Source organism: Nocardia sp. NPDC049737, from assembly GCF_040674755.1.
In the GTDB taxonomy this organism is placed as follows: Bacteria; Actinomycetota; Actinomycetes; order Mycobacteriales; family Mycobacteriaceae; genus Nocardia.
Window position 1 is genome coordinate 113,421 of sequence record NZ_JBFANH010000026.1, and the last position, 42,412, is coordinate 155,832.

Here is a 42,412-nt window from a genome sequence, read left to right on the forward strand (position 1 = left end):
TCGGCAGTTCGGATGGTCCGGCGGCCTTGGGCGCGGATACGCTGCAGCGGATCGGCGAGTGGTACACCGCACATGGACTGCCGGTGCAGCTCGCACTGCCGGATCGGCTCGCGTCGCTGCCGGCTGGCTGGCGGAGTTGGCGCGAAACTCAACTGCTGGCGATCGATATCGAGAATTTCGTACTGCCGCAGGGGCCGCGGATGGTGCGCATTGTGCCCGCCCCCGATGACACCTGGTTGTCGATGCATCGCTACAGCGGCGAAGATCCTGCGACACAGCCTGTTTCGACGCTACCGTTGGTCGAAGTGCTTACGGCCGTGCACGACGGCGAAGTGGGTTTCGCATCGCTCGGGTTGCCGCAGCCCATCGCGATCGGGCGCGGCGCACTCACCACAGCACCGGATGGGCGGCGCTGGATCGGACTGACCTGCGTCGCGGTGGCGGCCGAACACCGCAGGCACGGACTGGGGTCGCTGATCTGCGCGGAGCTCATCCGCTGGGGCGCCGACCGCGGTGCCACCCACGCCTATCTCCAGGTCGAAGCCGAGAACAGCGGGGCCATCGCGATGTATCACGAGTTGGGCTTCCTCGACCACCACACCTACCGCTATGCCGCTCCGGAAGGCTCTCGCTGAACCAACTCCTCCTGCGGTACAACAGATCTATAGCCCATTGCGAAGGAAGGCATCCGTGCGTCTCGCGACCTGGAACGTCAATTCGATCCGCTCCCGCCTCGACCGGGTCGCGGATTTCCTCGACCGCCAGGACATCGATGTGCTCGCGATGCAGGAGACCAAATGCCGCGACGAACAGTTCCCGTTCGAGCGCTTCGACGAACTCGGCTATGAGGTCGCCCACATCGGGCTCAACCAGTGGAACGGTGTCGCTATCGCCTCCCGCATCGGACTCGAAGATGTGCAAGCCGCATTCCCGAACCAGCCCGGCTTCGACAAGGATGCGGCCGACTCGCTGATCAGCGCGCCGATCGTGGAATCGCGCGCACTCGGCGCGACCTGCGGCGGCGTCCGGGTTTGGAGCCTGTACGTGCCCAATGGCCGCACCCTGCACGATCCGCACTACACCTACAAACTGGAATGGCTTGCCGCCCTGCGCGCCAACGGCGCCCAATGGCTCGCCGAGAATCCGGAGGCGCAGATCGCCCTGGTCGGCGACTGGAATATCGCCCCGACCGACGACGATGTGTGGTCCGTCGAATTCTTCGCCAACAAAACCCACACCTCCCAACCCGAACGCGACGCCTTCAACGCCATCGTCGAAACCGGCTTCGCCGACGTAATGCGCCCCTACGCCCCCGGCCCCGGCGTCTACACCTACTGGGACTACACCCAACTGCGCTTCCCCCGAAGAGAAGGCATGCGCATCGATTTCATCCTCGCCTCCCCCACCCTCGCTGCCCGCACTAAAGACGCAACGGTCGACCGCGAGGAACGAAAAGGCGAAGGCCCCAGCGACCACGCCCCCGTAATCGCCGAATTCACCGACTGATCACTGATACCGATCTCATTCATAGTGGAAGCGGCAGGCGACAATCTTGGCCGTGTCATCCTCGATCACATACACAATGCGGTGCTCGGATGTGACGCGACGCGACCAGAACCCAGCGAGGTTCTGCCGCAGCGGCTCCGGCTTGCCTACACCGTCGTAGCCGTTGCGGGTGATGTCCTCGATGAGTCTGTTGATTCGCCTCAGCGTTGCCTTGTCGTTGGCTTGCCACCAGAGATAGTCGGCCCAGGCATCCGGCGTGAACAAGACCTTCACTCCACGCCCTCGTCGTCGGTTTCGACGAGTTCATGGTGTTCGGTCTCGCCGGCCCGTAACTGCTCGATCGACCGCTCCAGATGGCGAGCATTGGCCGGTGATCCGAGCAGGTATGCGGTTTCCTTCAGCGACTGGTACTCACGCAGCGAAATCACGACTGCAGACTCTCGTCCCGCGCGGGTGATGACGACCTCTTCCAGATCTTCGGTAGCCGAATCCAGGACAGAAGCCAGGTTGGCGCGAGCTTCGGTGATAGAGATGGGTCGCATGACGGTCCTCTCGAACGTTCGCAAGTATCAATGTACATCATCACGTACATAGAGTGCACAATAGACCGGCTGAACCGTTCGCTCGTGGGGGCGACATCCGCCGCAAGAGGCCCGGTACCAGGGCGAACCAGGTCAGTAACACTGATATCTTGTGCGCATGGGTAGCGAGACGGCGGTGCAGCCACGGCAGCGGGCACAGCATCTGGGCCCGGAGCGTCGCCGTCCCCAAGTGCTCGATACCGCGCTGGCGATTGCCGTCGAGCACGGCGTCGCGGCGGTCACCATGGCCGCGATCGCCGAACGGATGAATGTGACCAGGCCCGTGGTGTACGCCTGCTTCCCGGATCGCGTCGAGCTGATCGAGGCGCTCATCCAACGCGAGGAGAGCTTCCTGGTCGGCGGAGTGCTCGAGGTGCTGCCCCCGCGCGCTGTCGACGCGGGCGAGACCGTTTTCGTCGATGGTTTCCGCGCACTGTTGGAGAAAGCGGCCGAGCGACCGGACGGGTGGCGGCTGCTGTACGGCAATCCCGATCCGGCCGTTGCGGATTCGTTCGGGCGCGGTCGCCAGCTCGCCATCGAGCGTTGCGCCACACTGCTGCGACCGACGCTGCGCGCCTGGGGTACCGAGGATGCCGAGCGCAAGTTGCCGGTGCTGGTCGAGCTGTGGGTGTCCGCGGGCGAGGGTGCGGTGCGCACGCTGCTGGCGGGCGAGGGCGGTTGGGATCCGCAGAGCCTCGGGGCCTTTGTCGGGGCGGCCGTGTATCGCGCATTGCGCCACGCCTGACAATTGTTCAGGACTTCACTCCATCGCTAGGCGGAATGCCGTAGAAGTCGACGGTGGGCCGACAAAATGTCCACCTTACCGGCGCCGCGGCACTACGATGGAGGCAAATCCAGCGGTCCAGCCGGAGGTGCGGTCATGGCGTTCTATCGGCAGGTGGGAGCGGTGCCACCGAAGCGGCATACCCAGCATCGAGACGACCAGGGACGGCTCTATTACGAAGAGCTGATGGGCGAGGAGGGCTTCTCCGGCGATTCCTCGCTGCTGTATCACCGCGGCCTGCCGCCAGCCATTGTCGATTCGACGGTATGGGAGCTGCCGGACCAGACCCTCACCCCGAATCATCCACTGCGCCATCGACATCTGCGTCTGCACGAACTCTTTCCCGGCGATACCGCGGCCGGAACCGATCCGGTCACCGGTCGGCGGCTGCTGCTCGGCAATGCGGATGTTCGGATCTCCTATGTGGTGGCCAAGGGCGCGTCACCGCTGTACCGCAATGCGATCGGCGACGAGCTGGTGTACGTGGAATCCGGTGCGGCCGTCGTCGAAACGGTCTTCGGCACCATCCCGGCCCGGCAGGGCGATCAGGTTTTGATTCCGCGCGCGACCACCCACCGCTGGCTACCGAGCGGCCCGCAACCACTGCGCGCGTATGTGATCGAAGCATCCAGCCACATCACCCCGCCGAAGCGGTATCTCTCGAAATTCGGTCAGCTGCTGGAACATTCGCCGTACTGCGAGCGGGATCTGCACGGGCCGGGGGAACCGCTGATCGCCACCGGAACCGATATCGAGGTGCTGGTGAAGCATCGCCCCGGCGGCCAGGTGGTCGGCACGCGGATGAGCTACGCGACCCATCCTTTCGACGTGGTCGGCTGGGGCGGCTGCCTGTACCCGCTCACCTTCAATATCGCCGATTTCGAACCGCTCACCGGCCGGGTGCACCAGCCGCCGCCCGCCCATCAGGCATTCGAGGGGATCAATTTCGTGGTGTGCAATTTCGTACCACGCAAGGTCGACTACCACCCATTATCGATTCCGGTGCCGTATTACCACTCCAATGTCGACAGCGACGAGATCATGTTCTACTGCGGCGGAAACTACGAAGCGCGTAGGGGTTCCGGTATCGGGCAGGGTTCGGTATCGGTACATCCCGGCGGTTATGCGCACGGTCCGCAGCCGGGCGCGTATGAGCGCAGTATCGGCATCGATTTCTTCGACGAACTCGCGGTCATGGTCGATACTTTCCGACCGCTGGAGCTCGGCGAAGGCGCGCTGGCCTGCGAGGATCCCGGATATGCGTGGACTTGGTCCGGTCGCGGACCGCAATCCGACCGAGACGGGGACCTGAATCGGCGTCCGCACGCGAACCAGCGCCGTGGGTCCGCATGAAGACCCGCATCGAGGTCCCCGACAACACTCTCTTCGGTCCGGATAATCTCCCCTACGGCGTCTTCGCGCCGGAGGGCCAGGACTTCCGGGTCGGTGTGCGGATCGGCGATCAGGTCATCGATCTGGCTGCGGCACTGGAGGATCCGGTATTCGCCGAGCCGAGTCTCAATGCGTTCATGGCCGCGGGGCCACGTCGGTGGCGGGAGGTACGCAGCCGGATTCGCGAGCTTGTCGATGGCGAAATCCCCAGGGAGGCAGTACATCCGCTGCACGGCGTGCGCACCGAACTGCCGGTGACGATCGGCGATTACGTCGATTTCTATGCCAGCATCGACCACGCGACGAACCTCGGCAGGCTGTTTCGACCCGATGCCGAACCGCTGCTGCCCAATTGGCGACATCTGCCGGTTGGATATCACGGGCGTGCCGGCACGGTCGTCGTCTCCGGTACCGATATCGTGCGGCCGCACGGTCAATGCCGAACACCGTCCGGCACACCGGATTTCGGCCCATCACAGCGTCTCGATATCGAGGCCGAGCTCGGATTCGTGGTCGGAGTCGGATCCGAACTCGGCGCACCCATCGATATCGACATGTTCGCCGAGCACGTCTTCGGCGTCGCGCTGGTGAACGATTGGTCCGCGCGCGATATCCAGGCCTGGGAGTATCAGCCGCTCGGACCGTTTCTGGGCAAGTCGTTCGCGACCTCACTCTCGGCCTGGATAACGCCGCTGGCCGCCTTGGAGACCGCCCGCATTCCGCTGCCGAAGCAAGAACCCGAAACACTGCCCTATCTGCGGGGCAGCCAACAGTGGGGGCTGGACATCGACCTGGCCGTGCACTGGAACGGCCAAACCGTCTCGCATCCACCGTATTCCCGAATGTACTGGTCACCGGCGCAGATGCTGGCGCATCTCACCGCGAACGGCGCCGCAACTCGCACCGGCGACCTCTACGCCTCCGGCACCATCTCCGGGCCGGAGCCGGACCAACGCGGTTCGTTCATCGAATTATCCTGGGGCGGAGCCGAACCCGTCACGGTGAACGGGCTGCACCGGACCTTCCTGGAGGACGGCGACGAGGTCGTCATCACGGCTTCGGCCCCGGGTTCCGGTACTCGACGCATCGGCCTCGGGGAGGTTCGCGGGCGTATCTGGCACGCGCACGGCTGAGCGTTCAACGCGCGGCAGTTCGAACTCCCGCATCGACGACGGCGATGAAACGCTGCAGGTCCTCGATCAGCGTATCGACCAGATCGGGAGCGCCACCGTCGTCATGATGGTGCAGCCAGTCCGCGACGAGTTCGAACATGCCACCAATGGTGGCCAGCGCCAGAGCGATTCGCCCGCGCTGCTGCTCCGGATCCGATGACTCCACACCCGACCACTGCTGATCGAGGAAGGCCGCCGCCCAACGTCGATTACTGCGCCGTTGCTTTTCCACCGCCGGTGAGATGCCGCCCGCCTCACCGAATGTCACCTTGGCCAGCCGCGGATCGTCGGCAATGGCGTGCACGAAGGCCGCGATAATGGCCTGCGCGCGCTCTGGCCACGGCAGTTCGGCGGCCGCGATGGCCGCCTCGATAGCCCGCCGTTGAATCTGCTCGGTGATATGGGTGAGCAGCGCGACGTAGCACGCTTCCTTGCTGTCGAAATGATCGTAGAAACCCTTGGTGCCGACGAACGCGCGCTGACAGATCTGTTCGATCGACGTACCCGAAAAGCTTTGCTCGGCAAATAGTTCAGTGGCCGCGTCGAGCAATTGGCTGCGCCGTTGCGCACTGCGCTGCTCGGCATCGAGGCCACGGATGCGGCGCCGCGCCGGAGTCGGATCGGGCCGCGCGGCGGATTTGCTGCGGGTCATATCTCGACCATAGCCGGAGCAGTTTCAGAAAGACTTCTTGTTGGTAACAGGAAGCCGTGTTGTAATCACTGTCACGTCGATGAGGAAGGTGCAGCCGTGCCAGTGATCAATGAGGATCCGACCCGCAAACGTCGGCGCGGATTGCGCACGGCGGCCGCGCTGGTAGCGATGGCGATGGCCTTGATGGCCTCGCTGGCCGGTGGTATCGCGGCCACGCCAGCCGCAGCCGTACCTGTGCCACAACAGGATTCGTTCTATCAGCCGCCGGAGGGCTTCGAGGCGCAGGAAGTCGGCGCGATTCTGCGCTCGCGCGAAGTGCATCTGGCGGTGCTGACCGTACTGCCGCTGAGCGTGCGCTCATGGCAGCTGCTCTACCGCAGCACCGATCTGTTCGGACAACCGACGGCCGCCGTCACCACCGTCATACTGCCCGCGGGCGCGGATCCGAACCGGTCGCGTCCGCTGGTCTCGCTGCAGTTCTACTACGACAGCGCCAGCATCGCCTGTGCACCGTCATTCGTGCTACAGCAGGGCGCAGGACTGCCGGGCGTCGAAGGTATCCATTCACAGAGCGAGCTGATCGCGATCGCCGCGATGATCAGTCAGGGCTGGGCCATTTCGGTGCCGGACTACGAGGGCCTCAACGGACATCTTGCGGTGGCCGAGGAGCCGGGATATATGACACTCGACGGCATTCGGGCCGCCGAGCGTTTCGAACCACTCGGCCTGGACGGCGCGAATACCCCGGTGGCGCTGTGGGGTTATTCCGGCGGCGGCATGGGCAGCGGATGGGCCGCGCAGATGCAGCCGAGCTATGCGCCGGAACTGAACGTCAAGGGTGCCGCGCTCGGTGCGCCGGTTTCGGACGTCGAATCCCTGTTGCACGTCAACGGATCCATGTTCTCCAGCCTTATCGGCATCGGCGTGTCCTCGCTCTACAACGCCTACCCGAAGTTCCGCGAGGTGACCGATCAGTACCTGACGCCCGAGGGCAAGGCGCTGATGAACCGGACCAACTCGCAGTGCCTGCCACGCAATGCACTGACCCAGAAGTTCACCGATTACCAACGGATACTGACGATTCCGATCGGGCAATACCTCGCACTACCGGAAATCCGCGAGGTCTTCGACGCGACCGTACTCGGCGAGCGCACCCCGACCGCGCCGCTGTTCATCTATCAGGGCGTCCTGGACGAGGCGGTGCCGATCTGGACCACCGATCGCCTGTATCAGCAGTGGTGCGTCGACGGCGCATCGATCGTCTACAAACGCGACCACCTCAGCGAACACCTGACCCTCCCGTCACTCGGCATGGCCGACACCTTCAACTGGTTGAAGTCGCGCCTGGCCCCCAATGCGCAGGATCAGGTCGGGTGCCGCACCGAGAACGTGGTTTCCATGCTCGCCGATTTCAATGACCTGATCACCCAGATCGAGATCAATCTGAACGCCACCTTCGGCGCCCTCGGTTTCCCGATCGGGCCGCGCGAACGCTGATGCAACTGCCTCGGCATCCATTTGTGCGAATCCACTCCTGAGCGGCGGATTCTTCGTGTATCTTCCTGAATGAAGCCCCGGACCACCCTTGGTCCGGGGCTATCGCCATTTTTACGACACGACCGGCAGGTACACCTGTGCGCCGTGGTCGGCGAATTCGGCGGACTTCTCCGCCATCCCTGCTTCGATCGCCTCGACATCCGAAAGTCCCTGGCGGGCAGCGTATTCCCGTACGTCCGCGGAGATGCGCATGGAGCAGAACTTCGGTCCGCACATGGAGCAGAAGTGGGCGGTCTTGGCGGGTTCGGCGGGGAGGGTTTCGTCGTGGTACTCGCGGGCGGTGTCCGGATCGAGCGAGAGAGCGAACTGGTCGCGCCAGCGGAATTCGAACCGCGCCTTGGACAACTCGTTATCTCGGTCCTGGGCGTGCGGATGGCCTTTGGCGAGGTCAGCGGCGTGCGCGGCGATCTTGTAGGTGATCACACCGACCTTGACGTCGTCGCGGTTGGGCAGCCCCAGGTGCTCCTTGGGGGTGACATAGCAGAGCATCGCGGTGCCCGCCTGGGCGATGATCGCCGCACCGATGGCCGAGGTGATGTGATCGTAGGCCGGTGCGATATCGGTGGCGAGCGGGCCGAGGGTGTAGAACGGCGCCTCCTCGCACAGCTCCTCTTCCAGCCGCACGTTCTCCACGATCTTGTGCATCGGCACGTGCCCCGGACCCTCGATCATGACCTGCACACCATGCGATTTCGCGATCTTGGTCAGCTCACCCAGGGTGCGCAGCTCGGCGAACTGGGCCTCGTCATTGGCATCCGCGATGGAGCCCGGGCGCAGGCCGTCACCGAGCGAGAAGGTCACGTCGTAGCGCGCCAGGATCTCGCAGAGTTCGGCGAAGTTGGTGTACAGGAACGACTCCTGATGATGTGCCAGACACCATGCGGCCATGATGGATCCACCGCGCGAGACGATGCCGGTGACCCGCTTGGCGGTCAGCGGTACATAGCGCAGCAGCACACCGGCGTGCACGGTCATATAGTCGACGCCCTGCTCGCACTGCTCGATTACGGTGTCCCGGTAGATCTCCCAGGTGAGCGCGGTCGGATCGCCGTTCACCTTCTCCAGCGCCTGATAGATCGGCACGGTGCCGACCGGGACGGGCGAGTTGCGCAGGATCCATTCGCGCGTCTCGTGAATGTTCTTGCCGGTGGACAGATCCATAATGGTGTCCGCACCCCAGCGGGTGGCCCACACCATCTTCTCCACTTCCTCCGCGATCGAGGAGGATACGGCCGAGTTGCCGATATTGGCATTGATCTTCACCAGGAACTTCTTACCGATAATGGTCGGCTCCAGCTCCGGATGCTTGTGGTTGGCCGGGATGACCGCGCGACCCGCGGCGACCTCGTCGCGCACCAGTTCCGGCGTGACGCCCTCGCGTGCGGCGATGAAGCGCATCTCGGGAGTGATGATGCCCTGACGTGCCCAAGCCAGCTGGGTCGGCGGACCGTCGACCTCGGGTTTGGTCCAGCCGTCGCGCAACTTCGGTAGACCGGCCTCCAGATCGATGGTCGCCGCGTCGTCGGTGTACGGGCCCGAGGTGTCGTAGACGTCGAAATGCTCGCCATTGGTCAGATTGATCCGACGCACCGGAATGCGCAGGTCATCGACCTGTTGGTAGTGCTTGACGCTGCCTTCGATCGGACCGGTGGTCACGGAGTCGACATGTGTGCCCATGAATATCCTCCCTACGCCGGCATTACCCGGTCAGGTTCATACGGTCGACGGCCCTGAACGCCCGAATTGGGCTAGCCATCCTCTCAGCCCGCTGGTGCGAGCCCCCGTTGGTGTGTGAAATTTTCCCGCCCGACGATACCTTTCCACCTGCACGCCCCGCAGGGCGATCGGAGGAACATACAGCGAAGCGGCCGAGGCCCGACCGGGCGCCGGTACATTCCTCAGGGTGAAATTCATCCTGGAGGTAGATCTGGATGTCCTGCCCGAAGGCGTGGCGGCGCCGGCCGATCTCGCCGATGAGCTCGGCCGGATCCTGCGCTACTGGGGCGGAAATATGAAGCACTACCAGATCACCGAGGGTGACAGCTCCGCGATCTACAACTCCGGATACCGCGAGGTCGGCTCCTGGCAGATCAGCTGACCTTGCCCTCGTAGGCGTCCCGCATGCCTTGCAGGTCGATTTTCTGCATACCGAGCATCGCCTGCGTGGCGCGGTTCGCGGCAGCGCGATCGGTACCGGTCAGCAGGGTGTCGGCTTCGACGGGCCAGATCTGCCAGGGAATGCCGTATTTATCGTTGAGCCAACCACATTCGATCGGTTGGCCGCCGTCTGCGAGCAGTGCCGTCCACAGCCGGTCGACCTCGTCCTGGCTGTCGCAGTTGACCAGCAGCGACATGGCGTGGGTGTAGTGGTAATCGCCGCCGCCGTTGATCGCGGTGAACTTCTGTCCGTTGAGTTCGAAATCGACGAGCATGGTGAGCCCGGCTTCGCGCGGACCCGCCTCGGAGTACGGCACGACATTGGTGATCTTCGAATCCTCGAACAGCGAACAGTAGAACTCGGCGGCCTCCTCGGCCTGGGTGTCGTACCAGAGGTTCGTGACGATCTTCTGCATGGTGGTCCTCCCGATCGGTGTGCCTGTATTAGTGCCGACGGTGCGGGCGGACGGAATTCATCGCCCGTCAGTAGGACTGGAGCTCGATCAGGGTACCCGCTGGGTCGCGCAGGTGTGCCGTGCGCAGGTTCGGGCCCCAGTTCGGTCGATCGGCCGCGGCGGCGGCCAGGGTCGCGCCGTTACGCAGGCACAGGTCGAGGCCCGCGTCGACGTCGGGTACTCGACAGACGAACATCACGACATCTTGCGCGGGTGCCGCGGTGACGGGCAGGTCGATGGTGTCGACTACTTCTGCCATCGTGCTGCGGTCGAAGAGCACGAGTACCGCTTGATCATCGACATCCCAGTTCGCGTAGGGGCCCGCCGCGGTGCCTTTGATCAGCTTCGCGCCGATGAGCTCCGGGAGGACGGCGTTGTAGAAGTCGAAGCATTGGGCGAAACCGGTGACGAGCAGTCTCGGGTACAGGGCATCCACGCTGTCTCCTCATTAGTAGGTGCAGACCTATCGTAGGTTCCTACCTATAATTTGTCGCATGGATTCCGCACGTGCACTTCCGCCGAGCCTGCTCGGGCTCGAGACCTACCTGCTGTCACGGGTGGGCAAGTTCGCGCGAGGACGGTTCGCCGATCGGCTCGCGGCGCGCGGACTTCGGCTGTGGCATATGGCCGTACTCGCCACGCTCGCCGATTTCGGACCGCATGCACAGCGTGATCTGGGCATTCGGCTCGATATTCATCCGAGCGATGTGGCGAAGATCGTCGACGAATTGGCGAGCGCCGGTCAGGTCGAACGGACACGCGATCGCGCCGATCGTCGTCGAATGTCGGTACGGATCACCAGGACTGGTCGAGCTTTGCTGCGGGCCCTCGACAAGGAGGCGGGACAAGTACGTGACGAGGTGCTCGCCCCGCTCCGTCCGGAAGAACGAATCATTCTGGGGGACATGATGCTTCGGCTGTTCGAGCACACGCACCCGGACGTCGTGGCGGAGTGATCGACGACCGCCTACCTGAACGACACCGCGCCTGCCCGATCCCAGCGGGCAGGCGCGGGGCAATTTCAGGCAGCGGCCTTGCTTTCGGACTTGTCGATGGCAACCGGATCGGGAGCCTTGCCGCGCAATGGAACTTCTTCGATGAACCAGGCGATCAGGAAGCCGAGTGCGCAGATGGCGGCGGCGGCCAGGAAGACATGTCCGGTGCCGGTGGCGAAGGCCGCGAGGTAGTCGTGTCCCTCGGTGGGCACATGGCCCTGTAGCGCCCTGGTGAACAGGGATCCGAAAGCCGCGACACCGATTGACCCGCCAAGCGTGCGGAACAGTGTGACCGCACCGGATGCCGCACCGATATTCGCCATCTCCACACTGTTCTGCGCGACGGCGGTGGACAGCTGCATCGAGAACCCGAGTCCGGTTCCCATCAGCGCCATGGCGAAACCCGTTGCCAGCCGACCTGTTTCGGCGTCGATGGTGGCCAGCAGTATCGCGCCCGCAGTGAGGAACAGCCCGCCGAGGATGAAGAAGATCTTGTACTTGCCGGTCGCGGTCATCCGCTTCCCGACGATCTGGGAGACCACCAGCAGCGGCATCATCATCGGCAGCAGGAGCAGTCCGGAGTTCGCGGCCGAGGCGCCCTGCACCGTCTGCTGGAACAGCGGCAGATACAGCACCGATCCGAACATGACCACGCCGCCGACCAGGGCCGTAAGCGCGGCCAGGGTGAGATTGCGGGTACGGAAGATCCTCAGCGGTATCACCGCGTCGACGGCCCGGCGTTCGATCACCAGGAATGCGGCCAAGGCGGCCACCGCGAGCATGGCCAGCCCGACGAGCTGCACCGAGAGCCACGCGTAGTCGACACCGCCCCAGGTCGCGATCAGTACCAGTGCGGCGATCGCCGTCGTCAGCGCGAGAATACCCGCGTAGTCGATGCTCACCTTCCTGCGCACGACAGGCAGTTCGAGCCGCCACCACGACCAAGCGAAGGCCACCAGGCCCAGCGGGATATTGATGTAGAAGGCCCAGCGCCAGTCGAGTCCCTCGGTAATCACACCGCCGAGCAGCGGTCCGCCGATGGTGCCGACGGCCATCGTGGTCGCGGTCATGCCCTGGTACTTTCCGCGTTCACGCGGCGGGACCAGCGCGCCGATGACGGCGAATGCGGTTACGGCGATACCGCCCGCGCCGAGCCCCTGCAATGCGCGGAATCCGATGAGCGCGGGCATCGACCAGGACGCGCCCGCCAGTACCGAACCGATCAGGAACACGCCAATCGCACTGAGGAATACGGTTTTTCGGCTGTAGAGATCGCCGAGTTTCGCCCACACCGGCGTCGAGATCGCCGACAGCAGAGTGTAGGCGGTTACCACCCAGGCCACGTGGGACAGTCCGCCCAATTCGCGCACGATCGTCGGCATCGCGGTGCCGACGATCGCGTTGTCCAACATTGCCAGCAGCATCGCCAGCAACACCCCGGCCAGTACCAATCGGATCTCTCGCGCGCTCTTCGTCTCGGTCATTTCTGCGGACATGGCCGCTCGCCTCCTTCGAGTCCCGGCAGCTTCGGGCCGCCGACCGACCCAGAAAACCATAGTCACTACAAAAGTACAACTGCTTCGACTTTGGTGCCGATAGCCCAATCGGGTAGAGTTGCGGCATGACCGCGACGATCGGGCGCAGGGAGCGCAAGAAGGCGCAGACGCGGCAGGCACTGGCCGATGCCGCGACAAAGCTGTTCACCGAACGCGGCTACGACAATGTCGGCGTCCGAGAGGTCGCCGAGGCTGCGGATGTATCGCTGAGCACCCTGTTCAAGCATTTCCCCAGCAAGGAATCACTGGTCTTCGACCTGGACGCGGATGTCGAGGCCGACCTGGTGGCAGCCGTCCGCGACCGGCCCGCCGGACAATCGGTCATCCACGGGCTGCGCGACTATCTGATGCGCACCCGCACCGCGCGCAACGACGATCCCGGAATCGTGGCCTTCCACCGCCTCGTAGACTCCACGCCCGCGCTGCGCGAGTACGCGCACCAGATGCTGCTGCGGCACGAATCCGCATTGGCGGCCGCGATCGCCGAGGCGACCGGCGCACCAGAGGGCGATCTCGCGGCCGCGGGACTCGCCCACTTCGCGCTGGAAACCGGCAAAGTGGCGAGCACCAGGGAAGATCCGGCGAGTGCGTTCCGCGAGTTGTTCGAACTGCTCGAAAACGGCTGGAGTCAGTGACTCCCCTGCCCCGAAATCCTTTGGGCACCAACCATACTCGGCAGTCTCGCCCGCCTGTCCGGCACCTTTCGGCCGCACCGGCGAGACCAGCACCGCCACGATGAGCGCCGGACCATCACCGAGTCCGCAGGTCGAGAGGACCAGGGCGACAACGGGTTAGATGGTCGGCTCGGGACTCGCGTCGCACCGGCGACCGCGGCCCCAAATGCCGATGGCGAGTGCGGATTCCTGGCGTCGGTGACGATATCGCGGATCAGCGAGAGTATGGACGGCATCACCACGGTGCCGCCGATGGCGAGCAGCACCCGATCGCGCAATCAACTGCCAGGCGCTGCGCGCGGTAGCCGCCAAGGACCCTCTGCTCGCCGATTCCAGATTCCGTCGACATCTCCGCTAACAACAAGCTACCGAGCCGGATGGTTCAGCGACGCACGGAATTCCGATGCGGGTTGACTACAACTTCTAGCGTTGCTAGATTCCATAACAACGCTACAAGCAGAGAACGGAAAAGCTCATGATCACCACACTCATCCAGGTCGTCGCCATCGTCTCGGTCCTCGCGAACGCCGTCGTCTACGGCACCGACGCCTGCTTCGCACTGATCACGCGGTCGGTGTACGACAAGCTGGACGACCAGACCGTGACCATGTCGGCGGGCTGGGGTCACTACTACGGTGATCGCCGGATGCCGATCGTCGGCATCAGCGGTGTCGTGACCGCGGTCGCGACAACGGCTCTCGCGGCGATCGGCGGCCACACGGCGGCAGCGATTGCGGCGGGCATCGCCGTCGTGGCGCTGGTGACCTGGCTCGGGATCTACGTTCGGGTCGCGAAGCCGGTGAACACCCAGCAGACCGCCGCCGCGCACTCCGGTGTCATTCCGGCGAATGCCCGCGCACTGCAGGATAAGTGGAACAGTGTGATCAACGGCCGGGTGGGGCTGCAGTTCATCGCCGTCGCCGCACTCTGCGCCGCGATCGCCCTCGCCTGACGCGTCTCATCGAGAAACCCTGTGTCGACCGCACCTTCGACACAGGGTTTTTTATTTGGTTCGAGGGTTGCACCGACAGGTCTACCAAGGCAACGATCGGCCGAATATGGTGCCTAGCGGATGGTTTGGTCGATCAGCATGCGCGCAGCGCGATTGGTGCGCTCGACATCGCCGGTGATCAACCGATCCTGAATTATGCCGCGCAGACCCGAAACCAAGAGCGTGGCAACAGCTTCCGGATCATCGATGGATTCGATTCGACGCAGCGCATCGGCCAGCGACCCGATGAAGGTCGCGATCGCGGCATTCGCGTATTCACCATAGGGACTCCCCGGCACACACGCGGCCCCGAGCACCTGCAGCAGCACCCGCACACTCGTCGTGGCCTCGCCGGCGATATTCACCGCACAGAATTCACCGAGCCGCGCGCGCAGCGAAGCCGCATCGGACACCCCCGCGAAGACCGCGGCGATATCCGGGCGCTGCGTGGTGAGCGCCTGTACCAGCAGTTCTTCCTTGGTATTGAAGTAGTGGATCAGCATCCGCGAACTGGTGCCGAGTTCCGCGGCGAGCGGGCGCAGCGACAGGTCACCGAGACCGTGGGCGGCGATGTATTCGACGACACCGGCCAGCAGGTCGGCGCGTTTCGCGTGGTCGAGTGGGCGGGCCATGGGTTGACTGTAGCGATTGGTACAGGTATTCATGACACCGTGACTGTAACAATCGCTTCAGAAACTCGCCCGGCCGTCGTGGTCACCGCGGTCGCCGCGACCACATCGCTCGCCGATGACATCGACGCGACCTGGTCCGGACTACTCGCCGGGCGCAGTGGTATCGGCATGCTCGCGGACGATTTCGTGGCCGAATACGATCTGCCGGTCCGCATCGGCGGCAAGTTGAAGTCACGGCCGGGTGATCAGCTCACTCGCGTCGAACAGCGCCGTCACTCCTATGTCGAGCAGATGGCCCTGGTGCTCGGCCGCCAGGTCTGGCGCAATGCGGGCACACCCGAGGTCGAGGGCGAGCGGCTCGCGGTCGTCATCGGCACCGGTCTGGGCGGCGGTGATGCGCTGATCAATGCGGTCGATTCGATGCGCGACGGCGGCTACCGCAAGGTGTCGCCGATGTCGGTGCCGATGGTGATGCCGAATGGTCCGGCGGCGACCGTTGGACTCGAAATCGGTGCCAAGGCAGGGGTTTTCGCGCCGGTATCGGCCTGCTCCTCCGGTTCGGAGGCGATCGCACACGCCTGGCGGCTGATCACCACAGGCGAGGCGGATGTCGTGGTGGCCGGTGGCGTCGAGGGGCATATCGATGCGGTGCCGATCGCGAGTTTCGCCATGATGCGGGCGATGAGCACACGCAATGACGAACCGGAGCGGGCATCACGGCCATTCGATCGGGATCGTGACGGGTTCGTCTTCGGTGAGGCGGGGGCACTTCTGGTACTGGAGTCCGAGCGGCATGCGCGTGCGCGCGGGGCACAGATTCACGGCCGGGTGCTGGGCGCTGGGATCACCTCGGACGCCTATCACATCGTCGCGTCGGAACCGGAGGGCATCGGTGCGGCGCGCGCGATGCGCAAGGCGATATGCACTGCCGGACTGCAGGTTTCGGATATTCAGCACGTCAATGCGCACGCGACATCCACCTCGATCGGCGACGCGTCGGAAGCCAATGCCATCACCGCGGTCACGCCGGAGGCATCGGTCTACGCACCCAAATCCGCGCTCGGCCATTCGATCGGGGCGGTCGGTGCGCTCGAATCGATCCTCACCATGCTGACGCTGCGCGACCAAATCGTCCCGCCCACATTGAATCTCGACAATCGGGACCTGGAGATCGACCTCGATATCGTGGCGGGCGCGCCCCGCGTGCAGCGCATCGATTTCGCGCTCAACAACTCGTTCGGCTTCGGCGGCCACAATGTCGCCCTCGCCTTCGGCCGGACATAGCGGGCGGCTGATCGCCGCAGAGTAGCGTCGTAGCAGAATCGTTAACCGTACGAACAACCCAGCGGAACGGGACAACGACGTGGCCGACGCCTTCTACACCCCAGATCCGGCGAACCCGAATCGGTTCGTCTCGACCGAACTGACCCGCGGTCCGTGGTCACCCGACGCACAGCACGCCGGACCGCCATCGGCGCTGCTCGGGCACGCGATCGAGCGCTGTGAGCCGCGGGCCGGATTCCAGATCGGGCGGGTCGCGGTGGAAATCCTCGGCCCGGTTCCCTTGGAGCCGCTGACGGTGACCACCCGGGTGGCCCGCCCCGGACGCAGTGTGGAGCTGATCGAGGCGATCCTGTCCACCGATCGCGGACCGGTCATGCGAGCGAATGCCTGGCGATTCAAACTCGCGGAGCCGGAGCTCGAACTGCCGGAGCAGTTTCTGCCGACCGGTGTGCGCCCCGGCCCGGATCAGGCGGTGCCGTCCCACTTTCCGTCGACCCAGTCCATCGGTTTTCACACCGGTATCGACTACCGCTTCGTCTCCGGATCTTTCGAAGATCCCGGCCCGGCAATCTGCTGGATCCGGCTGAAATATCCGATCGTCGCCGGTGCCACGCCGAGTCCGCTGGAACGCACCCTCGCCGCGGCGGATTCGGGCAACGGTGTCAGCCGGGTGCTGGACTGGAACCAGTACTTGTTCATCAATACCGATCTCACGGTCACCCTGCACCGACAGCCGGTCGGTGAATGGGTCTGCCTGGATGCCGCGACCTATCCCCAACCGCACGGCATCGGCTTGGCGGAGTCGGCACTCTTCGATGAAAAGGGCCCGCTCGGCCGAAGCACCCAAACGCTGTTCCTGGGACCGCGCTAGCTAGCTCGGCTCCAAACTGCGCGATAGAAAATTGCCGCACCAGCCGGACGCCTGGCAGTCGGATCGAGTTGCGCGCCATTCCGGATCAAAGCGGAAAACACGGTCCGAACTTCGCGGGTCGAGACCACCGGTTGGCCTGTTGCTGAGCAATCGCCGCATGTGAAACCATGAATGTGATTCGGTCGACCCGAAAACTCTGATGACTGGACACCCGGCGGCAAGCCGCGCACCGCGGACACCGGGCCCGGCGACCGATACCACTCGCGCAATGGTTCGCGGTCCGGGTCTTGCTGAATTTTGCGCCCTGCTCGGCCTGGTGCCGGTCGCGCCGCTGCCGGCCTGGAGCGACCGCGCGTCGCGGCTACAGACGGATGTGCGCGACGGCCCGTGCCCGGGCTTCTTCGGTCGCCGCGGCATCCGGCGCATCGAGGACGGTGCGGTACGCACGCCCACCGAGCCGCTTTCGCGCAGCGGTCAGGGCGCGGGAAGGAGTCGACGATGTTGATGCGCTTCCGACTGGCCGCGGACCAACTCGCCGCGGCCTTGTCCATCGCTGGGCTGAAGCCGGGACCGCGGTCCGCCCTGCCGCTGACGACCTCGCCGGACGACCCGGTGGCGGCGCTGCGGGACACCGGGCTGCTCGAAGCGGACGGCCGACTCACCGGACCCGCGAAGGAAGCACTGCGGATCGCTGCCGATCCCGCCCACACCACCGCCATCACCGCCAACCACGTCGGGCAGGACGACTGGACAGCGGCACTGGTGCTGCGCGGGGACGAACACGACACCTTCGTCATGCAGGCCGGGAGCGGCGACGGCGGCTTCGATTTCACCGTCGTGCCAACGCTCACCCAGGCCACCATGCTGATCGACCAACTACTCGATCTCACCTCATACGGCCCCGGATTCGCATCACCGCCGATCGACCTCGATCTCATCGCATTCGCCGCGCTGCTCGCCGCCGCCGATGCGGCACAAGAGGGCCGCCTGGCCGGGGTCCTGCGGCGAAACGTCGCACCCGGACCGCTCGAGCTGCGGGCGCTCGAACTGGAGGAGCAACTCGCCAAGGGGCTCGCCGCCGGCGACACCCGTTGGGCCTTGTCCGCCGCCCAGGGCGCCACGCCGGTATCACTCGCGGCGGCGGCCGGTCGGATGCCGGAGGGACTGGCACGGCTGGCCTCGCTGGGCCTTGTTCGACTGGCGGCGCTCGGTAGCTACCGATTCACCGACGCCGGGACCGCGGTGGCACGGTCGTTCGGCCAACTGTTGACGACCGGAAGAATCGCCGTAATGACAGGTGCGGCAAGGAAACAGGACGCACTCGCCGATTTCACGGTGTTCCGTTCCACGTTCTCGACCCGGTTCGCATGCTGGCGCGAGCTGACGGCGCGCCACCCACGTGCCGAATTGTTCGAGACCACAACGGAAGTCGCGCTCCGTCTGGTGCGCGATGTGCTGGATCCCGCCGTGGTCAAGCCGTTCGCCGGTGGCATACCGACATTAGACGCCTCCGCCATACCCACGGAAGTCGTACCGGTGGTCGAGCGCGGCGGCACACCGGCATTTCATCCGACCCATCAGGTACCCGACAACGGCATGCCCGCATGGGTCACTCCCGACTCGACCCGGACGCCCGTCGCCCGCATCGACCCGCGCGTCGAACTCCAGATCCTCGAGCGCTCCGGCGACTGGGCGCATATCGCCTGCAACAACGGCTGGACCGGATGGGTCGACGGCCGCGCCATCGAACCCCTCGCCGCCCCCTGGTATCCGACCCACCTGGTACCCGACGGCGGATTGGACGCATGGGCCGCGCCCGATCCGAGTCTCGGCCCGCTCACCAGCATCGATCCCGGCGTCGAACTCCAGATTCTGGGCCGCGCCGGGGACTGGGCGCATATCGCCTGCAACAACGGCTGGACCGCCTGGGTGGACGGCCGCGCGATCCAACCCCTCGCATGGCCCGACGCAGCCTGGACGTCCACCGGCAACGAGCGCGACTGATGTCTCGGTCACGAGCATGGCATAGCTCTCGGGAACCAGAATCGTCGAAATATGTTGTGCGGCCCAGCCATTGCCGCCCGGATCGGTTAGAGGCAGAACCCGACATTGTCGAGCGGGTCGGGCACAGGCCTGGGACTCGCACCGATCACTGTGCGGACCGCACGCGATGACCGAACTCATCGGCTTACTTGCGCGGTTTCCAGCGCCATGCGAATTCTCCCGACTCGGGCGGCGGACCCGGCAGTTCACCTTTTCCCGAGAGCCCTGCGATCAGCATGGCGAGCACTCGCCTGCGCAGTTCCGCAGTTCGGACTTGGTCCGGCATGGCAATTGCCGCGCAGGATTCCAGGACGAGACCGAGGTCGTTGGCATTGGCATCCGCGTGCAGCCGCCCGGAGGCGTGTGCGCGCCGCACTAGTTCCTCGGTGACTTCACCCGAATGCGTGAGGTCCGGCAGCATCGAATCGTCCGGCGTGAACGTGCCTGCCAGATGCACGGTCAGTGAGTGCACATCCGCGTCGACTACCCGCTCCAGGAATCCGACCAGACCACGCCAGCCATCCGAATCCTCCAGTGCGGCGTCGGCTTCGGCGTTGTAGCGGCGCAGGCCCTCGTGGCAGAGGGTACGCAGCAGCACCTCCTTGCTCGGATAGCGGCGATAGAGGGCGCTGATCCCCACTCCCGCGCGCTCGGCCACGGCGGCAATGGGGGCGTTGGCATCGGCGAGGAAGATCGCGCGGGCCGCCGCGAGGATGAGCCCGTCATTGCGGGCGGCCTGCGCCTTGCGGCCGGGCAGACCCTTCTGAGCTGGGGCGTCGGTTGTCTTCGGCATGGGTTCAGATTAGCACTTGAAACGGAATGATCCGTTCTGATACTGTTCGAACAGAACGAAGCATTCCGTTTCAAAAGGAGTCGAAATGACCGCCATCACGCCCTTCACCATCGACGTTCCGCAGGCTCAGCTCGATGAGTTGACCGACCGGCTGTCCCGAGCCCTCTACCCGAACGAGTTGCCCGGCGTCGGCGACGCGTACGGCGTTCCGAACGAGCGGGTGCGGAATCTCGCCGCGTACTGGCTGGAACACTTCGACTGGCGCACTCTGGAGGCGAAGCTGAACTCCTACCCGCAGTTCACCACCGAGATCGATGGCGAAGATATCCACTTCCTGCACGTCAGGTCCTCCCGGCCGGATGCGCTGCCAGTGATCCTCACCCACGGCTGGCCGGGTTCGGTGCTCGAATACCTCGATGTCATCGCGCCACTGACCGAACCGGAATCGGCCGACGATCCCGCCTTCCACCTGGTCATCCCATCGCTGCCGGGATTCGGATTCTCCGGTCCGACCCGCAGCACCGGATGGGGCACAGTCCGCACCGCCGCGGCTTGGGCGGAGCTGATGAGCCGCTTGGGCTACGAGCGCTACGGCGCCATCGGCAACGACGGTGGCTCGATGGTGTCACCGGAGATCGGGCGGCTGGATTCCGATCACATCGTCGGAGTCCATGTGACGCAGCTCTTTTCGTTCCCATCCGGCGATCCAGCGGAGTTCGACGGGCTGTCCGAGGACGATATGGCGGCGCTGCAGCACCTGCAGTGGTTCCACGAGAACAAGATGGCCTTCAATACCTTGCACAGCCAGCAGCCGCAGACGCTGGCGTTCGCGCTGGCCGATTCGCCGGTCGGGTTGCTCGGCTGGAACGCGCAGTTGTTCGGCGAGAGCCTCGACGAGGAATTCGTGATCGGCAATGTGGCCATCTACTGGCTGACCGGTACGGCGGGGTCGTCGCTGCGGTTCTACTACGAGAATGCGCGCACCGCGCAGCAGCCGAGCGGGCCGACCACGGTCCCGACCGGCTTGGCGATGTTCAAGGGCGATTTCCAGTCGATCCGCCGGTTCGCCGAGCGCGATCACAGCAACATCGTCAGCTGGAATTCTTATGACGTCGGCTCCGCACAAGGCGGCCCGAACGATGCCGCCGGGCATTACGCCGCACATGAGGCACCGCAGGTGATCGTCGCCGATATCCGGCAATTCTTCGCCAAGCTCGGCTGACTGCACGCTGCGCGACGGCTGGCATCCCGCTTCCGGACGCCAGCCGCTACGCGGTTTCCGGCGTAGACCCTCTCGTATGGTCCCGAGACGCACGGCCATGGTTCGTCTCGTTCTCCGTTGATGTACTGGATTCACCAACAGCTCAACAGCTTTCAACACCCGCGGTGCGAGCGTCAGGCCCGGAGGCGGCAGCCTGCGTAACCACGTAGGGCCCGGGAGCACCGCAAATCAACACCCGCGGTGCGAGCGTCAGGCCCGGAGGCGGCAGCCTGCGTAACCACGTAGGGCCCGGGAGCACCGCAAATCAACACAGGAGAACACAATGCGAATCGCAGTCTTCGGAGCCACCAGCACCGTCGGTCGGCTGGTCGTCGAGCAGGCGCTCGAACAGGGGCACGAGGTCACCGCCTTCACTCGGGATGCGGCGAGTGTCCGACAGCGGCATGAGCGCCTGCACATTGTCGAGGGCAATGTGCTCGATACGAATTCGGTGGAGCGGGCCGTGGTCGGGCAGGACGCGGTGCTGATCTCGCTGGGTGCGGGCCGCAAGGGCGTCATCCGGGCCGAGGGCACCCGCGCGGTGCTCGAGGCGATGAACCGGACCGGTGTGAAACGCCTGATCTGCCAGACCACCCTCGGCGTCGGCGACAGCCGCGGCAACCTGAACTTCCTCTGGAAGTACGTGATGTTCGGGATGCTGCTGCGCGAGGCCTACGCCGACCACGTCGAGCAGGAAGAATACGTCCGCGCCAGCAACCTCGACTGGACCATCGTCCGCCCGAGCGCCTTCACCGACGGCCTCCGCACCGACACCTACCGCCGAGGCTTTCCCGCCGACGCCAAGGGCCTGTCCCTCAAAATCGCCCGAGCCGACATCGCCGCCTTCATGCTCACCCAACTCACCGACCCCACCTACACTCACCAGGCTCCCGGCATCTCCAACTAGCAATCCAGAATGCGGAGGTGGAGGGGCGCTCTCGACGTTTGCCTGCATGGCTACCGGTGATCGATGGTCCAGGTCAGTGCTGATGCAGAGCGCCCCAGGTCGGGAATGGGTCGGGATAGGTGGTCCAGGTGGTGGGGCCCGCGCTGAGTTCGTCGTCGGTGAGGAGGGCGGCGTCGAGGAGGGCGCGGATGTGGGTGGTGTCGAGTTGGATGCCGATGAAGACGATTTCCTGGCCCGCGGGAACTTCCAGGGCGGACCACCAGGCGGCGGGTTCGAAGGTCAGATTCGGACCGGCTTGGGACCAGATGGCGGCGAGTTCGGGGCGGCTGGCGAGCCAGCAGAAACCCTTGCTGCGCAACAAGCCTCGGAGTTGGGCGAGAGCATCGGCGAGGCGTTCGGGGTGGAAGGGTCGCTCGGCGGTGTAGGTGAGGCTGCGAATGCCGTATTCCTCGGTTTCCGGCGTATGGCCGCCCGCTAGCTCCTCGGCCCAGCCATCGGATTCGGCGGCGACGACGGGGTTGTAGCGGCCGGTCGCGAGGACCTCCGCGAGATCTACCGCGCCCTTCTCGGTGCGCAGCACATGGGCGCGCGGATTGAGCTGTCGCACAGTGGCTTCCACGGCTCCAGCGGCATTGGCGCTGACCAGGTCGGTCTTATTGATCAGCAGGACATCGGCGAATTCGACCTGATCGACAAGCAAGTCGGCGATGGTGCGCGTATCGCCTTCGCCCGCTTCGAGATTCCGCTCGGCGAGGGCCTGCCCGCGGGCGATTTCGGCGAGGAAGGTGGAGGCGTCCACCACGGTGACCATGGTGTCCAGGCGAGCGATATCGCCGAGTTTGAAGCCGTCCTCGAATTCCCAGTCGAAGGTCGCGGCGACCGGCATCGGCTCGGAGATGCCGGTGGATTCGATGACCAGTTGATCGAAGCGGCCCTCGCGGGCGAGCTTGCCGACCGCCTCGATCAAATCCTCGCGCAGCGTGCAGCAGATGCAGCCATTGGTCAGTTCGACCAGCTTCTCCTCGGTGCGGTCGAGGTGGCCCTGCCCGGCGACGAGCGCGGCATCGATATTGACCTCGCTCATGTCGTTGACGATGACCGCGACGCGGCGACCGTCCCGATTGGCCAGGATGTGATTGAGCAGGGTCGTCTTGCCCGCGCCGAGGAAGCCGGAGAGCACGGTGACGGGTAGCAGGTCAGAGGTCCATGAGGTGATCACACTTTAATGATAATGGTTTTCATTTAGATGGCGCCGTCCGGTTGGGTCAACGCTGAGTAGGGTCTGGGTTGTGAAATTCCTGCCGCTCGTGCCCGACGGGCAGACCCCGGTTCGCGTCCTCACTATCGCCGGGACCGACTCCGGCGGCGGCGCGGGCATCCAGGCCGATTCGCGAACCATGGCCCTGTGCGGGGTGCACGCGTGTGTAGCGGTGGCCGCGGTGACGGTGCAGAACTCGGTCGGAGTGAGCGGGTTCCACGAGATTCCGCCGCAGGTCGTGGCCGATCAGGTGCGGGCGGTGGTCGGGGATATCGGGGTCGGGGCGGCAAAGACCGGAATGCTGGCCTCGACCGCGATCATCGAGTCGGTCGCGCAGGTGTGTCAGGAAGTCGGGATCGGACGGGATCGGACGCCATTGGTGGTCGATCCGGTCGCGGCATCCATGCACGGCGATCCACTGCTGCACGAGGAGGCGCTGGACGCGGTGCGGCACACGCTGATTCCGTTGGCCACGGTGGTGACACCGAATCTCGACGAGGTGCGGCTGATCACCGGAATCGAGGTCATCGACGATGCATCGGCACGGCGGGCCGCGGAGGCGCTGCACAAGCTCGGAGCGCATTGGGCGATCGTCAAGGGCGGCCATCTGCGCTCCTCGGCGGTGAGCACCGATCTACTTTTCGACGGCGATCGTTTCCTGGAATTCACCGCCCCGCGAATCACCACCGGCAACGACCACGGCGGCGGCGACACCTTGGCCGCGGCTATCGCATGCGCCCTCGCAAACGGTTACTCGGTTCCCGATGCCGTCGAATTCGCCAAGGACTGGACCTACCGCTGCCTAGCCGCCTCCTACGATCTCGGCGCGGGTCATGGTCCGGTCTCCCCGCTCTGGCGCCTGTCCCACTCCTGACGGATTGGCGTGGGGTGTACCTCCATCCCGGCGACAGCATGATCGTGCCGATGACGCTCCGCGAGACCGTCGAGCGGACCGCGCCGGGCAAAAACTACTTCGGCTACTAATGCCGCGACGGGTACCAAAACTTGTCGGTGGGTGGGGGCATACTGTGGGCATCGCAAACACCGTCGGCCTCGACGATGCGGTTGGCGAGAACGATGTGGTTCGAAGTGGATGCGAGAGCCGACCGCTAATGGCGCGCTCGCGGTCGGTGCCACAACTCAGTCGCTGGAGAACGCGAGGTGCAGCGGTAGGTCCGCATCGATGCGGATGCCGTTGAGCCGCGCATTGGCCTCGGCCAGCGCGGAGATGATCTCGGCCAGGTAGGCGACGAATTTCTCGCTGGGCATGGTGTGTGCCTGCAGCCGGTTCGCGCCGAGCCACCAGTCGGTGGCCGAGGCCACCGCACCGAATACCGAATAGTTGACGAGTTCGACGCTGGATACTTCGACGGACTTATCGGCGAGCAGTCCGGCGAACAGATCCGCGGCCCGCTTGGCCGATTGCCGAGCCGACTGCAGCGCCCGCTCGGATTCATCGGCCCGCTGCGTGAAGTGGCTGTGCAGCATGAACCGGAAAACATTGGGATGCTCGGATACCACGAGCACATATTCGGCCGCGCCCCGCCGAATCAACTCGCGCGCCGAATCATTCGTCAAATCGGCACTGGAAACGATCCGCTCCCACAGCATGTCGCGAACCCGGTCGACAATCGCGTTGTACAGATCCGTCTTATCCTCGAAGTGCCGATAAAGCTTGGGCTTGGCCGCCCCGGCCTCCTTCGCGATATCCCCCATACTCACTTCGGGTCCGAACTTGTCCAGCGCCCGAAACGCCGCATCCACGAACTGCGCCCGAACCTGCACCCGATGCTCGCGCCACCGCTCGGTCCGAGCATCGACCCGCTTGGGCGTCCCCGCATCCACTCCCCGCCCACTGCGCATCACAAATCCGACCGTACCAACCCCTGTAGCCGAACTCGGTATACGTGCTTGCCGAAACGGCAAGAAAGTTGGCGTTGTCGCGGGCCCGGCATAGATCATGCGAACACAGCGGAAGTACGCGATTTCGATGGGAGAGCGACGCATGAGCGAGGGCACCGCAACCGGCACCCAGGAGTTCTGGGAGGAGTTCTATCAGGACCGGGATCAGATTTGGACCGGGAAGCCCAATCCGTTGTTGGTACGTGAGGCCGCAGGGCTCGAGCCGGGTACGGCATTGGACCTCGGGTGCGGTGAGGGTGCGGACGCTGTTTGGCTTGCGGGGCTGGGATGGCGCGTTACCGCGGTCGATGTTTCCCCGACAGCGCTGCGGCGGGCGGCGGCGCATGCCGACGAGGCGGGTGTCGGCGAGCACATCACGTTTGCCGAACATGATCTGGCGCAATCATTTCCGGACGGAGAATTCGGCTTGGTCTCGGCGCAGTTCTTTCATTCACCGGTCTCGCAGGAGGACGAGCGGACGAAGGTTTTGCGGCGGGCCGCGGAGGCGGTGGGGGTCGGCGGGGTTTTGTTGATCGCGGGGCACGCGGGGTGGCCTTCGTTTATCGAGGACCGACATGACGTGCACTTTCCGACGATGGACGAGGTGCTCGACGGGCTGGCACTCGGAGCGGACTGGAACGTGCAGACCAAGGATGCGGTCGAGCGGGAAATAACGGGGCCGGAGGGACAGGCGGGACTGCGTACCGACACCGTGTTGCGGATTCGGCGGATGCGCTAGCCACGGTCCCCAGGAACCTCACAGGTAGGGCCCAGCTGGGGTCCAGCGCGGTTCGCGAGGGTAGTCACCATGACCGAATCGACGACCGCCGCGCACCGGGCGGAAATGACCGAAACGGTGATCACGCCCGTGCTGGACGTCGTGATCCCCGTCTACAACGAAGAGGCCGACCTGGGTGTCTGCGTGCGGCGGCTGCACGCCTACTTGCGCGACGGGTTCCCGTTCCCGGCGCGGATCACCGTGGCCGACAATGCGAGCACCGATGACACCATGCAAGTCGCCGAGCTGCTCGCGGACGAACTCGATGACGTGCGGGTCGTGCACCTCGACGCCAAGGGCCGCGGCCGCGCGCTGCGCGCGGTGTGGGAGCACTCCGACGCCCAGGTCGTCGCCTACATGGACGTAGATCTGTCCACCGACCTCAATGCGCTGCTGCCCTTGGTCGCTCCGCTGATCTCGGGACACTCCGATCTGGCCATCGGCACCCGGCTCGACGCGGCGTCGCGAGTCGTGCGCGGACCCAAGCGCGAATTCATCTCGCGCTGCTACAACCTGATCCTGAAAGCCTCGCTGCAGGCACGTTTTTCGGATGCGCAGTGCGGTTTCAAGGCGATGCGCACCGATGTGGCACGGCGACTGCTGCCGCTGGTGCAAGACGGTGAATGGTTCTTCGACACCGAACTTCTGGTGCTCGCCGAGCGGGCCGGGTTGCGCATCCACGAGGTGCCGGTCGACTGGATCGACGATCCGGACAGCCGGGTCGACATCATCGATACCGCGCGCAAGGATTTGCTCGGCGTGTGGCGGCTGCTGCGCGGACTGACGACCGGCGCGCTGCCATTGGACGAGCTGCGCCGCTCGGTCGGACGGGAACCACTGGTGCCCGGGGTGCCGTTGGGGATGGTCGGGCAGGTGGTGCGGTTCGCGATAGTCGGCGTCATCTCCACGCTCGCCTATATGCTGCTGTACCTGGTGTTGCAGCCCATGACCGGCGCGCAGGTCGCCAACTTCGTCGCGCTGCTGATCACCGCGGTCGGCAATACCGCCGCCAACCGCGCCTTCACCTTCGGGGTGCGTGGATCGAATGGCGTTGTGTCACACCAATTCCAAGGTCTGCTGATCTTCGGTTTCGGCTTACTGGTCACCAGCGGCTCGTTGTTCGCCTTGCACCGCTGGGCTCCCGACGCCGCCGTTCATCTGGAATTGTTCGTACTCGTGGTTGCCAATCTCATTGCCACGCTGATCCGATTCGTCGGCCTGCGCTGGGTCTTCCGTAACCCGACAGCCACCCGCACGGTGGTCACCGAGGGCGGACACCAGTGACCGCTACGCTCACGCCATCGTCGAAAGCGGTACCGCCACAATCGCGCTCCGAGCGCGAGATCCGCTGGGAATACCCGGCATTGGCGGTACTGCTGCTCGGCACCGGAATCGCCTACCTGTGCAACCTCAGTTCCAGCGGGTGGGCGAATTCCTTCTACTCCGCCGCGGTACAAGCGGGTTCGAAGTCCTGGAAGGCCTTCTTCTTCGGTTCCTCGGACGCGGCGAACTCGATCACTGTCGACAAACCACCGGCCTCGCTGTGGTTGATGGAACTGTCGGTGCGGGCGTTCGGACTGAATTCCTGGACCATCCTGGTGCCGGAGGTGCTGCTCGGCGTCGCCTCGGTGGCACTGGTGTGGGCGACGGTGCGCAGACCTTTCGGCCCGGCGGCCGGACTCATCGCCGGACTGACGCTCGCGGTGACGCCCGTGGCCGCACTGATGTTCCGGTTCAACAACCCGGATGCGCTGCTGGTATTCCTGATGATCGCGGCGGCCTGGGCGATGACCAGGGCGGTCGAGGACGGACGCACCCGCTGGTTGGTGCTCACCGGTGTCTTCATCGGATTCGGGTTCCTCACCAAGCAATTGCAGGTGCTGCTGGTTGTGCCGACGCTGGCGCTGACCTATCTGTTCGCCGGTCCGCCCAAACTCGGCAAGCGGATCCTGCAGCTGCTCGCGGCGGGTTTGTCGATGATCGTCGCGGCGGGCTGGTGGCTGCTCACGGTCGAACTGTGGCCCGCCTCTTCGCGGCCGTGGATCGGTGGGTCGCAACACAATTCGATCGTCGAACTCACCCTCGGCTACAACGGTCTCGGCCGATTGAACGGCAACGAGCGCGGCAGCGTCTTCCCCGGTGGTGGTGGCGATATGCCGCGCGGTGGCGGTGGCCGCAGCATGTGGGGCAACACCGGGATCACCCGGATGTTCGAACCGGCGCAGGGCGGTCAGATCGCCTGGCTCATCCCCGCCGCATTGGTCGCGCTTGTTGCGGGAATTCTATTGCGCGGCAAGGCTGCTCGCACCGATGGACGGCGCGCGGCGCTGATCCTGTGGGGCGGCTGGCTGCTGGTGACCGGGCTGACCTTCAGCTTCATGGCGGGCATCTTCCACCAGTACTACACGGTGGCGCTGGCTCCGGCGGTCGCCGCATTGGTCGGTATCGGCGCGGTGCAGCTGTGGCGGGATCGGCATCGGCTGTGGGTCCGGTTGTTCGCGGGGCTTGCGGTCGGCCTGACCACCGCGACGTCGTGGATGTTGTTGTCGCGCAACTCGAGCTTTGTGCCGTGGTTGCGCTGGGCGGTGCTGGTGGTGGGTGTGCTCGCGACCATTACGGTGCTGCTGCCCGCACCGCGGAAGGTGGCGCTGGTCGCGGCATTGGCCGCCACATTCGCCGGATTGGCCGGACCCGTCGCATATTCCGCCCAAACCATTTCGACCGGACACGAGGGCGGGATCGCGTCGGCGGGACCGAATGTCGGGGGGTTCGGACCTCCGCCCTGGGCCGAAAGCAACGGGGGCCCAGGGGGCGAAGGCGGCTTCGGCGGCGGCATGCCCGGTGGGCGAAATGCTGACGGCCGCAATACGAATGGCGCTGGCCGCAATGGCGCTCAGGGGCGAGAACAGGGCACCAACGAAGCGGGCAATCCGATGATGGGTGGCCCCGCCGGTGGCCTGCTCGGCGCGAGCAGGCCGAGCGAGAAGGTCATCGCACTGCTGGAAAACAATGGCTCCGACTACACCTGGGTAGCCGCCGCCACCGGCGCCAACAGCGCCGCCGGATTCCAGCTGGCCACCGAACTGCCGGTCATGCCGCTCGGCGGCTTCAACGGCAGCGATCCGTCGCCGACGCTGGATCAGTTCAAACAGTACGTCGCCGATGGAAAGATCCACTACTTCATCGGCAGTGGCAATCGCGGCGGTGCGGACGGCGGTTCCGGATTCGGCCGCTCCGGCACCAGCAGCGAGATCAGCAAGTGGGTGGAAGAGAACTTCACCGCGACCACAGTCGACGGCATCACCCTCTACGACCTGACCACAGCCCACTGATCCGCTGTTGCGGGATCCGCACCCCTTGGGAAATCCACATCGGGTGCGGATCCCGACAAGCAGTGCGGGGCCGGCGCGCAAAGCAATTCGCCCGGTGCGTGTGCCCCGGGCGATTTTGCGTTGTGGGTCAGGCGTACGTGGCTTCGAGCCACTCGGCGAACGTCGGACCCGCCAATTTCGCGTGCGAACCCGGCAGCAGCCCACCGTTCTCGAACTGCTCACGATCCGGGTTCGCCTCATCACTCGACTCGATAACCTGGGCAGGCGCACCGAGCTTGGCCGCGAGCAAACCGGCCGCACCCGCCATCGTCTCCGGCTGCGGTCCCGCGATCTCAGGGAACGGCCCGTCGAGCGACTCCGGCAACGGGTGCACCGCCAATTCCACCAGCGCTTCGGCCACCGCACGCGCCGCGACCAACTGGGTGCGCATCTTCGGCAGGTATGCGACCTCGCCCTGGGTCCCCCACTGCACCATTACCTCGACCAACTCGTGGAACTGCGCTGCGCGCAGAATCTGCACCGGCAGCGGCCCTTCCAGCAGCGCGGCCTCATGCGCCAGCTTCGCGGCATTGTATCCGGCGAGCGAACCATCGATGCCGATGATGGACACCACGACCAGCCGCTCGACGCCGGCCTTCTGTCCCGCCTCGTGCAGGTTGCGCGCCGCGGCTCGGAAGAATTCGGTCGCGATGGTCTGATCCGCGGACGGCGTGCTGGACGCATCGATGACGACATCCACACCATCGAGCGCCTCCACGAGCCCGACGCCGGTCTCGATATCCACTCCGTTGGCGCGGGAGAATGCGACGACCTCGTGCCCCTGCTCGTTCAGCACATCCACGACATGGCGGCCCAACCGTCCGGTCGCTCCGGCCACCGCGATCTTCTTGATATTCGACATGATCACCGCTCCTGTTTTCGCTGCGTTGCTCCGCTTTCACAGTGAGGACGACGCAGGGCGATCAAGTGTGACATGCCGTTCCTCGAGATCCCTTGACCTACTTCCTCGAAATCCTCTTAATGCGGCATTCATCCGAAACCCTTTCGCACGCCGCGAACTCCGGGAATGATGATCCAGTCGCGCCAACTTTCGAGCCACCAGGAAAACTGTGAGAAGCATTTCGAGATTCGTCTTAACCGTCATCGGTGCCCTCGTCGCCATCGCGCTCACCGTCGGCTTCGCCTCGACCGCGTCGGCCGCACCGGGTGAATCACCGGAACCGACCGCACCGGTCGCGACCCAGCCGATCGCCGCGGCAACCGAACCGACCCCGCAAGCCGACCTCATCGGCCAGTGCCTGGCACCCGGCGACACCATCGAGGTCAGGACGCTGGTCGGTGGTCTGCTCGGCGCCACTATCGGCGGCATCGCGGGTCTGCCCCTCTTCTTCGTCGGCGCGATTCCGGGATTGATCATCGGCGGACTCCTCGGCGTCCTCATCGGTTCCACCTCCTACGCCGTCGATGAAGGGCACCTTCAGCAGCAAGGCTTGTGCTAGTCACCCGCCCGACAACGTTGCGTCGGCAATCGCCGATGCCCCGTTAGGCCAACAAACACTGTTCCCGCGCACCGATTCGCGCGCCACGCATGATTTCCCCCGCGATTTCGTGCGCGGCGCTACAAAAGGCGCGCGGGAGCGCGTGTTGTTACCGAGGCAACTATTGGACGACGAGCTTGTCCCGAAAGTGGTTGCGCGGCAACGTGTTAGCGTACGAGCATGAGCTCGGGCACTGATCGATTCATAGACGCCGTATTCGACTTCGAACGCGCGGTGCACGCGCAGGACCCAGAAGCACAGCAACAAGCCCACATGGAGTTGCATCGCCTGTACCAATCGGCGACTCCGGAGGAAATGGCGCAGGGCGGAAAACGGCTCGCCGATGTGCTGACAGATGTACCGCCGGGACCGCGAGCCAATATCGCGGTCCTGATCGGCGCGTGCGTCGAAAGTGGCGCGGATCCGGTGGTATGCGCGCCGAGCGTGCTTGCCAATCTCGCCGAATCCCTCGACAGCGCAACCGAATTCGCGCAGCAGTGGGCGACCGCCGATGTCGGCGAAGCCCCCGATCCGGAGCATGTCGAGCTGGACCCGGAACTGTTCGAATACTTCGGCTTCGGCCCGACACTGTCGTGGTGGACGCTCGCCGACTGGAATCGGGCTGCGTTGGCCATGTTGTCGCACAAGGAAGTTCGACAGAAGTTCGGACACTCCGGTCGCGAGATCATCCGCGAGCGGCACGACGCACTCGGCGAAATCTCGGACCGGTGGGATAAATGCCTCGGCTACGCGTTGAGCGTGCTGGACGACGAGCCGGTCATCGTGCTGCACCGCGAGACCAACACCGGCTACGCCATGCGCATGACCGGCATCGGCGACAACTTCCAATTGCACACCCTGCTCGCCGACGCCCTCATCGGCGGCGGGCATATTCCGGGTGAGGCGCCGTCGGCGGAGGCGGTCGCGATGTGCCGCGATGTGCCCGGCATGGTGCACACCACCGGATCGTTCAATCTGGTAGCGCCGGATGGCAGCTGGATCTGGAACGAGGGCACGCCCTCCGATATTCCGGTCGTCGACGGCATCCATCTGCTGGTGCTGGATCCGCCTCCGTACCAACGTAGTTGGCCAGCCGGGCGCTTCTTCCCGAATATGGTCGGCGACCTTACCCTGGAACGGGTGCTCGCCCCGGATGAAACGGCCGCCTGGTTCGAGCGTGTATCACCGGCGAAGGGTCCCGACGAGGAGTAACGGCTGACGCCCAATCGGCGACTCAGCTCCCCCAGACAATCAGCGCCGCCCGCCAACTCGAATCCGCCAGCTCCACCTGGCATCGGCTCGAGCAGAAAATCAGCTCCACCCGGCGGCTCAGCTCCGGCCTGGCGGCTCAGCTCCGGCCTGGCAGCTCAGCTCCGGCCTGGCAGCTCAGCCCGGCCCCAGCTGGGGCGCCGGGCGGTGGGGCGTGCAGTGCGGCGTGTAGCGTGGCCGCCCATTGCGAGACGATCTGTTTGCGGCGCGCCGAGTCATCGGTCAGGACATCGGCCAGACCGAGTCCGCGTGCCATATCGAGTGTGGCTTGAACGAGGTGATGGGTAACCGGATCGTTATCGTCCACGCCCAGCGCCGCCACGGCCCGGCGATGCGATATACGCCCGAATTTGGCCTCCAGCGGCACAATTCGCTCCCGCAGTGCCGGATCGGCCGCCGCATGCGTCCACACCTGCAGCGCCGCTTTGAACAGCGGGCTGGTGTAGGAGTCGACCAGACCGGCCACCACCGCCTCGGTGCGCTCGACCCCGCCAGCCAGCGCGGCCATCGCCAGCGCCTCATCCTTGGACTGCTGGGTGCGGGTGTCGAACATGTACTCGAGTGCCGCGGTGATCAGTTCTTCCCTGGTCGGGAAGTGATGCTGGGCGGCGCCCCGGGACACCCCGGCCCGTTCCGCGACAACCGAGACCGTGGCGGCCGCCCAGCCCATTTCGGCCAGGCAGTCGATGGTCGCCTCGAGCAGGCGCTGCCGGGTGATCCGGCTGCGGTCCTGCTTGGGTTCGTGGGGTGTCACCATCAGTTCACTCCGAACAGGCTGGCGGCCGTGGTGGCATTGGTCGTCGGCGAAATCACGGCGCTATTCTGCCCAGGTCGGTGGACGACGCTGCAAGAAGGCCATCATGCCCTCCTGAACCTCCGGGGTGCCGAAGAAGCTCGCCGAACGTTTCGCCAGCTCCTCGGCGGAGCTGTCGAACTCAGCCAGGATGTCCGCGTTGACCAGTCGCTTGGCCTCGGCGAGACCCTGTGGGGAGCCCTTGCGCAGCTCCGCGCCCAGTCGGGCCACCTCGGCCGCCGGATCGTCGGCGGTGCTGGTGACCAGACCGATCTGCTCGGCGATATCCGCGCCGAACTTCTCGCCGGTGAGGTAGTAGCGACTGGCCGCGCGCGGGCTCAGCCGCGGCAGCAGGGTCAGCGAAATCATGAACGGCGCCAATCCGATTCGCACCTCGGTGAGTGCGAAACTGCTGCCGGGACCGGCGACGACGATGTCACAGGCCGCGACGATGCCCATACCACCTGCGCGCACATTGCCGTCGATCTGCGCGATGATCGGCTTCGGTGTTTCGACGAGCCTGCGCAGTACGCCGATCATCACCCGGGTGCGCTCATCGGCGGCAACGGCCGGATCGGCATTGCCGGCTTCACTCAGGTCGGCGCCCGCGCAGAAGGTATTGCCGGTGTGCGCGAGCACAATGACGCGCACGGCGGGGTCGGCTGCGGCATCGTCGAGGCCCTGCAGCAACTCCGCGACCAGCCGCGAGGACAGGGCATTGCGGTTGTGCGGTGAGTCGAGCGTGAGCGTCGCGAATCCATTACCGACCGCATAGCGCACGTATGGCGCGGTGGATGTCTCGGTCATCGAGCCTCCTGTCGTGGCATCCGATCCCGCCTTCGTCGCCCCGGCATTGGAACGACGCGGGCGGAATATCAGTAGGACTTCGGCAGGCCCAGCGAGTACTGGGCGACGAAGTTCAGCACCATCTCGCGGCTGACCGGGGCGATGCGACCGATGCGGGCGGCCGCGAGCATCGCGGCGAGTCCGTACTCCTTGGTGAGGCCCGCGCCGCCGTGGGTTTGGATGGCTTGATCGAGCGCCTTGATACTGGCCTCGGCCGCAGCGTATTTCGCCATATTCGCGGCCTCGGCCGCACCCATCTCATCACCGGCGTCGTAGAGCGTCGCGGCCTTCTGCATCATCAGCCGGGCCAACTCCACCTCGACTTTCACCGCGGCGAGCGGATGCGAAATACCTTGGTGCGCACCGATCGGCGTCTTCCACACCGTGCGTTCCTTGGCGTATTCGACGGCGCGATCGATGGCGTAGCGGCCCATGCCGACGGCCATGGCGGCGCCCATGATGCGCTCCGGGTTGAGGCCCGCGAACAGCTGCATGAGTGCGGCATCTTCCTTGCCCACCAGGGCATCCGACGGCAGGCGCACGTCATCGAGGAACAGTGTGAACTGGTGGTCCGGTTCGATGATGTCCATTTCCTGCGGCGTCTTGACGAAGCCGGGGGCATCGGTGGGCACGATGAACAGTGCGGGCTTGAGCTTGCCGGTCTTGTGGTCCTCGGTGCGCGAGACGATGAGCACGGCCTCGGCTTGGTCCACACCGGAGATGAAGATCTTGCGGCCGTTGAGGATCCAGTCGTCACCGTCACGACGCGCGGTGGTGGTGATCTGGTGCGAGTTCGAACCGGCGTCGGGTTCGGTAATACCGAAGACCATCTTGGCGGTGCCGTCGGCAAGTTTGGGCAGCCACAGCTGCTTCTGCTCGTCGGTGCCGTATTTGGTGATGATGGTGCCGCAGATGGCCGGAGAAACCACCATCAGCAGCAGGCCCGCACCCTGCGCGGACAGCTCCTCCATCACCAGCGCGAGCTCGTACATGCCCGCGCCACCGCCGCCGTACGCCTCCGGCAGATTCACGCCGAGGAAGCCGAGTTTGCCTGCCTCATCCCATAATTCGGTGAGCGGCTCGTTCTTGCGCGCCTTCGGCAGCACATAGTCGCGGAAGCCGTACTTCGCGGCGAGCGCGGCGACCGCGGACCGCAGTGCCTTCTGCTCATCGGTTTCGATAAAGCTCATGCCTGCGCCTCGCTGACGCTCGGCTCCGGCATGCGCTTTCCGCACTGACACATGATTCGTTCGCTTCGCTCTCTCATGAGTTCTCCTGGGATTCGGTGGGATCGACGACGGCGAGCACTGCGCCGACATCGACCTGCTGGCCGACGGTGACATTGAGGGCGCTGAGCACGCCCGTGGCGGGCGCGGAGATGGTGTGTTCCATCTTCATGGCCTCCAGCCACAGAATCGGCTGGCCCTGTTCGACGGCGCTGCCGACCTCCGCGCCGATGCGAATCACGCTGCCCGGCATGGGCGCGAGCAGTGAACCGTGCGCGACCTGATCGGCCGGATCGCTGAAACGCGGCAGTCTGCGCACCGAAACCGGTCCGAGCGGCGAGTCGACACAGACCAGGTCGCCGTAGCGGGCGATATCGAATTGCCTACGCACCAGACCGCGTTCGCCCGGAACCGAGAGGACCACACGCTCCGGACCCGCCTCTACCAGTTCGAGGCCGTCGTGACCAGCAACCGCGACTCCGGTTCGGGTGAAGCGGTAACCGATGTCATGCGTTGCGCTGGTGCGGCTCTCGTACGACTTGTGCTGCGACTGCGAAGGTAGATTCCGCCAGCCCGCGGGCAGCCCGGCGCCGACCCTGGCCGCCTTCCGGTTCGCCGCGGCATCCGCGAGCGCGGCGGCGACGATGGACAGTGCCTGATCCGCTTCGGACACCAGCGGCGCGGACAGCGAATCCAATCCGTGCGTTGCGAAGAACGCGGTATCGGTGTCCCCGGCCAGGAATGCCGGATGGCGCAGCACCCGCACCAGCAGATCGCGGTTGGTCACCAGACCGTGAATCTTGGCTCGCTGCAGCGCTGTTGCCAACAACCGTGCAGCTTCACCGCGAGTCTCGGCGTAGGAGATGACCTTCGCCAGCATCGGGTCGTAATGCACACCGACGACCGAACCGTTCACCACACCGGTATCCAGGCGTACGCCGGGACGGTCGAGAATGTCGAATTCGGTTGCCACCAGCGGGATATCGATCCGATGCACCGTCCCGCTCTGCGGCTGCCATTCGTGCGCGGGATCCTCGGCATACAGCCGGACCTCGATCGAATGCCCACGTAGCGGTGGCGGCGCGGCAGCCAGCTGGCCGCCAGCCGCGACCTCGAGCTGAGTCCGCACCAGATCCAATCCGGTGGTGCATTCGGTGACGGGGTGTTCCACCTGCAGCCGGGTATTCATCTCCAGGAAGAAGAACTCCCCCGCCTCGTCGGCGAGGAATTCCACGGTCCCGGCACCGATGTAGCCGATTGCACCGGCCGCCAGTGTGGCCGCCTCGAACAATCGCTCGCGCATGCTCTGTCCATTGGCCGTGCGCGGGAGCCCTGCGTGGTCACGCTTCGCTGCCGCCTCCGGGCCTGACCCGCGCTCGCCGTCGATCCGCTGGACCAGCGGCGACGGCGCCTCCTCGATGACCTTCTGGTGGCGGCGTTGAATCGAGCATTCCCGCTCGCCGACGGCCCAGATAGTGCCGTTGGCATCGGCCATGACCTGGACTTCGATATGTCGTCCGGTCTCCAGGTACCGCTCGCAGAACACCGTCGGATCGCCGAATGCCGATTCGGCTTCCCTGCGTGCGGCGGCGATTTGGGGTTCCAGGTCGGCGAGCTCGCGCACCACGCGCATACCGCGCCCGCCACCACCGGCGGAGGCCTTGATCAGCACCGGCAGATGCGCCGCGGTGACCTCGGCCGGGTCGAGTTCGGCGAGTACCGGGACTCCGGCCGCATCCATCAACTTCTTGGCAGCGACTTTCGAACCCATCTGCTCGATAGCCTCGACCGGCGGGCCGATCCACACCAACCCCGCCGCCAGCACGGCCTGTGCGAATTCCGCGTTCTCGGAAAGGAATCCGTAACCCGGATGGATCGCATCAGCACCGGTGGCCAAAGCCGCCTCGATGATCAGCTCGCCGCGCAGGTAGGTCTGCGCGGGTGTATTGCCCGCAAGACGTACCGCCGCATCGGCTTCGGCGACATGCGGTGCCGCGGCATCCGCATCGGAATAGACCGCGACGGTACCGAGACCCATGCGACGACAGGTCGCGAAAACCCGACGGGCGATCTCACCGCGATTGGCTACCAGAACATTCGTGATAGGCCCACCCGGCACGCGAGCGCCGACCCTCATCGAATCGCTATGCGATGCTGTCATTTTCCCTCACATCCGGAAGACGCCGAAGCCATCGGCGCCCTTGACTGGGGAATTGTGGATGGCCGACAACGCCATTCCCAATACCGTGCGGGTGTCACGGGGATCGATCACACCGTCGTCATACAGCCGCCCCGACATGAACATCGGCAGCGATTCGGCCTCGATCTGCGCCTCGACCATCGCGCGCATCCCGGCGTCGGCCTCCTCGTTGAACGGAATGCCCTTGGACTCAGCGGACGCACGACCCACGATCGAGATCACACCGGCCAGCTGCGCACCGCCCATGACAGCGGATTTCGCACTGGGCCAAGCGAAGACGAACCGCGGGTCGTATGCGCGACCACACATGCCGTAATGGCCCGCACCGTAGGACGCGCCCATCAACAGCGAAATATGCGGCACCTTCGAATTCGAGACCGCGTTGATCATCATCGCGCCGTGCTTGATGATGCCCTTCTGCTCGAACTCCTTGCCGACCATGTAGCCGGTGGTGTTGTGCAGGAACAGCAGTGGCGTATTGGACTGATTGGCCAGCTGGATGAACTGAGTCGCCTTCTGCGACTCCTCCGAGAACAGCACACCGCGCGCGTTGGCGAGAATACCGACCGGATAACCGTGCAGCTCCGCCCATCCGGTGACCAGGCTACTGCCGTAGAGGGGTTTGAATTCGTCGAAATCGGAGCCGTCGACAACGCGGGCGATCACCTCGCGCGGATCGAACGGAATCTTCAGGTCGGACGGGACAATTCCGAGCAGATCTTCCTGGTCGTACAGCGGATCGATCACCTCGGCGCGCGGCGCCGGGCCCTGCTTCTTCCAGTTCAGCCGCTTGATAATGGAGCGGCCGATGCGGATGGCATCCTGCTCGTCGACCGCCAGATAATCGGCCAGACCCGAGACGCGCGCGTGCATATCCGCGCCGCCGAGCGATTCGTCATCGGATTCCTCGCCGGTGGCCATCTTGACCAGCGGCGGTCCGCCGAGGAATACCTTGGAGCGCTCCTTGATCATCACCGTGTAGTCGGACATGCCCGGGATATAGGCGCCACCGGCGGTGGAATTGCCGAAAACCAAGGCGATGGTCGGGATTCCAGCTGCGGATGCCCTGGTGAGGTCGCGGAACATCCGTCCGCCGGGTACGAAGACTTCCTTCTGGGTCGGCAGGTCCGCGCCGCCGGATTCGACGAGTCCGATTACCGGTAGTCGATTCTGCATGACGATGTCGTTCATGCGCAGGTTCTTGCGCAACGTCCACGGATTCGACGTGCCGCCGCGCACCGTCGGATCCGGTGCGACGATCATGCATTCGACGCCCTCGACAATGCCGATACCGCACACCACACTCGCCCCGACATGGAAGTCGCTGCCCCACGCGGCAAGTGGGCACAGTTCCAGGAATGGCGAATCCTCGTCGATGAGCAGTTCGATGCGCTCGCGCGCGGTCAACTTGCCCCGCTTACGATGCCGGGCCAACTTATCCGGGCCACCGCCGGCGATGGCCTTGGCGAATTCGGCCTCCACCTCGGCGAGTTTGGTGGTCATGGCCTCGGCCGCGGCCGTGTATTCCGGCGATGCGGTATCGAGGGTGGTGCGTAGTGTCGTCAAGACTGGTACCCCAATCGTTTTGCCGCCAGTCCGGTCAGGATTTCGGTTGTGCCACCGCCGATACCGAGAATGCGGATATCGCGATACTGCCGCTCGACCTCGGATTCGCGCATATAGCCCAGGCCGCCGAACAACTGCACGGCCTGATTGGCCACCCATTCGCCCGCCTCCACGGCGGTGTTCTTGGCGAAACACACCTCGGCGATCAAATCGGTTTCGCCATCGGCACTGCGCTGCACCACATCTCGGGTGTAGACGCGAGCCACGTCGATGCGGCGGGCCATCTCGGTCACCGTATTCTGCACCGCCTGCCTGCTGATCAGCGGGCGGCCGAAGGTCTCGCGATTGCGCACCCAGTCCAGGGTCAGATCCAGGCAGCGCTGGGCCTGTGAATACGCCTGCACCGCAAGCCCGACCCGCTCGCTGACGAAGGCGCCGGCGATCTGATAGAAGCCGGAATTCTCCGGACCGACCAGATTCTGCACCGGCACCCGAACATCCACATAGGACAGTTCGGCGGTATCGGATGCCCGCCAGCCCATCTTGTCGAGCTTGCGGCTGACCGTGAAGCCCGGCATGTCCTTCTCCACCACCAGCAGCGAAATCCCGCCGGAGCCCGGACCGCCCGTGCGCACGGCGGTCACCACGAAATCGGCGCGCACGCCCGAGGTGATGTAGGTCTTGGCGCCATTGACGATGTAGTGATCGCCATCGCGGCGCGCGGTAGTCGTGAGATGGCCGACATCGGAGCCGCCACCCGGTTCGGTAATGGCGAGCGAGCCGATCTTCTCCCCGGCCAGTGTCGGGCGTGCGAAGCGCTCGATCAGGTCTTCGTTACCGGAGGCGATGATGTGCGGTACCGCGATACCGCAGGTGAACAGCGAGGCGAACAGGCCGCCGGAACAACCGGCCTGATGCATCTCCTCGCAGACGATCATGGCGTCGATACCGTCACCACCGGAACCGCCTGCGGATTCCGGGAATTGAATGCCGAGCAGCCCGAGCGCTCCGGCCTTCTTGTGCAGTTCGCGTGGGATCTCGCCGTCGCGCTCCCAGGCATCGAGGTACGGAAGGACTTCTCGGTCAGCGAAACCCCTTACGGTGGCGCGCAATTCGCGCCGTTCCGGCGTATTCCACGGACTCATAGCAACTCCAATGGGATATCAACATGACGCGAGCGCAGCCATTCGCCGAGCCCTTTGGCCTGCGGATCGAAGCGGGCCTGATAGGCCACCCCCTGCCCGAGCAGACCCTCGACAATGAAGTTCACGGCACGCAGATTCGGCAGCACGTGTCGGGTAACAGTCAGCGGCGCGGCCTCGGGCAGCAGTTCCTTGATCCGCCGCACCGTCAGCGTATGCGCAAGCCAGCGCCACTGCTCATCGGTGCGCACCCATACACCGATATTGGCGTTGCCGCCCTTATCGCCGCTGCGGGCCAGCGCGATCGTGCCCAGCGGCGCTCGGCGAGTTCCGTTGGTGGGCAATGGCTCCGGCAGCTGCGGCTCGGCCACCTCCGCCAATTCCAGAGTGTCCGACGCGGGCGCGATATCGACGCGCGTGCCTTGCGGCAGCACCGCCGCATGCGGCACCTCGGCGGCATCGACGAATCCCGGCGTGTAGACCCCATACGGCGAACCATTGCCGGGCAGGCTGGTGAAGTTGGCGCCCGGATAACTGGCCAATGCCAGCTCGACCGCGACATTGGAGAAGGAGCGGCCGACCTTGTTCGGATCCGGATCGCGCACCACGCAGCGCAGCAAAGCGCTTGCCTGCTCCTCGGTTTCGGCATCGGGCCGGTCGAGGCGCGCCAGCGTCCAGGTCAGCTCCGCGGGCCGCACGGGCAGCCAGGACTCCAACTGTCGTTGCGCCAGTGCCGCTTTCGCCTCGATATCGAGGCCGGTGAGGACGAACTCCATCTCATTGCGGAAACCGCCGAGGGTATTGAGCGACACCTTGAGCCGTGGCGGCGGCGCTTCACCGGTCACCCCGCTGATCAACACTCGATCCGGGCCTTCTCGACTCAGCTCGATGCTGTCCAGCCGCGTAGTGACATCCGGCCCCGCATAACGTGCTCCTTGGATCTCGTACATCAGCTGTGCCGCAACGGTATCCACCGTGACCGCACCGCCTGTGCCCTGATGCTTGGTAATGACACTGCTGCCATCCCTGCGCACTTCGGCGATCGGGAAACCCGGCCGTCCGAGATCGGTCAACTCGGTGAAGAACGCGAAGTTACCGCCGGTGGCCTGTGTACTGCACTCGATGACATGTCCGGCCACGACCGCACCGGCAAGCTGGTCGTAATCGGTTCGCCCCCAACCGAAATGGGCGGCGGCCGGGCCGACGATCACCGAGGCGTCGGTGACCCGACCGGTGACCACGATATCCGCGCCCGCATTCAGACATTCGACGATGCCCCAGGCACCGAGATAGGCATTGGCGGTCAGCGGCGACCCGAGGCCGAGCTCGCCCGCCCGGCTGAGCAAGTCGTCACCCTCGACATGCGCGACCTTGGCATCGAGTCCCAGATCCGCGGCGACCTTGCGTAGTTTCTCCGCGAGCCCGGCCGGGTTGAGGCCGCCCGCATTGGTGACGATCTGAACATTGCGTTCCAGCGCCAGCCCGAGGCAGTCCTCGATCTGCCGGACGAAGGTCTTGGCATAGCCGAGGCTGGGATCCTTCATCCGGTCGCGGCCGAGGATCAGCATGGTCAGCTCGGCGAGATAGTCCCCGGTGAGCACATCGAGTTGCCCGCCCTCGAGCATCTCCCGCATGGCACTGAGCCGATCACCGTAGAACCCGGAGCAGTTGCCGATTCGGATCAGCTCCGGATCGGCGGCCAGCATACTCATCAGCTGGAAGGCCCTCCTGTGCGGCGAACCGTCCCGGCGCGCCGCGTTGCGCCGCCGGTGAAGTCCGCGTTCCGGGTCCAGCATCACACCGGATCCAGAAAAAAGCAAGCATGCGTGCTTGTTAATTGCTCCCGTGCTTATCAGCGGACAGGATGCGCGAGGCAGAATGACCAGATGTCGTCCGTCATCCTGTTCGCGCTGGCCGGGTTCCTGCTGGGCGGGGCCTACTCCACCTGGAAGACCGCCCGCCCACTCGCCATCGCCCTCATGGTGCTCGCGGTACTAGCCGCCGCGGGTGCGGTCGTCTGGTTGATGTAGGTCCCACTCAACCACCACGGAGCGCGTCTTACGAGCAACGTCCGCGGCCCGTCTCACGTCCGTTGACCGAAGCGCACGCACCGCAGGCTCGAGGCCCCACCGCCGCGCGAGCGCACCCCCGACGCCGAACGCCCCACACAAGCGACCACCACGGAACGCGTCCTACGAGCAACCTCCGCGGCCCGTCTCACGTCCGTTGACCGAAGCGCACGCACCGCAGGCTCGAGGCCCCACCGCCGCGCGAGCGCACCCCCGACGCCGAACGCCCC

Annotated in this window: 42 protein-coding genes and 1 riboswitch (1 of these 43 running past the window's edge); of the genes, 23 read left to right on the plus strand and 19 right to left on the minus strand. The window is 65.1% G+C overall.

The genetic code is table 11. From position 1 onward, the window contains the following. Together AB0J47_RS30510 and AB0J47_RS30515 are read left to right on the plus strand one after the other, a co-directional pair. Nucleotides 1-635: the 3' portion of a GNAT family N-acetyltransferase gene (locus tag AB0J47_RS30510; RefSeq protein WP_364353722.1), read on the plus strand. Its footprint begins 355 nt before the window's first position; 635 of the gene's 990 nt are visible here — the last part of the coding sequence; the start codon falls outside the window, past its left edge; its stop codon occupies nucleotides 633-635. Between the two features lie 55 nt (nucleotides 636-690). Then, nucleotides 691-1,506, plus strand: coding sequence for an exodeoxyribonuclease III (locus AB0J47_RS30515; protein ID WP_364353725.1), 816 nt, complete (start codon nucleotides 691-693; stop codon nucleotides 1,504-1,506). Between the two features lie 15 nt (nucleotides 1,507-1,521). Here AB0J47_RS30515 and AB0J47_RS30520 read toward each other — a convergent pair whose 3' ends face one another. Next, a complete protein-coding gene (locus AB0J47_RS30520) occupies nucleotides 1,522-1,779 on the minus strand; it encodes a Txe/YoeB family addiction module toxin (protein ID WP_364353728.1) in 258 nt (85 codons plus the stop codon). Next, the gene (locus tag AB0J47_RS30525; protein WP_364353731.1) at nucleotides 1,776-2,048 is read right to left on the minus strand and encodes a type II toxin-antitoxin system prevent-host-death family antitoxin; all 273 of its coding nucleotides are present in this window, start codon (nucleotides 2,046-2,048) and stop codon (nucleotides 1,776-1,778) included. Before AB0J47_RS30525 ends, AB0J47_RS30520 begins: the two co-directional genes overlap by 4 nt. A 157-nt stretch (nucleotides 2,049-2,205) precedes the next feature. Here AB0J47_RS30525 and AB0J47_RS30530 point away from each other — a divergent pair, with 157 nt between their 5' ends. From AB0J47_RS30530 to fahA, 3 genes are all read left to right on the plus strand, one after another. Continuing rightward, entirely contained in the window at nucleotides 2,206-2,832 is a 627-nt protein-coding gene (locus AB0J47_RS30530; protein ID WP_364353734.1) for a TetR/AcrR family transcriptional regulator, read from the plus strand. 135 nt (nucleotides 2,833-2,967) lie between these two features. Continuing rightward, the gene (locus AB0J47_RS30535; RefSeq protein ID WP_364353736.1) at nucleotides 2,968-4,224 is read left to right on the plus strand and encodes a homogentisate 1,2-dioxygenase domain-containing protein; all 1,257 of its coding nucleotides are present in this window, start codon (nucleotides 2,968-2,970) and stop codon (nucleotides 4,222-4,224) included. After that, a complete protein-coding gene (gene fahA, locus AB0J47_RS30540; protein WP_364353739.1) occupies nucleotides 4,221-5,396 on the plus strand; it encodes a fumarylacetoacetase in 1,176 nt (391 codons plus the stop codon). The genes AB0J47_RS30535 and fahA overlap by 4 nt, the downstream gene beginning before the upstream one ends. Before the next feature lie 4 nt (nucleotides 5,397-5,400). On the opposite strand, the gene AB0J47_RS30545 is transcribed toward fahA, so the two are convergent. Then, entirely contained in the window at nucleotides 5,401-6,087 is a 687-nt protein-coding gene (locus tag AB0J47_RS30545) for a TetR/AcrR family transcriptional regulator (protein WP_364353742.1), read from the minus strand. A gap of 96 nt (nucleotides 6,088-6,183) precedes the next feature. Here AB0J47_RS30545 and AB0J47_RS30550 point away from each other — a divergent pair, with 96 nt between their 5' ends. Next, a complete protein-coding gene (locus AB0J47_RS30550; RefSeq protein WP_364353745.1) occupies nucleotides 6,184-7,584 on the plus strand; it encodes a lipase family protein in 1,401 nt (466 codons plus the stop codon). A 111-nt stretch (nucleotides 7,585-7,695) separates the two neighbouring features. On the opposite strand, the gene thiC is transcribed toward AB0J47_RS30550, so the two are convergent. Next, nucleotides 7,696-9,321: a phosphomethylpyrimidine synthase ThiC gene (gene thiC / locus AB0J47_RS30555; protein WP_364353748.1), complete on the minus strand. Its 1,626-nt coding sequence runs from the start codon at nucleotides 9,319-9,321 to the stop codon at nucleotides 7,696-7,698. Next, nucleotides 9,313-9,439: riboswitch (TPP riboswitch) on the minus strand. It overlaps the preceding gene by 9 nt. A gap of 108 nt (nucleotides 9,440-9,547) precedes the next feature. Between thiC and AB0J47_RS30560 the strand changes: the two genes are divergently transcribed. After that, nucleotides 9,548-9,742, plus strand: a complete 195-nt coding sequence (locus AB0J47_RS30560; protein WP_364353751.1) for a hypothetical protein — start codon at nucleotides 9,548-9,550, stop codon at nucleotides 9,740-9,742. Here the strand turns inward: AB0J47_RS30560 and AB0J47_RS30565 are convergent. Together AB0J47_RS30565 and AB0J47_RS30570 are read right to left on the minus strand one after the other, a co-directional pair. Next, nucleotides 9,735-10,217: a VOC family protein gene (locus AB0J47_RS30565; protein WP_364353754.1), complete on the minus strand. Its 483-nt coding sequence runs from the start codon at nucleotides 10,215-10,217 to the stop codon at nucleotides 9,735-9,737. The two genes, AB0J47_RS30560 and AB0J47_RS30565, sit on opposite strands and share 8 nt — an antisense overlap. Before the next feature lie 67 nt (nucleotides 10,218-10,284). Beyond that, nucleotides 10,285-10,692 (minus strand): hypothetical protein, encoded by a 408-nt coding sequence (locus AB0J47_RS30570; RefSeq protein ID WP_364353757.1) that lies wholly within the window; start codon nucleotides 10,690-10,692, stop codon nucleotides 10,285-10,287. 58 nt (nucleotides 10,693-10,750) lie between these two features. Here AB0J47_RS30570 and AB0J47_RS30575 point away from each other — a divergent pair, with 58 nt between their 5' ends. Continuing rightward, nucleotides 10,751-11,212 (plus strand): MarR family winged helix-turn-helix transcriptional regulator, encoded by a 462-nt coding sequence (locus tag AB0J47_RS30575; RefSeq protein ID WP_364353760.1) that lies wholly within the window; start codon nucleotides 10,751-10,753, stop codon nucleotides 11,210-11,212. A 65-nt stretch (nucleotides 11,213-11,277) separates the two neighbouring features. On the opposite strand, the gene AB0J47_RS30580 is transcribed toward AB0J47_RS30575, so the two are convergent. Further along, nucleotides 11,278-12,747 carry an MDR family MFS transporter gene (locus tag AB0J47_RS30580; RefSeq protein WP_364353763.1) on the minus strand — a complete coding sequence of 490 codons (1,470 nt, stop codon included), beginning with the start codon at nucleotides 12,745-12,747 and terminating at the stop codon, nucleotides 11,278-11,280. 125 nt (nucleotides 12,748-12,872) lie between these two features. Here AB0J47_RS30580 and AB0J47_RS30585 point away from each other — a divergent pair, with 125 nt between their 5' ends. After that, nucleotides 12,873-13,442, plus strand: coding sequence for a helix-turn-helix domain-containing protein (locus tag AB0J47_RS30585; protein ID WP_364353767.1), 570 nt, complete (start codon nucleotides 12,873-12,875; stop codon nucleotides 13,440-13,442). 514 nt (nucleotides 13,443-13,956) lie between these two features. Continuing rightward, nucleotides 13,957-14,433, plus strand: a complete 477-nt coding sequence (locus AB0J47_RS30590) for a DUF1772 domain-containing protein (protein ID WP_364353770.1) — start codon at nucleotides 13,957-13,959, stop codon at nucleotides 14,431-14,433. 113 nt (nucleotides 14,434-14,546) lie between these two features. On the opposite strand, the gene AB0J47_RS30595 is transcribed toward AB0J47_RS30590, so the two are convergent. Next, entirely contained in the window at nucleotides 14,547-15,104 is a 558-nt protein-coding gene (locus AB0J47_RS30595) for a helix-turn-helix domain-containing protein (RefSeq protein WP_364353773.1), read from the minus strand. Between the two features lie 39 nt (nucleotides 15,105-15,143). On the opposite strand from AB0J47_RS30595, the gene AB0J47_RS30600 reads away from it, so the two are divergent. The 4 genes from AB0J47_RS30600 to AB0J47_RS30615 all read left to right on the plus strand — a co-directional run bounded on the left by AB0J47_RS30600 (nucleotide 15,144) and on the right by AB0J47_RS30615 (nucleotide 19,263). Next, nucleotides 15,144-16,388, plus strand: coding sequence for a KasA/KasB family beta-ketoacyl-ACP synthase (locus AB0J47_RS30600; RefSeq protein ID WP_364353776.1), 1,245 nt, complete (start codon nucleotides 15,144-15,146; stop codon nucleotides 16,386-16,388). 79 nt (nucleotides 16,389-16,467) lie between these two features. Beyond that, on the plus strand, nucleotides 16,468-17,259 hold the full coding sequence (locus AB0J47_RS30605; protein ID WP_364353779.1) for a thioesterase family protein: 792 nt from the start codon (nucleotides 16,468-16,470) through the stop codon (nucleotides 17,257-17,259). A gap of 268 nt (nucleotides 17,260-17,527) precedes the next feature. Beyond that, nucleotides 17,528-17,764, plus strand: a complete 237-nt coding sequence (locus tag AB0J47_RS30610) for a hypothetical protein (RefSeq protein WP_364353782.1) — start codon at nucleotides 17,528-17,530, stop codon at nucleotides 17,762-17,764. Continuing rightward, complete coding sequence (locus tag AB0J47_RS30615) at nucleotides 17,758-19,263, plus strand: SH3 domain-containing protein (protein ID WP_364353785.1); 1,506 nt, start codon at nucleotides 17,758-17,760, stop codon at nucleotides 19,261-19,263. The genes AB0J47_RS30610 and AB0J47_RS30615 overlap by 7 nt, the downstream gene beginning before the upstream one ends. Nucleotides 19,264-19,447: 184 nt before the next feature. On the opposite strand, the gene AB0J47_RS30620 is transcribed toward AB0J47_RS30615, so the two are convergent. Further along, on the minus strand, nucleotides 19,448-20,095 hold the full coding sequence (locus AB0J47_RS30620; protein ID WP_364353788.1) for a TetR/AcrR family transcriptional regulator: 648 nt from the start codon (nucleotides 20,093-20,095) through the stop codon (nucleotides 19,448-19,450). Nucleotides 20,096-20,180: 85 nt separating this feature from the next. Between AB0J47_RS30620 and AB0J47_RS30625 the strand changes: the two genes are divergently transcribed. Further along, nucleotides 20,181-21,317: an epoxide hydrolase family protein gene (locus AB0J47_RS30625; protein ID WP_364353791.1), complete on the plus strand. Its 1,137-nt coding sequence runs from the start codon at nucleotides 20,181-20,183 to the stop codon at nucleotides 21,315-21,317. A gap of 322 nt (nucleotides 21,318-21,639) precedes the next feature. After that, the gene (locus tag AB0J47_RS30630; protein ID WP_364353794.1) at nucleotides 21,640-22,263 is read left to right on the plus strand and encodes an SDR family oxidoreductase; all 624 of its coding nucleotides are present in this window, start codon (nucleotides 21,640-21,642) and stop codon (nucleotides 22,261-22,263) included. 73 nt (nucleotides 22,264-22,336) lie between these two features. Here AB0J47_RS30630 and AB0J47_RS30635 read toward each other — a convergent pair whose 3' ends face one another. Then, entirely contained in the window at nucleotides 22,337-23,482 is a 1,146-nt protein-coding gene (locus AB0J47_RS30635; protein ID WP_364353797.1) for a GTP-binding protein, read from the minus strand. Nucleotides 23,483-23,552: 70 nt separating this feature from the next. On the opposite strand from AB0J47_RS30635, the gene thiD reads away from it, so the two are divergent. Beyond that, a complete protein-coding gene (thiD, locus tag AB0J47_RS30640; RefSeq protein WP_364353800.1) occupies nucleotides 23,553-24,395 on the plus strand; it encodes a bifunctional hydroxymethylpyrimidine kinase/phosphomethylpyrimidine kinase in 843 nt (280 codons plus the stop codon). 266 nt (nucleotides 24,396-24,661) lie between these two features. Here the strand turns inward: thiD and AB0J47_RS30645 are convergent, their stop codons facing one another. Continuing rightward, nucleotides 24,662-25,384: a TetR/AcrR family transcriptional regulator gene (locus AB0J47_RS30645; protein ID WP_364353855.1), complete on the minus strand. Its 723-nt coding sequence runs from the start codon at nucleotides 25,382-25,384 to the stop codon at nucleotides 24,662-24,664. Nucleotides 25,385-25,526: 142 nt separating this feature from the next. Between AB0J47_RS30645 and AB0J47_RS30650 the strand changes: the two genes are divergently transcribed. From AB0J47_RS30650 to AB0J47_RS30660, 3 genes are all read left to right on the plus strand, one after another. After that, complete coding sequence (locus AB0J47_RS30650; RefSeq protein ID WP_364353803.1) at nucleotides 25,527-26,162, plus strand: class I SAM-dependent methyltransferase; 636 nt, start codon at nucleotides 25,527-25,529, stop codon at nucleotides 26,160-26,162. A 69-nt stretch (nucleotides 26,163-26,231) separates the two neighbouring features. Next, the gene (locus AB0J47_RS30655; RefSeq protein ID WP_364353806.1) at nucleotides 26,232-27,485 is read left to right on the plus strand and encodes a bifunctional glycosyltransferase family 2/GtrA family protein; all 1,254 of its coding nucleotides are present in this window, start codon (nucleotides 26,232-26,234) and stop codon (nucleotides 27,483-27,485) included. Next, the gene (locus AB0J47_RS30660) at nucleotides 27,482-29,533 is read left to right on the plus strand and encodes a glycosyltransferase family 39 protein (protein WP_364353809.1); all 2,052 of its coding nucleotides are present in this window, start codon (nucleotides 27,482-27,484) and stop codon (nucleotides 29,531-29,533) included. Before AB0J47_RS30655 ends, AB0J47_RS30660 begins: the two co-directional genes overlap by 4 nt. Before the next feature lie 127 nt (nucleotides 29,534-29,660). Here AB0J47_RS30660 and AB0J47_RS30665 read toward each other — a convergent pair whose 3' ends face one another. Further along, nucleotides 29,661-30,434, minus strand: coding sequence for an NAD(P)H-binding protein (locus AB0J47_RS30665; protein ID WP_364353812.1), 774 nt, complete (start codon nucleotides 30,432-30,434; stop codon nucleotides 29,661-29,663). Nucleotides 30,435-30,642: 208 nt separating this feature from the next. On the opposite strand from AB0J47_RS30665, the gene AB0J47_RS30670 reads away from it, so the two are divergent. Both AB0J47_RS30670 and AB0J47_RS30675 read left to right on the plus strand, forming a co-directional pair. Beyond that, nucleotides 30,643-31,032 carry a hypothetical protein gene (locus AB0J47_RS30670; RefSeq protein ID WP_364353815.1) on the plus strand — a complete coding sequence of 130 codons (390 nt, stop codon included), beginning with the start codon at nucleotides 30,643-30,645 and terminating at the stop codon, nucleotides 31,030-31,032. Nucleotides 31,033-31,251: 219 nt separating this feature from the next. Then, the gene (locus AB0J47_RS30675; protein WP_364353818.1) at nucleotides 31,252-32,283 is read left to right on the plus strand and encodes a hypothetical protein; all 1,032 of its coding nucleotides are present in this window, start codon (nucleotides 31,252-31,254) and stop codon (nucleotides 32,281-32,283) included. Nucleotides 32,284-32,419: 136 nt separating this feature from the next. Here the strand turns inward: AB0J47_RS30675 and AB0J47_RS30680 are convergent, their stop codons facing one another. The 7 genes from AB0J47_RS30680 to AB0J47_RS30710 form a co-directional block, all read right to left on the minus strand. Continuing rightward, nucleotides 32,420-33,097: a TetR/AcrR family transcriptional regulator gene (locus AB0J47_RS30680; protein WP_364353821.1), complete on the minus strand. Its 678-nt coding sequence runs from the start codon at nucleotides 33,095-33,097 to the stop codon at nucleotides 32,420-32,422. Nucleotides 33,098-33,157: 60 nt separating this feature from the next. Continuing rightward, complete coding sequence (locus AB0J47_RS30685; RefSeq protein ID WP_364353824.1) at nucleotides 33,158-33,940, minus strand: enoyl-CoA hydratase family protein; 783 nt, start codon at nucleotides 33,938-33,940, stop codon at nucleotides 33,158-33,160. Between the two features lie 68 nt (nucleotides 33,941-34,008). Next, entirely contained in the window at nucleotides 34,009-35,169 is a 1,161-nt protein-coding gene (locus AB0J47_RS30690; protein WP_364353827.1) for an acyl-CoA dehydrogenase family protein, read from the minus strand. A 73-nt stretch (nucleotides 35,170-35,242) separates the two neighbouring features. Then, nucleotides 35,243-37,366, minus strand: coding sequence for a biotin carboxylase N-terminal domain-containing protein (locus AB0J47_RS30695; RefSeq protein WP_364353830.1), 2,124 nt, complete (start codon nucleotides 37,364-37,366; stop codon nucleotides 35,243-35,245). A gap of 6 nt (nucleotides 37,367-37,372) precedes the next feature. Next, a complete protein-coding gene (locus AB0J47_RS30700) occupies nucleotides 37,373-38,971 on the minus strand; it encodes a carboxyl transferase domain-containing protein (RefSeq protein ID WP_364353833.1) in 1,599 nt (532 codons plus the stop codon). Continuing rightward, nucleotides 38,968-40,116: an acyl-CoA dehydrogenase family protein gene (locus AB0J47_RS30705; RefSeq protein WP_364353836.1), complete on the minus strand. Its 1,149-nt coding sequence runs from the start codon at nucleotides 40,114-40,116 to the stop codon at nucleotides 38,968-38,970. The genes AB0J47_RS30700 and AB0J47_RS30705 overlap by 4 nt, the downstream gene beginning before the upstream one ends. Beyond that, a complete protein-coding gene (locus AB0J47_RS30710; protein WP_364353839.1) occupies nucleotides 40,113-41,825 on the minus strand; it encodes an acyclic terpene utilization AtuA family protein in 1,713 nt (570 codons plus the stop codon). Before AB0J47_RS30710 ends, AB0J47_RS30705 begins: the two co-directional genes overlap by 4 nt. 174 nt (nucleotides 41,826-41,999) lie before the next feature. On the opposite strand from AB0J47_RS30710, the gene AB0J47_RS30715 reads away from it, so the two are divergent. Further along, complete coding sequence (locus tag AB0J47_RS30715; RefSeq protein WP_364353843.1) at nucleotides 42,000-42,143, plus strand: hypothetical protein; 144 nt, start codon at nucleotides 42,000-42,002, stop codon at nucleotides 42,141-42,143. Nucleotides 42,144-42,412 lie beyond the last annotated feature (269 nt).

Bases quoted from the DNA above. Each gene is read 5' to 3' on its own strand.
- AB0J47_RS30525 (WP_364353731.1), bottom strand. From the start codon at position 2,048: ATGCGACCCATCTCTATCACCGAAGCTCGCGCCAACCTGGCTTCTGTC.
- AB0J47_RS30530 (WP_364353734.1), top strand. From the start codon at position 2,206: ATGGGTAGCGAGACGGCGGTGCAGCCACGGCAGCGGGCACAGCATCTG.
- AB0J47_RS30535 (WP_364353736.1), top strand. From the start codon at position 2,968: ATGGCGTTCTATCGGCAGGTGGGAGCGGTGCCACCGAAGCGGCATACC.
- fahA (WP_364353739.1), top strand. From the start codon at position 4,221: ATGAAGACCCGCATCGAGGTCCCCGACAACACTCTCTTCGGTCCGGAT.
- AB0J47_RS30545 (WP_364353742.1), bottom strand. From the start codon at position 6,087: ATGACCCGCAGCAAATCCGCCGCGCGGCCCGATCCGACTCCGGCGCGG.
- thiC (WP_364353748.1), bottom strand. From the start codon at position 9,321: ATGGGCACACATGTCGACTCCGTGACCACCGGTCCGATCGAAGGCAGC.
- AB0J47_RS30565 (WP_364353754.1), bottom strand. From the start codon at position 10,217: ATGCAGAAGATCGTCACGAACCTCTGGTACGACACCCAGGCCGAGGAG.
- AB0J47_RS30575 (WP_364353760.1), top strand. From the start codon at position 10,751: ATGGATTCCGCACGTGCACTTCCGCCGAGCCTGCTCGGGCTCGAGACC.
- AB0J47_RS30580 (WP_364353763.1), bottom strand. From the start codon at position 12,747: ATGTCCGCAGAAATGACCGAGACGAAGAGCGCGCGAGAGATCCGATTG.
- AB0J47_RS30585 (WP_364353767.1), top strand. From the start codon at position 12,873: ATGACCGCGACGATCGGGCGCAGGGAGCGCAAGAAGGCGCAGACGCGG.
- AB0J47_RS30590 (WP_364353770.1), top strand. From the start codon at position 13,957: ATGATCACCACACTCATCCAGGTCGTCGCCATCGTCTCGGTCCTCGCG.
- AB0J47_RS30595 (WP_364353773.1), bottom strand. From the start codon at position 15,104: ATGGCCCGCCCACTCGACCACGCGAAACGCGCCGACCTGCTGGCCGGT.
- AB0J47_RS30610 (WP_364353782.1), top strand. From the start codon at position 17,528: ATGGTTCGCGGTCCGGGTCTTGCTGAATTTTGCGCCCTGCTCGGCCTG.
- AB0J47_RS30615 (WP_364353785.1), top strand. From the start codon at position 17,758: ATGTTGATGCGCTTCCGACTGGCCGCGGACCAACTCGCCGCGGCCTTG.
- AB0J47_RS30620 (WP_364353788.1), bottom strand. From the start codon at position 20,095: ATGCCGAAGACAACCGACGCCCCAGCTCAGAAGGGTCTGCCCGGCCGC.
- AB0J47_RS30625 (WP_364353791.1), top strand. From the start codon at position 20,181: ATGACCGCCATCACGCCCTTCACCATCGACGTTCCGCAGGCTCAGCTC.
- AB0J47_RS30630 (WP_364353794.1), top strand. From the start codon at position 21,640: ATGCGAATCGCAGTCTTCGGAGCCACCAGCACCGTCGGTCGGCTGGTC.
- AB0J47_RS30645 (WP_364353855.1), bottom strand. From the start codon at position 25,384: ATGCGCAGTGGGCGGGGAGTGGATGCGGGGACGCCCAAGCGGGTCGAT.
- AB0J47_RS30650 (WP_364353803.1), top strand. From the start codon at position 25,527: ATGAGCGAGGGCACCGCAACCGGCACCCAGGAGTTCTGGGAGGAGTTC.
- AB0J47_RS30655 (WP_364353806.1), top strand. From the start codon at position 26,232: ATGACCGAATCGACGACCGCCGCGCACCGGGCGGAAATGACCGAAACG.
- AB0J47_RS30665 (WP_364353812.1), bottom strand. From the start codon at position 30,434: ATGTCGAATATCAAGAAGATCGCGGTGGCCGGAGCGACCGGACGGTTG.
- AB0J47_RS30675 (WP_364353818.1), top strand. From the start codon at position 31,252: ATGAGCTCGGGCACTGATCGATTCATAGACGCCGTATTCGACTTCGAA.
- AB0J47_RS30680 (WP_364353821.1), bottom strand. From the start codon at position 33,097: ATGGTGACACCCCACGAACCCAAGCAGGACCGCAGCCGGATCACCCGG.
- AB0J47_RS30685 (WP_364353824.1), bottom strand. From the start codon at position 33,940: ATGACCGAGACATCCACCGCGCCATACGTGCGCTATGCGGTCGGTAAT.
- AB0J47_RS30690 (WP_364353827.1), bottom strand. From the start codon at position 35,169: ATGAGCTTTATCGAAACCGATGAGCAGAAGGCACTGCGGTCCGCGGTC.
- AB0J47_RS30695 (WP_364353830.1), bottom strand. From the start codon at position 37,366: ATGACAGCATCGCATAGCGATTCGATGAGGGTCGGCGCTCGCGTGCCG.
- AB0J47_RS30705 (WP_364353836.1), bottom strand. From the start codon at position 40,116: ATGAGTCCGTGGAATACGCCGGAACGGCGCGAATTGCGCGCCACCGTA.
- AB0J47_RS30710 (WP_364353839.1), bottom strand. From the start codon at position 41,825: ATGAGTATGCTGGCCGCCGATCCGGAGCTGATCCGAATCGGCAACTGC.
- AB0J47_RS30715 (WP_364353843.1), top strand. From the start codon at position 42,000: ATGTCGTCCGTCATCCTGTTCGCGCTGGCCGGGTTCCTGCTGGGCGGG.